53 protein-coding genes (1 of these 53 cut by a window edge) are annotated in these 56122 nt (G+C 62.4%); 16 read left to right on the top strand and 37 right to left on the bottom strand.

The features are described from left to right. The 3 genes in view from BBF93_RS15705 to BBF93_RS15695 are tightly spaced (at most 3 nt apart) and all read left to right on the top strand, a layout consistent with a single transcriptional unit that may run on beyond the window. A protein-coding gene (locus BBF93_RS15705; RefSeq protein WP_114106545.1) for an HAD-IA family hydrolase crosses the window boundary here: on the top strand, positions 1–331 show its 3' portion. The gene continues 320 nt to the left of window position 1, outside the view; 331 of the gene's 651 nt are visible here — the last part of the coding sequence; its start codon lies beyond the left edge, outside the window; its stop codon occupies positions 329–331. Beyond that, positions 318–914, top strand: a complete 597-nt coding sequence (locus BBF93_RS15700) for a hypothetical protein (RefSeq protein WP_035594925.1) — start codon at positions 318–320, stop codon at positions 912–914. Before BBF93_RS15705 ends, BBF93_RS15700 begins: the two co-directional genes overlap by 14 nt. A gap of 3 nt (positions 915–917) precedes the next feature. Further along, positions 918–1208 carry a 4a-hydroxytetrahydrobiopterin dehydratase gene (locus BBF93_RS15695; protein WP_035594923.1) on the top strand — a complete coding sequence of 97 codons (291 nt, stop codon included), beginning with the start codon at positions 918–920 and terminating at the stop codon, positions 1206–1208. A gap of 3 nt (positions 1209–1211) precedes the next feature. Here the strand turns inward: BBF93_RS15695 and BBF93_RS15690 are convergent, their stop codons facing one another. The 4 genes from BBF93_RS15690 to BBF93_RS15675 are packed head-to-tail and all read right to left on the bottom strand — an operon-like array spanning position 1212 to position 5254. Continuing rightward, the gene (locus BBF93_RS15690) at positions 1212–2753 is read right to left on the bottom strand and encodes a carbon-nitrogen hydrolase family protein (protein WP_035594920.1); all 1542 of its coding nucleotides are present in this window, start codon (positions 2751–2753) and stop codon (positions 1212–1214) included. A 32-nt stretch (positions 2754–2785) separates the two neighbouring features. Next, positions 2786–4081: an ATP-binding protein gene (locus tag BBF93_RS15685; RefSeq protein ID WP_114106544.1), complete on the bottom strand. Its 1296-nt coding sequence runs from the start codon at positions 4079–4081 to the stop codon at positions 2786–2788. Positions 4082–4089: 8 nt separating this feature from the next. Continuing rightward, positions 4090–4779: a response regulator gene (locus BBF93_RS15680; RefSeq protein ID WP_035594915.1), complete on the bottom strand. Its 690-nt coding sequence runs from the start codon at positions 4777–4779 to the stop codon at positions 4090–4092. A 10-nt stretch (positions 4780–4789) separates the two neighbouring features. Continuing rightward, positions 4790–5254 carry a MarR family winged helix-turn-helix transcriptional regulator gene (locus BBF93_RS15675; RefSeq protein ID WP_051612259.1) on the bottom strand — a complete coding sequence of 155 codons (465 nt, stop codon included), beginning with the start codon at positions 5252–5254 and terminating at the stop codon, positions 4790–4792. 53 nt (positions 5255–5307) lie between these two features. Here BBF93_RS15675 and BBF93_RS15670 point away from each other — a divergent pair, with 53 nt between their 5' ends. Further along, positions 5308–6192, top strand: a complete 885-nt coding sequence (locus BBF93_RS15670; protein WP_035594912.1) for a branched-chain amino acid aminotransferase — start codon at positions 5308–5310, stop codon at positions 6190–6192. Between the two features lie 26 nt (positions 6193–6218). On the opposite strand, the gene BBF93_RS15665 is transcribed toward BBF93_RS15670, so the two are convergent. The 3 genes from BBF93_RS15665 to BBF93_RS15650 form a co-directional block, all read right to left on the bottom strand. Next, positions 6219–7601, bottom strand: a complete 1383-nt coding sequence (locus BBF93_RS15665; RefSeq protein WP_114106543.1) for a hypothetical protein — start codon at positions 7599–7601, stop codon at positions 6219–6221. A 372-nt stretch (positions 7602–7973) separates the two neighbouring features. Further along, positions 7974–8885 carry a DMT family transporter gene (locus tag BBF93_RS15655; RefSeq protein WP_114106541.1) on the bottom strand — a complete coding sequence of 304 codons (912 nt, stop codon included), beginning with the start codon at positions 8883–8885 and terminating at the stop codon, positions 7974–7976. Further along, positions 8885–9844, bottom strand: coding sequence for a calcium/sodium antiporter (locus BBF93_RS15650; RefSeq protein WP_114106540.1), 960 nt, complete (start codon positions 9842–9844; stop codon positions 8885–8887). The genes BBF93_RS15655 and BBF93_RS15650 overlap by 1 nt, the downstream gene beginning before the upstream one ends. 237 nt (positions 9845–10081) lie before the next feature. Between BBF93_RS15650 and BBF93_RS15645 the strand changes: the two genes are divergently transcribed. Further along, positions 10082–10609, top strand: a complete 528-nt coding sequence (locus BBF93_RS15645; protein ID WP_084324406.1) for a histidine phosphatase family protein — start codon at positions 10082–10084, stop codon at positions 10607–10609. Positions 10610–10715: 106 nt separating this feature from the next. Here the strand turns inward: BBF93_RS15645 and BBF93_RS15640 are convergent, their stop codons facing one another. The 4 genes from BBF93_RS15640 to BBF93_RS15625 form a co-directional block, all read right to left on the bottom strand. Then, the gene (locus tag BBF93_RS15640) at positions 10716–11021 is read right to left on the bottom strand and encodes a UrcA family protein (protein WP_035601429.1); all 306 of its coding nucleotides are present in this window, start codon (positions 11019–11021) and stop codon (positions 10716–10718) included. Positions 11022–11111: 90 nt separating this feature from the next. Further along, positions 11112–11297: a hypothetical protein gene (locus tag BBF93_RS15635; RefSeq protein WP_035601427.1), complete on the bottom strand. Its 186-nt coding sequence runs from the start codon at positions 11295–11297 to the stop codon at positions 11112–11114. Between the two features lie 231 nt (positions 11298–11528). After that, positions 11529–11687, bottom strand: coding sequence for a DUF2256 domain-containing protein (locus BBF93_RS15630; protein ID WP_084324405.1), 159 nt, complete (start codon positions 11685–11687; stop codon positions 11529–11531). Then, positions 11677–13269, bottom strand: coding sequence for an FAD-binding domain-containing protein (locus tag BBF93_RS15625; protein WP_255417539.1), 1593 nt, complete (start codon positions 13267–13269; stop codon positions 11677–11679). The genes BBF93_RS15630 and BBF93_RS15625 overlap by 11 nt, the downstream gene beginning before the upstream one ends. A 227-nt stretch (positions 13270–13496) precedes the next feature. Between BBF93_RS15625 and BBF93_RS15620 the strand changes: the two genes are divergently transcribed. The 4 genes from BBF93_RS15620 (at position 13497) to BBF93_RS15605 (ending at position 18114) form a co-directional block, all read left to right on the top strand. Further along, positions 13497–14924 carry a glycosyltransferase gene (locus BBF93_RS15620; RefSeq protein WP_162786597.1) on the top strand — a complete coding sequence of 476 codons (1428 nt, stop codon included), beginning with the start codon at positions 13497–13499 and terminating at the stop codon, positions 14922–14924. Between the two features lie 151 nt (positions 14925–15075). Further along, positions 15076–16281 carry an acyl-CoA dehydrogenase family protein gene (locus BBF93_RS15615; RefSeq protein ID WP_114106537.1) on the top strand — a complete coding sequence of 402 codons (1206 nt, stop codon included), beginning with the start codon at positions 15076–15078 and terminating at the stop codon, positions 16279–16281. A gap of 62 nt (positions 16282–16343) precedes the next feature. Continuing rightward, positions 16344–17480, top strand: coding sequence for an acyl-CoA dehydrogenase family protein (locus BBF93_RS15610; RefSeq protein ID WP_035601421.1), 1137 nt, complete (start codon positions 16344–16346; stop codon positions 17478–17480). A gap of 91 nt (positions 17481–17571) precedes the next feature. Then, a complete protein-coding gene (locus BBF93_RS15605; RefSeq protein WP_035601419.1) occupies positions 17572–18114 on the top strand; it encodes a hypothetical protein in 543 nt (180 codons plus the stop codon). A 74-nt stretch (positions 18115–18188) separates the two neighbouring features. Here BBF93_RS15605 and BBF93_RS15600 read toward each other — a convergent pair whose 3' ends face one another. From BBF93_RS15600 to BBF93_RS15575, 6 genes are all read right to left on the bottom strand, one after another. Then, positions 18189–18563, bottom strand: coding sequence for a DUF2853 family protein (locus BBF93_RS15600; RefSeq protein ID WP_035601417.1), 375 nt, complete (start codon positions 18561–18563; stop codon positions 18189–18191). A gap of 171 nt (positions 18564–18734) precedes the next feature. Then, positions 18735–19634 carry an SIMPL domain-containing protein gene (locus BBF93_RS15595; protein ID WP_162786596.1) on the bottom strand — a complete coding sequence of 300 codons (900 nt, stop codon included), beginning with the start codon at positions 19632–19634 and terminating at the stop codon, positions 18735–18737. 96 nt (positions 19635–19730) lie between these two features. Next, positions 19731–20216 carry a bacterioferritin gene (gene bfr / locus BBF93_RS15590; protein ID WP_114106535.1) on the bottom strand — a complete coding sequence of 162 codons (486 nt, stop codon included), beginning with the start codon at positions 20214–20216 and terminating at the stop codon, positions 19731–19733. 203 nt (positions 20217–20419) lie between these two features. Next, positions 20420–20629, bottom strand: a complete 210-nt coding sequence (locus tag BBF93_RS15585) for a bacterioferritin-associated ferredoxin (RefSeq protein WP_233349166.1) — start codon at positions 20627–20629, stop codon at positions 20420–20422. Between the two features lie 73 nt (positions 20630–20702). After that, on the bottom strand, positions 20703–20930 hold the full coding sequence (locus BBF93_RS15580; protein ID WP_114106534.1) for a helix-turn-helix transcriptional regulator: 228 nt from the start codon (positions 20928–20930) through the stop codon (positions 20703–20705). Between the two features lie 3 nt (positions 20931–20933). Then, positions 20934–21383 (bottom strand): hypothetical protein, encoded by a 450-nt coding sequence (locus BBF93_RS15575; RefSeq protein WP_051612735.1) that lies wholly within the window; start codon positions 21381–21383, stop codon positions 20934–20936. 158 nt (positions 21384–21541) lie between these two features. Between BBF93_RS15575 and BBF93_RS15570 the strand changes: the two genes are divergently transcribed. Then, positions 21542–23134: a lysine--tRNA ligase gene (locus tag BBF93_RS15570; protein WP_114106533.1), complete on the top strand. Its 1593-nt coding sequence runs from the start codon at positions 21542–21544 to the stop codon at positions 23132–23134. 65 nt (positions 23135–23199) lie between these two features. Next, entirely contained in the window at positions 23200–23532 is a 333-nt protein-coding gene (locus tag BBF93_RS15565) for a hypothetical protein (protein ID WP_114106532.1), read from the top strand. An 84-nt stretch (positions 23533–23616) separates the two neighbouring features. Here the strand turns inward: BBF93_RS15565 and BBF93_RS15560 are convergent, their stop codons facing one another. Next, positions 23617–27078, bottom strand: a complete 3462-nt coding sequence (locus BBF93_RS15560) for an indolepyruvate ferredoxin oxidoreductase family protein (protein ID WP_233349164.1) — start codon at positions 27076–27078, stop codon at positions 23617–23619. Between the two features lie 126 nt (positions 27079–27204). On the opposite strand from BBF93_RS15560, the gene BBF93_RS15555 reads away from it, so the two are divergent. Further along, positions 27205–27702: an Lrp/AsnC family transcriptional regulator gene (locus BBF93_RS15555; protein WP_035601403.1), complete on the top strand. Its 498-nt coding sequence runs from the start codon at positions 27205–27207 to the stop codon at positions 27700–27702. A gap of 52 nt (positions 27703–27754) precedes the next feature. Beyond that, the gene (locus BBF93_RS15550; protein ID WP_162786595.1) at positions 27755–28834 is read left to right on the top strand and encodes a serine hydrolase; all 1080 of its coding nucleotides are present in this window, start codon (positions 27755–27757) and stop codon (positions 28832–28834) included. On the opposite strand, the gene BBF93_RS15545 is transcribed toward BBF93_RS15550, so the two are convergent. The 10 genes from BBF93_RS15545 to BBF93_RS15500 all read right to left on the bottom strand — a co-directional run bounded on the left by BBF93_RS15545 (position 28831) and on the right by BBF93_RS15500 (position 42101). Beyond that, a complete protein-coding gene (locus BBF93_RS15545) occupies positions 28831–29913 on the bottom strand; it encodes a DUF2332 domain-containing protein (protein WP_114106529.1) in 1083 nt (360 codons plus the stop codon). The two genes, BBF93_RS15550 and BBF93_RS15545, sit on opposite strands and share 4 nt — an antisense overlap. Before the next feature lie 18 nt (positions 29914–29931). After that, on the bottom strand, positions 29932–30555 hold the full coding sequence (locus BBF93_RS15540) for a hypothetical protein (RefSeq protein WP_114106528.1): 624 nt from the start codon (positions 30553–30555) through the stop codon (positions 29932–29934). Between the two features lie 3 nt (positions 30556–30558). After that, positions 30559–31407 carry a hypothetical protein gene (locus BBF93_RS15535; RefSeq protein WP_114106527.1) on the bottom strand — a complete coding sequence of 283 codons (849 nt, stop codon included), beginning with the start codon at positions 31405–31407 and terminating at the stop codon, positions 30559–30561. 5 nt (positions 31408–31412) lie between these two features. Further along, complete coding sequence (locus BBF93_RS15530; RefSeq protein WP_114106526.1) at positions 31413–32594, bottom strand: thiolase family protein; 1182 nt, start codon at positions 32592–32594, stop codon at positions 31413–31415. A gap of 102 nt (positions 32595–32696) precedes the next feature. After that, positions 32697–33290 (bottom strand): glutathione peroxidase, encoded by a 594-nt coding sequence (locus BBF93_RS15525; protein WP_035601395.1) that lies wholly within the window; start codon positions 33288–33290, stop codon positions 32697–32699. 102 nt (positions 33291–33392) lie between these two features. Beyond that, a complete protein-coding gene (locus tag BBF93_RS19585) occupies positions 33393–33722 on the bottom strand; it encodes a PilZ domain-containing protein (protein WP_035601393.1) in 330 nt (109 codons plus the stop codon). A gap of 119 nt (positions 33723–33841) precedes the next feature. Beyond that, the gene (locus BBF93_RS15515; protein WP_114106524.1) at positions 33842–36052 is read right to left on the bottom strand and encodes a M13 family metallopeptidase; all 2211 of its coding nucleotides are present in this window, start codon (positions 36050–36052) and stop codon (positions 33842–33844) included. Between the two features lie 90 nt (positions 36053–36142). Further along, the gene (locus BBF93_RS15510) at positions 36143–39364 is read right to left on the bottom strand and encodes an efflux RND transporter permease subunit (protein WP_114106523.1); all 3222 of its coding nucleotides are present in this window, start codon (positions 39362–39364) and stop codon (positions 36143–36145) included. Next, entirely contained in the window at positions 39361–40626 is a 1266-nt protein-coding gene (locus BBF93_RS15505) for an efflux RND transporter periplasmic adaptor subunit (RefSeq protein ID WP_035601387.1), read from the bottom strand. Before BBF93_RS15505 ends, BBF93_RS15510 begins: the two co-directional genes overlap by 4 nt. A gap of 5 nt (positions 40627–40631) precedes the next feature. Next, positions 40632–42101 (bottom strand): efflux transporter outer membrane subunit, encoded by a 1470-nt coding sequence (locus BBF93_RS15500; protein ID WP_035601385.1) that lies wholly within the window; start codon positions 42099–42101, stop codon positions 40632–40634. A gap of 213 nt (positions 42102–42314) precedes the next feature. On the opposite strand from BBF93_RS15500, the gene BBF93_RS15495 reads away from it, so the two are divergent. After that, entirely contained in the window at positions 42315–43700 is a 1386-nt protein-coding gene (locus BBF93_RS15495; RefSeq protein WP_084324402.1) for a cell wall metabolism sensor histidine kinase WalK, read from the top strand. Between the two features lie 90 nt (positions 43701–43790). On the opposite strand, the gene BBF93_RS15490 is transcribed toward BBF93_RS15495, so the two are convergent. Continuing rightward, positions 43791–44339 carry a GcrA family cell cycle regulator gene (locus BBF93_RS15490; RefSeq protein WP_035601383.1) on the bottom strand — a complete coding sequence of 183 codons (549 nt, stop codon included), beginning with the start codon at positions 44337–44339 and terminating at the stop codon, positions 43791–43793. 363 nt (positions 44340–44702) lie between these two features. On the opposite strand from BBF93_RS15490, the gene BBF93_RS15485 reads away from it, so the two are divergent. Beyond that, a complete protein-coding gene (locus BBF93_RS15485; RefSeq protein ID WP_233349163.1) occupies positions 44703–45416 on the top strand; it encodes an ABC transporter permease in 714 nt (237 codons plus the stop codon). A 15-nt stretch (positions 45417–45431) separates the two neighbouring features. Here BBF93_RS15485 and BBF93_RS15480 read toward each other — a convergent pair whose 3' ends face one another. Continuing rightward, positions 45432–46718, bottom strand: coding sequence for an MFS transporter (locus tag BBF93_RS15480; RefSeq protein ID WP_035601379.1), 1287 nt, complete (start codon positions 46716–46718; stop codon positions 45432–45434). Continuing rightward, the gene (locus tag BBF93_RS15475) at positions 46715–47590 is read right to left on the bottom strand and encodes an alpha/beta fold hydrolase (protein WP_114106521.1); all 876 of its coding nucleotides are present in this window, start codon (positions 47588–47590) and stop codon (positions 46715–46717) included. The genes BBF93_RS15480 and BBF93_RS15475 overlap by 4 nt, the downstream gene beginning before the upstream one ends. Positions 47591–47731: 141 nt before the next feature. Between BBF93_RS15475 and BBF93_RS15470 the strand changes: the two genes are divergently transcribed. Beyond that, positions 47732–48460, top strand: coding sequence for a TetR/AcrR family transcriptional regulator (locus BBF93_RS15470; RefSeq protein WP_370454426.1), 729 nt, complete (start codon positions 47732–47734; stop codon positions 48458–48460). 146 nt (positions 48461–48606) lie between these two features. Here BBF93_RS15470 and BBF93_RS15465 read toward each other — a convergent pair whose 3' ends face one another. The 6 genes from BBF93_RS15465 to BBF93_RS15440 form a co-directional block, all read right to left on the bottom strand. After that, on the bottom strand, positions 48607–50943 hold the full coding sequence (locus tag BBF93_RS15465) for a TonB-dependent receptor (RefSeq protein ID WP_114106519.1): 2337 nt from the start codon (positions 50941–50943) through the stop codon (positions 48607–48609). Positions 50944–51355: 412 nt separating this feature from the next. Next, complete coding sequence (locus BBF93_RS15460; protein ID WP_114107118.1) at positions 51356–52276, bottom strand: HEPN domain-containing protein; 921 nt, start codon at positions 52274–52276, stop codon at positions 51356–51358. A gap of 100 nt (positions 52277–52376) precedes the next feature. Next, positions 52377–52679, bottom strand: a complete 303-nt coding sequence (locus BBF93_RS15455; RefSeq protein WP_114106518.1) for a hypothetical protein — start codon at positions 52677–52679, stop codon at positions 52377–52379. 375 nt (positions 52680–53054) lie between these two features. Continuing rightward, positions 53055–55238 (bottom strand): excinuclease ABC subunit UvrB, encoded by a 2184-nt coding sequence (gene uvrB / locus BBF93_RS15450; RefSeq protein ID WP_114107117.1) that lies wholly within the window; start codon positions 55236–55238, stop codon positions 53055–53057. A 134-nt stretch (positions 55239–55372) separates the two neighbouring features. Then, positions 55373–55822, bottom strand: coding sequence for a hypothetical protein (locus BBF93_RS15445; protein WP_035600305.1), 450 nt, complete (start codon positions 55820–55822; stop codon positions 55373–55375). 91 nt (positions 55823–55913) lie between these two features. Next, positions 55914–56122 (bottom strand): integrase core domain-containing protein (locus tag BBF93_RS15440; protein ID WP_162786594.1); only part of this gene is annotated, 209 nt, incomplete at its 5' end.

The raw sequence follows: 56122 nt of genomic DNA, 5'->3' as shown, positions 1-56122 counted from the left end.
CAAGGTTGGCTGCATCACCAACAACGCCCCCATCGGGAAGGGCGCCTCGATGACCCATGATGACGAGAAGGCCGCCCAGCTGGCAGAAGTCTTCGCGCAGTTCGACCATCTGATCGAAAGCTCGAAGCTCGGCATCCGCAAGCCTGATCCGCGCATCTATGCCCTGATGTGCGAAGCCCTGGATGTGGACCCGAAACGCTGCGTCTATCTCGATGATCTCGGGATCAATCTGAAGCCGGCCCGCGAAATGGGCATGGCAACCATCAAGGTGACCAGCGAAGAACAGTTGCTGGCCGATCTGGAAGCCATCACCGGCTATGCGGTGCGCTAGCTTTACGCTTGCCGCCTGTCTGGCGCTGCTGCTGGCAGCCTGCGCGCCTGGCGAACAGGCGGCGGCGCCCGTGGCTGGCCCGCCTGTGCCTTCGGACTCCCTGACCCGGCCGCCGCTGGCGCCTGAACCCGTCTCGCTGACGCCGGAAGCTGAAGCGATGAAAGCCGCCATCCTGCGCGAAGCCGAACGCGGCGCCCTGCGCAGCCTGGCGCGGCTGGCCGGCGAGCAGGAAGGTTTCATGTCGAATGTGGGCGGGCGCGACCATTTCGAATTCTGGGACCTGCTGCGCCGCACCGGTGTGGACCCCAACCGCAAGCTGCGCGACCTGTTTGAGGGGCCACCGGGAAAGCGCGAGATTGATGGCGAGATCTGGTTTGTCTGGCCCGACATCGCCGCCAAGGATGTGCGGGACCTGATCCCGGAAAAACTGACTTTTGTAGAACGCCGCCGCCTGCGCGAACTGATCGGCGAAGATGGTATCGACCGCATCCGTGCGGGCGAAGGCTATCCCGGTATGCGCACGGCGATTTCGGCGGAAGGCCGCTGGGTATATTTCGTACTCGGCCAGGACGGAGAGGAATAGGACATGTCGAAGATCGGTGCAGACGCCGCCATCAAGGCCCTCAAGGGCTGGAAGATTGCCGAGGGCGAGCGCGACGCCATCACGAAGGCGTATCGCTTTGCCGACTTCAAGGCAGCTTTTGCCTTCATGTCTGCCACGGCGCTGAAGGCCGAGCAGATGGACCACCATCCCGAATGGTTCAACGTCTATAACAAGGTGGACGTGATCCTGACCACGCATGACGCTGACGGCGTGACGCAGAAGGATCTCGAACTCGCCGGCTTCATGGACCAGCTGGCTGCAAGGCTCGGCTAAGCCTTACTTCCACACCACCCGGTAGAGATCGAACCGCCGGTCTTTCAGGTTCTGCACGGCGCCGGACTGGCGGGCGGTCAGCAGGTCTGATAGGGAGAGGTCAGCGATGGCCACCGTCTCGGTATTGGGCGCGACGTCCGCGGCAATCCCGTCGCGGGAGAAGGGGAAGTCCGACGGCGTGAGAATGCAGCTCTCCGCATAGTGAATGTCCATATTCTCGACATTCGGCAGATTGCCGACCACGCCGGACATGACGACATAGCACTGGTTTTCCACCGCGCGGGCCTGGCTGCAATACCGCACACGGAGGTATCCGCGGCGTTCATCGGTGCAGAAGGGAACGAACAGGATCAGCGCGCCCTGATCGACCAGGTGGCGGGCGATTTCCGGGAATTCGGAATCATAGCAGATCATCACACCGATCGGGCCGCAATCGGTGTGGATGACCGAATTGCCTTCGCCGCCCTTGATATTCCACCAGGTGCGCTCGGACGGGGTGGGGTGAAGCTTCTGCTGCGTGTGGACCGAGCCATCGCGCAGGAAGATGTAGGCGACATTGTGAATATCGCCATCGGGCATCCGGGAGGGATGGGAGCCGCCGATGATGTTGATGTTGTAGGAGACCGCCAGGCGCTCCATGAAGGCGATGAAGCGCGGGGTGTATTCGGAGATGCGGGCAATGGCATCTGCCGGCCCCAGCGGCTTGCTCTCCAGGGAGAGGAGTTGCAGCGTGAAAAGCTCCGGGAACGTCACAAAGTCTGCGCGGTAATCCGAAGCGATATCGACGAAATACTCAACCTGCTGCTCGAACTCGTCAATGGAGTTGATACGGCGCATCTGGAACTGGACGGTTGCCAGGCGCACGCGCTCGGGCAGGGAAGTGTCGCCCAGGCTCGGCTTGGCCTTGATGGCTTCCTGTTCCAGCGGATTGCGCCAGAACATCTGGGTGGCATGGCCGCAGGAGTCTGTGTCCTCGGGCATGTAATTCTTCAGCACGCCGACGACCTCAAAGCCCTGGCGCAGCTGGAAGCTGAGCACCGGATCGCGCAGCTTTGAGGCCTTGACCGCTTCGATATAGTCGGCGGGGTTTGGGAATTCCTTCTGGTGGCGATGATAGCCGGGCATGCGGCCGCCAAAGACGATGCCTTTCAGTTCCAGCCATTGGCAGAGATCCTGGCGGACCTTGTAGAAACGCTGGCCGATCCGCAGACGGCGGAATTCGGAATCGACGATGACATCCATGCCGTAGAGCATGTCGCCTTCCGGATCATGCCGGGCGGCAAAGCCCCCGCCCGTGATCTCGTTCCAGGTATGCTGGGATAGGGCGGTGGCAGAATCGATCACGAAGGTGACGCAGTGGCCGACGATCTGGCCTTCAAACTCGGCCACAAACTGCCCGTCCGGGAATTTGTTGATCTGCCCGGCGATCTGGTCAACCGTATAGCCATCATCCACCCCATAGACCTTGTCATAAAGGGGACGGATGCCTGCAATATCCTTCGGCTTGGCATTGCGGATGACGAGTTTGGTGCGTGTGGCTGTCATGGTTTCTCCAATGAACGTCCTTGCGCCTTTATCTAGTGCGGCAATCTTAAGATTGCGCGTAGCCCGCCTAGGGGGCTGGGCGCAAGACGCACATCCCCGCCATGCATGCGGGCTGTGTCGCGCGCCAGCGTCAGGCCGAGGCCCGAGCCGGACACATTCTGGCTGCGGGCTTCATCAAGCCGCGAGAAAGGGCGGAAGGCCTCCTCATAGCGGTCAGGCGGAATGCCGGGGCCATCATCATCCACGATCACCTCGGCCCAGTGCGGCCCGTTGACGAGGGTGACCCGGGCATGGCTGGCATATTTGAGAGCGTTGGAGACAAGGTTGTTGATCGCGCGTTTCAGCGCCAGCGGCCGGCCCCGCACGCTCAGCGATTGCGGGCCGCTGACCGGGACATGCGGCCCGAAACCCGACACGATATCGTGAACCATCGCGCCAAGATCAAAGCTGCCCGGCTCGTCGCCCTCCTCGCCGCGCGCAAAGGCGAGATATTCGTCGAGCATCATGGCCATGTCATCAAGGTCTGACTGGGCGGCCTTCATATCCTCCGTCTCCGGCATCAGCGCGAGGGTGAGCTTCAGGCGGGTGAGGGGGGTGCGCAGATCATGGCTGACACCGGCCAGCATCGCGGTGCGCTGCTCGGCAAAGGCGGTGAGGCGGTTTTTCATGTCTATGATGGCGCGGGCCGCGTCGCGCACCTCGGTGGCGCCGGAGGGGCGGAAGCCGTCCAGATCCCGCCCCCGGCCGAAAGCGCGGGCCGCCTCCGAAAGGCGCAGGATGGAGCGGACCTGCTGGTTGAGAAAGCCGATCGCCAGGGCAACCATCAGCAGGGAGAAGAAAATCACCCAGACAATGAAGAAGTGCGAGTTGATGACCAGCGCCCGTTTCCGGTCCATCACGATTTCTGCCGTTTTGCCGGCAACGGGGAAACGAATGTGCAGCTTGGTATCGTTCGGGATCAGGCCGACCACAATGTCATCGCCGAGCCGCCCGGCAAGTTCGCTCTTGAGCGTGTCGTTATAGGAAAAGCCCTGTCTCAGCGCGCTGTCGGGAACGGCGCCTGGCGGGAGGCTGCAGGTAAACTCCGTCTCCAGAAGATACTGGATGCGGGCCATATCCCCGGGCCCGTAGGCGGGATTGCGGCAGGCATCCCGGATCAGGGCGGCGTCACGCGCGATGCCCTGTCCCAGCTTGCGGTTCACTTCGGCAATATGGTTGGCATAGTAATACCAGGTCATCAGGCAAAGGATGATCAGGACCGGCGCCAGAATGATCAGCAGGCTGCGGGCATAGAGGCCGCGAGGGGTGATGTCTCTCAGGCGCAGCATGGACCCGCTCAATCCGGCATCAGGCGGTAGCCGATGCCCCGCACGGTCTGGATATGGATCGGTTCTTTCGGATTGGGTTCGATCTTGCGGCGCAGGCGGGTTACCTGCACATCCACCGACCGTTCCATGCCCGCCGAGGTCATCTCGGCGAGGTCTTCGCGGCTGATGGCTTCGCCGGGCGTGCGCGCGAGGATGGTCAGGAGCTGCACTTCGGCGTCTGTCAGGCGGATGCGCTGGTCGCCCGCCTTGAGCTCGCCCCGCTCTATATTGAAGACGAGGCCCGACATTTCGATCTCCTCCGGGGGAGGGGCGGGCTTTTGGGAGCGGCGCAGGATCGCCTCGCAGCGCAGGGCGAGTTCTTCGGGCTCAAACGGCTTGGCGAGATAATCATCGGCGCCCAGACGCAGGCCCTCGATCCGGTCGCGGGCCTCTCCGCGCGCTGTCAGCAGCATGACCGGCGTGGCCCTGGCCGGGCCTGACCGGATGCGTTCGAGCAGTTCCAGCCCGGTCTCGCCTGGCATCATGATGTCCAGCACGGCGAGATCGAAGGTCATGTTGTCCATCAGGCGGCGCGCCCCGGCAGCATCCGGCGCGCCCGTCACCCGGTAGCCCTTCAGCGTCAGGAAACGCTTGGTGAGGTCGCGGATGCGGTCGTCATCATCGACGATCAGGATATGGGCGGGATCTCTGAGGCTCATGGCGGTCTCTTTATTTCACCAGCGCTTCCAGAAGGAAGCGCGCGCCGGCGACCGCCTCTGGCCCGCAGGCGCGGAAGGCGACCCGCAGACGCTCGCGCAGCTCGATCGTGATCGGGGTCGTCAGCGTGGTGCCGGCGTCCGACAGGGTGAGCTTGCGGCGGCGGCCATCGGAGCCTTCGCGGGCCCGCTCGATCAGCCCGCGCGTGTCCAGCTGGCCGATGATCCGGGCGAAAGTTGGCACCGTCATGCCCAGTTGGCCCCGCAACTGGCTGACCGTAAGGCCCGGCTGGTAGCGGATTGCCATGAGAATCTGCATCTCAGACTTGCTCAGACCGGCCTTTTTGCGGGCCGATTCTGCCGCGCGCATAAGCTCATCTGCCCCTGAAATCAGGAGTCCTGCGCCCCTGTCGAGTTCCTGATCGGTCAGGAAGAGGCGGGGGTCAAATGGGCGGGTCAGGTTGACGGATTGAGCCATAAGTCGGAAATGAACGCGAACCGCAACAAAAGTGCAAGCGAGGAGCGTACTCAATGGCTGCCATCCCTTATGATGACCGTGACGGATACATCTGGATGGATGGGTCTTTCGTACCCTGGCGGGACACCAAGGTTCACGTGCTGACCCATGCGCTGCACTATGCGTCCTCCGTGTTTGAGGGGGAGCGGGCCTATGGCGGCAAGATTTTCCGCTCGCTGGACCATTCCAAGCGCCTGCACAATTCGGCGAAGATCATGGGCTTTGACATCCCGTTCAGCGTCGAAGAGCTGGAGAAGGCCAAGAAGGAAGCGCTGGAGAAATCCGGCCTCGACAGCGCCTATGTGCGCGCAGTCGCCTGGCGCGGGTCTGAGATGATGGGCGTTTCGGCCCAGAACAACACGATCCACCTGGCCGTGGCTGTCTGGCATTGGGGCGACTATTTTGCTGACAAGATGAAGGGCATCCGCCTAACCCATGCCGAATGGCGCCGCCCGGCGCCCGATACCGCGCCCTGCCATGCCAAGGCGGCCGGCCTCTACATGATCTGCACCCTCTCCAAGCATGCCGCCGAGAAGGCCGGCTATCAGGACGCGCTGATGCTGGACTATCGCGGCCAGATTGCCGAGGCGACGGGCGCCAACATCTTCTTCGTGCGGGATGGCGTGTTGCATACGCCGACGCCGGACTGTTTCCTCAACGGGCTGACCCGGCAGACGACGATTGCGCTGGCCAAGGCCCGGCAGATCGAAGTGGTCGAGCGGGCGATCTTCCCGGACGAGCTGGCGACCTTCAGCGAGTGTTTCATCACCGGCTCTGCCGCCGAGATCACGCCCGTGGCCGAAATCGGCGCCCACCGCTTCACGCCGGGCCATATCAGCCTGACGCTGGCCGAGGACTATTCCAACCTCTGCAACGGCAAGCTGGAACTGGCGCTTTAGGGCGCCTTGGAGAATGAGGTTCGCTTTTACTCAGATTGTGGCTGATAAAGGCGAACTTCCTTCTTATCCGGGTAAGCAATAACCAGGCTGGACGCTGAAAACCAATTAGATAGCGATTGACGAGCAGCGCGCGCTCCGAGCCCTATCTCCAAGAATGAAGGTGCTTCCGGGGGTAGTTGGAAGGAACCTGGTAGAAAGCCCGCAGGCCCGAACACAATTGCCTGAGGCGAAGTCTCGGAAATGACGACAATTTCAGGTACCCAGTTCTGATCGAGGTCGTCCATAATTATATCGCTAGGGATGCCTATCGGCCACGAATACGTTCTCTGAACGATATTCCGGTTCTCATCGAACCCTGCCAAGACCAAGCGGTGCGTGCCTTCGTGTTGATCATCCGTCAGCAGCAGCGCGAGTACCTGTGGTCCCCGTCCGGTACTGAAGGTCTTGGCTTTGACGAGCCTAAGGGGGGTAGTAGAGTTGAGGGCGACAGGTGACATTTGAGACAGCGAATATGCGTTGGGGTCAGAGAGGCTGTCGAAACCCTGGTTTCCAGAGTAAACTTCAAGATTGTTTGTGTTCGAATTAAATGCCAAAATTGTTCGAAGCACATATCCCTCTGGACTTGAAAAATGAAAGCTTCCGCCAATCGGAACTTCTGGAACAATCAGACCACAGAGTGATTGACCGTTTGCTACCACTTGGAAAAGCTCCATTGGTTGCATTGCGAATGATAGGTAAACTGTAAAGCCTGTATTGCGCTGCCCAATCACGATGTGGGGAAACGAAAACTCTGAGGAATTGATCTCCACGGCACAAGGCGCGTCCACAGTGAAGTTTTGAGCGGAGGTAAGGGGTCGTGAATTATTCGTTCCCTCTACATAAACCTGCACTTCGCCGCGTTCTTCCTGCGCGATAGCCAGACCGCTGAACTGTGTGCCCCACCGGCCGTTAACGAAGCTGATTGCAGATGGAGCGGGAAATGTATCCGATAGGAGAGGAGCAAGCGTTACGTCTAAAGTGTCGTTCGACACACGGAAATCTACTGCTACAATTCTCTGTTCTCCGCCTGGTTCTGCTTCTGTGATCAACACGGGAGAACTGAAAAACTGCATCAGACCGATTGGCCTATCCTCGAACGAGGCGAGAGCAACAAGGCTCAAAGGCGTAGCAAAGGCAGGTGTCTGCGCGATGTTTTCGAAGGTTACGGAGACATCTTCTATGGACGAAAGATCTCCATCCGAAACGCTGACGCGGAAGACTGCCTCGGTATCCTCTGTGACTTCGGCGGCGGTGACCTGGAGCACGGCCTGGTTCGGCGTGGCGAGTGTTACGGGCGGGCCGGAAAGCTGGCTCCAGGTGTAGGTCAGCGCGACGCCTTCCGGGTCTGTCGAGGCAGAGGCGTCCAGCACGAAGGGCTGGCCTTCCTGCGGTGCGGCGGGTGTGGCGGTGGCCTGCGCGGTGGGGCGGCGTTAACCGGCGGGGGAGGCGGAGCTGGTGGGGGTGGAGGCGGCGGAGAAGACACCGGGGGCACGGCGCCGCCACTGCTGCTGCCCCCACCGCCGCCACAGGCAACCAGGGCGAGACCGGCGAAAACGGCAGCGGCGGCGCCTTTGACGCGCTGGGTGGATCGTATTTTCATTGGGGGGCCCGGCAATCTGAAGTTACCCGATCCTTACTGCCAGATTGAGGCGCGGCAAGCGAAAAAAGGATGACATTTTAAGGCGTAAGGTTAATTGGCGACGCATTCGCCCCATAGGCGCAAAGCGCGCGGCGGCGTCCCTTCAGGTTAGAATATCGCTGGCAGGGAGCTTTGCTTCGCGGCGGGCGGCGAAATGGGTTTCGAAGGCGACGACGAGGCAGGCCGCGATGATGATGCCGGCGCCCGCCCAGACGCGCCAGCCGGGGATTTCCTGGAAGAAGAAATAGCCGAGCAGCGCCGACCAGATGAGGCCGGTATATTCGAACGGGGCGAGGGTCTGCGCCTTGGCGCGCGCATAGGCCATGGTCATCAGCCACCAGATGCCGATGCCGAAAACGGCCGCGCCGGTAAGCAGCGTCCAGGCGCCATCTGCCGGCAGCGGATCGGTGAACACCAGCATGAAGGGCAGCAGGAACAGCGCCGGGAAGATGTTCATGAAGGTGACCAGGGTGAGGCTGTCTTCCTCTCTCGTCCGCAGGCGGAGGAGAACGATGTTGAGGGCGTAGAGAACGGCAGAGGCGAGGACCGAAGCCGTGCCATGGAGGCGGTTGCCATCGGCGGGCGCGCCGGACGTTTCCGCCGTGGCGGCCAGCGCGGCGCCGCAGAAGCCGACGAGAGAGGCGCCGATGGTCACCGGGCTCATCTTCTCCCCAAGGATGATGCGGGCGATGGGGGCAATCATCAGGGCCGCCGTGAAACCCAGCACCACGGCCTCGGCCAGCGCAATCTGCGTCAGCGAATAGAAGAAGCAGAAAGCGGAGATGACCTGTGCCAGCGATCTGAGGGCATGAAAGCGGATGGCCGGCAGCGAGGGGAAGGGACGGCGGGCCTGCAGGAACAGCGCGAGCATGATTGCCGAGCCGAGCGCATACCGCCAGGTGGTGGCCGTCAGTACGCTGGTGGCGCCCTGCATTACATATTTCATCAGGGCATCAATGCCGCAGCCAAAGACCACGCCAAGGCAGACCAGAAGGATGGGGTGGGGCGTGCGCATCAGGCCGCCGCGTGCAGTCCCAGCCAGACAACATAGGCGGCATAGCCGGTCAGCATGATGGCGCCTTCTGTCCGGCCGATGCGCCAGCGCGACATGGCGGCGAGGAAGAGAAGCACGGTTGCCGCCAGCATCACCCAGATATCCAGCCGGATGATTTCGGCCGGCACGGGGATCGGCTTCACGATGGCTGTGACGCCCAGAATGCCGAAGATATTGTAGATGTTCGAGCCGACGATATTGCCGAAGGCAATGTCGCCCTGCTTGCGCAGCGAGGCCATCACGGAGGTGATCAGTTCGGGAAGCGAGGTTCCTACGGCCACAATCGTCAGGCCAATGATCGTTTCGGAGATCGAGAACATCCGGGCAAGGTCAATCGCGCCGCTGACGAGGAAGCGGGCGCCGAGCATCGTCATCACCAGGCCGCCGACGACGAAGACGAGATCGATGCCGATGGCGCCGGCGGAAAGCTTTGGCGTGTCCACCGGTCCGCCCGCGGCGGCGGTGGCCGCTTGCGTGGCCTTCCGGTCCTGCTGGAAGGCAAACCAGATATAGGCGGCCAAGCCGACCACGAAGACGATGCCCATCCAGCGCGACAGCTGGCCCGAGACGACCGCCCCGATGCAGAGCAGGGTGGCGATGGCCAGGACCACCCCATCCCGCTTGAAGGCATTCCGGGCAACCGCGATCGGGAAGATCAGCGCCGCCGCGCCGAGAATGAAGAGGATGTTGGCGATGTTGGAGCCAACGACATTGCCGATGGCGATGCCGGGCGAGCCGGCGAAGGCGGCCTGCAGGCTGGTGACGAGTTCGGGCGTTGACGTGCCAAAGCCCACCAAAGTGAGCCCGATCAGCAGAGGCGAAATGCGGAATTTTCCGGCAAGATTGACCGCGCCCTTGACGAGGAATTCACCGCCCGCGACGAGCAGGATCAGGCCGAGCACGAGATACACAAAAATCATCGATTATCCCCAGAGGCGCGTTGCTGGGAGCGGGTGTGGCCCATCCCGGTGCCGGGCGGAAGATGGGCGAGGAAAAATATTATGAGGGCGGCCCGGCGCAGGGAGGCTCTGGCATCTTTTGGCCTCCAGACTATTGATTTCCCCTGTATTAGTGGTGCCTAAGACCAGCCTGACCAATTTAGACCGCCTGATTCCGCCTATGACACCTTGTCCCAAACTCCGGGTATCTGCGTCCGCATGAAACGCCTTATCCTGATGCGCCACGCCAAGACCGAACCCTGGAATGAGGGGATCGACGATTTCAGCCGCGCGCTGACGCAGCAGGGCCATGAGGACGCCACGCGGATTGCCCAGGAAATCGTGGCCATGGGCTGGAGCCCCGAGCGGATCCTGGTTTCCAGCGCAAGGCGGGCCAGGGAGACCTGTTCTGAAGTCGCCAAGGTGGTGACAGGAGAAAAGGTGCGCCCGATGGAAGCCCTTTACCTGACCGGCGTGAGGGGTCTGACCGAGGCGGTGTCACAGAATGACGGCGCGGGGGTTCTGATGCTGATCGGGCACAATCCGGGCCTGCATGACTTTGCGCTGAGCATCCTGCGGGAAGGCGGGTCGCTGGACCATGCCGCCTCGCTGCGGCTGCACGAGAAGTTTCCGACCAGCTGCGCGGCGCTGTTTGAGACCGAAGAGGAGGGCGCTTTCGTGCCCGCCAATTTCCGCCTGGTGCAGGTTCTCCGCGCCAAGGATTTCCGCGCGGCGAGCGCCGGATAAAAAACCGCCCCTTACCCTTTGGGGGCAAGAGGCGGGAGGAGCCACGGTTCCGTGGAGAGTTGGGCTTGAGAGGCTTTAAGGGGCTGGAACCGTGATCTGGGGCCGCTCAGCGGCGTTCGGCGTGGACCTGGGTCAGCAGCTCGCTGTCGATTGAGCGGACGGCGCTGTCCATCGTCTTGCGGACGCAGAAGGTTTCCACGATGGAGCGGGGCACACGGATGTCAGCATTTTCAGACACGCAGCGGTCTTCGATCTGCTTGCGGATGTGCTCGTACTCGGCTTCCGCGCCGGCGACGGTGGACAGCTTTTTCGAGGAATAATTCACATCCATTTCGAACTTTTCGCTGGCAGCGAAGGCAGGGGCGGCGACGGTGGTGGCGGCGAGGGCGGCGGCGATGATGAAGCGTTTCATGGGCGTTTCCTTGATGCGGGTTTTCGAGGGAGGGGAGAGAGGGGGCCGCGCAGCCAGCCAGGGGAAACTGGCTGCGCGGGGGGGAGCCGCTTAGTTGCGGGCTTCGCGGCGGTTCTGGCGGCGGCGGCGAGCGACCAGGAGGTTCAGGCGGCCCTCCGAGCCATCGTCATTCGCCGGCAGGGACCGGAGGGAGGCATCGTTGGCGATGAGGCCGTAGGCCAGGACACCTTCGAAAACCAGGCTACCGTTGTCGCTGAGACGGGCGCGGGGGGACATGACTTGATACTCCTTCTTGATGATCGGTTTGTCCGTTTTGTCTTTGGTGGGCTCTTCCCGCCGCCGACACAGACTAGATAGATCATGAATTATTGTTTTTCAATATGAAATTATCGAAAAAAAATAAGTATCAATAAAATCAAGGCGATAATATCATCGAATAACGATAATTCCCCGCTTCGGCTGGTGCGCGAGGGAATTATTGTAATTCGATAATGCTGGATTTGTGGGTCAGCGCTGCTGGCGGCAGCGGTCCGAACAGTATTTCACCTCGTCCCAGACCCGTTCCCATTTCTTCCGCCAGGAGAACGGGCGCCCGCAGCTGGCGCAGATTTTGGTGGGCAGATCGGATTTGCGGACGGCCTTGCCGGAACCGGCTTTACGAGGCATGGGCGCGGCGTTCCTGTATGATCCCGAGATCAAAGCTGAGCTGTATCGCGTCTGCCGGGGCCGGCGCCCTCTTTTTCGGGGCAGCCTGCCGGCCGCGGAAGGGAATGCCCGACCGCCGGCTGCCATGGCGCGCCTGAATCTCCTCGGCCTCGGCGGCATGTTCGGCGTTCCGGCGAAGGGCGAAGATCCGGCTGCGGGCCTCTTCGGCAGCGGCCATGTGATCGACCATGCGCATCGGGTAGGTCTGGCCCAGAACAATGCCGGCCCGCGCCCGCACCGAAGCGGGGGCCTCCCAGGGCGCATGCAGCCACTCGTCCGGCAGGGCGGAAAGCTCCGGCACCCAGCGGCGGATGAAGGCGCCCTCGGGGTCCTGGTCGCGGGATTGCTTGACCGGGTTGTAGATGCGCGGCGTGTTGATGCCGGTGGTGGCCGACTGCATCTGCGCGTGGGGATAATGAATGCCCGGCTCAAAATCCGTGAAGAGGCCCGCGAGGCGTTCTGCGGGCAGTTTCCAATCCAGCCACAGATGATGGGCTGCAAAGGCCATGGTCATGGCGCGCATGCGGAAGTTCAGCCAGCCGGTGGCCTTGAGGGAGCGCATGCAGGCGTCGAGAAACGGAAAGCCCGTGCGCCCTTCGATCCAGGCAGCAAGCCGGGGATCATCTTCTTCCGGCGCGGGGCGCAGCCCGTCATAGGCGGGATGAAGGTTTCGGGATTCTATCGAGGTCTGGTCTTCAAGCTTCTGAATGAAGTGACAGTGCCAGTGCAGGCGGGAAATGAAGCTGCCGATCGAGGCGGCAAATTCCGCATTCCCCTCCCGGGCATGCATTTCCTTCGCCCTCTGCGCGGCCTGCCAGGCCTCCCGCATGGAAACCGTTCCAAAGGCAAGATGAGGCGACAGGCGCGAGCAGGCATCGGCCGCGGTCAGCGGGCTCGACATCTGCCGCTGATAGGCCTGGCCGCGAACCTCCAGGAAACTGCGCAGACATTCCACGCCGGCGGCGCGCCCGCCTTTCTGGCGCTGCGGGCAGTCATCAGGCCCCAGCCCGAAATCCTGAGGCAGGGGAAAGTCTTCCGCCTGCACCTGAGCGGAGAGCAGGGTTTCCGGAGCAACCATCCGTGGGCGGCGCATGAAGGCTTCCCAGTGGCTGGCCCATCCGTCTCGGGATTTCAGGGCCCGCTGGACCCCATTCTGGGGCTGTTCCCGCAGGGAAATGCCCGCATTGCGTGCCCAGCGGCCAACGGCGCGGTCACGGTCAAAGGTCCATTGCAGGCCTGTTTCCTCATGCGCATGGATGGCGGCAATCCCCTGCCTGCGGTGGATCTCCGACAAGACATCGATGGCGTTTCCCGTGCGGATGACGAGGCCTGAGCCGCGCGCCTTGAGGGCTGCGTCAAGCTCTTCAAGTGCTTCCTTCACAAAGTCGAACTGGCGGCGGGAGTGTTCCGGCAGCGCCCAATAGCCCGGCTCGAAGATGTATAGCGGCAGGATGGGCGCGCCGCTGGCCGCGGCCGCCATGAGCGCTGCGTGATCATGGACACGCAGATCGCGTTTAAACCAGATGACATGCACACCAGACATGGAACAAATATAGAACAAACCGCCTTGGCCTGCAAGGGGTGGCGCGAGGAACGCCCGCCGCGCCGTTCTCGCAGCGTTTCGTTGCGGTAGTGAAACGAGTGTGATTGAAGGTTTAAAGGTTTGGGGCGCGGTTCCTTGGGGGGAGGGACATGGGGGCAGATGGGGAGACAGCTCGGCAACTGGTTTTGCCGCTGTATGGCGGGGGCCTGCGGGAGCCGTCTCCCGACATGGCCAGCGCCCATGCGGCGGCCCATTCGCTGGCCATCCACCGGCCTGAAGATTCCGCCATCCGGACACTGACGGCCGCCCAGATGCGGGGGGCGGGCCTTGGCCTGTTGCTGCTGGCCGGTCTGGCAGTGAGCGCCCCTGAGGCCGCCTTTGCCGCGCTGAGCCTGGGCGCATTCTTTTTCTTTGTGGCGGCGCTGGCCTTTCGCGGCGCCGTATATGTTCACGGTATCAGGGCGGCGGCGCACGTGCCGCAGGCTCGCCGGGACATGGCCGGCGATGACGGGGTTCTCTGGCCGGTCTACACGCTGCTCATCGCGCTCAAGGATGAGGCGGAGAGCGCGGCCCAGCTTTCGCAGGCGATCTGCGATCTGGATTATCCGAGAAACAGGCTGGACATAAAACTGCTTGTCGAAACGGGGGATGAGGCCACCTGGGACGCCTTGCGCGCGCAGTCCTGGCCGCCGGGCACGGAACTTCTGATCGTGCCGCCCGGTCAGCCGAGAACCAAGCCGCGTGCGCTGAATTACGGACTGCTTCGTGCAAAGGGCGAATTTGTCGTTGTGTATGATGCCGAGGATCGTCCGCATAGGGATCAACTGAAGGCGGCGGTGCGGGCGTTCCGGATGGGTTCCCGTGATCTGGCCTGCGTGCAGGCGCCGCTTGTGGGGGACGGCGACAGGGGATGGATCGCCGGGCAGTGGGCGTTGGAATATGCCGTTCAGTTTGGGCGCATTCTGCCCGGGCTTGCTACGCTCGGGTTTCCGATTGCGCTGGGCGGAACAAGCAATCATTTCCGCAGGGCGCTGCTGGAAGGCGTGGAGGGGTGGGACGCCTGGAATGTGACGGAGGACGCCGATCTGGGGTTACGGCTTGCCCGCAGCGGGCTGCAGGTGGGCGTCATTGAGCCGCCGACCCTGGAAGCGCCGCCTGAAGCACTCGGGGTCTGGCTGGCGCAGCGGTCGCGCTGGCTGAAAGGGTTTCTGCAGACATGGCTGGTGGTGATGCGGCGCCCCCGCAAGGCGATGAGGGAAATGGGCGCGGGAAATTTCCTGGCGCTTCAGCTGACGTTGGGGGCGGCCATCCTCTCGGCAATGGTTCACGGGCCCTGGGCCGTGTGGCTGGCCACGACACTGGTTTTACCCGGCATCGGGCCGGGCCCTCTATTCCTCTGGTTTATCGGCGCCTCCTATGCCGCCAGCATCGCCATGGCGCTGGCCGCGCCCGGAGCGCGAGACCTGCGCCGTTATGGGCTGGCGCTGACGCTGCCCCTATACTGGCCGTTGCAATCCATCGCGATGGTGCGGGCACTCTACAGCCTGGCGCGCAGACCTCATTTCTGGGCGAAGACGCCTCATGGCAGCCCGGCGCCGGTGAGGCCACGACAACAGGCTGCCCCTGTCGGGCGAATTCACTCGTCTGAGGCTTGAGTTGTTCTGGGGCCGAAACGTTCTCCGTGCGTTCGCGGGTGAAACGGAGAACGGGCGGGTCTTCACACTTTGACGCCGGGTGACCGCTTGGCGCCGCGAGGGTGGCAGAATAGGGTGACGTAGAGACAGACACCGCCCAGGGAGCACCGCAATGGCTTATGACAATGCCGAGCAACTCGAAGAGTTCCGGCTCGAAACGCGCAAATGGCTGGAAGCCAACTGCCCCCCTTCGATGCGCACGCCGATGGTGGATGACGAGGTTGTGTGGGGCGGCCGCAACGCCACCTTCAAGAACCCCGATTCCAAGCTGTGGCTCGACCGGATGGCCGAGAAGGGCTGGACCGCGCCGGAATGGCCCAAGGAATATGGCGGCGGCGGCCTGTCGCGCGCGGAAGCCCGCGTGCTGGAGCAGGAGATGCGCCGCATCAAGGCACGCGCGCCGCTGTTCTCGTTCGGCCTCTGGATGTTTGGCCCGGCGCTGCTCGAATTCGGCAATCACGAACAGAAGCTGCGCTTCATTCCCGACATCGTGAAGGGCAAGATCCGCTGGTGCCAGGGGTATTCGGAGCCGGGCGCAGGGTCTGACCTCGCGGGCCTGCAGACGCGCTGCGAAGACAAGGGCGATCATTACCTGATCAACGGCCAGAAGGTGTGGACCTCCTATGCCGACAAGGCCGACTGGATCTTCTGCCTGGTGCGCACCGATACCAGCACGAAGCATGAGGGCATCAGCTTTATCCTGTTCGACATGAAGTCGCCGGGCGTCGAAGCGCGCCCGATCCAGCTGATCTCCGGCGAGAGCCCGTTCTGCGAAACCTTCTTCACCGATGTGAAAGTGCCCAAGGACCAACTCGTTGGCCGTCTCAATGGCGGCTGGGAAATTGCCAAACGCCTGCTGCAGTTCGAGCGCTCGTCGATTTCTTCCAGCGGGTTTGGCGGCACCGGGTCGCTCTCGCCTGAGGAATACGCCAAGCAGCTGATCGGCACCGACGAGTCCGGCCGTCTGCTGGACGGCGATCTGCGGGGGCGCCTCGCCGATCACCGGATGTATGCCAAGGCATTTGCGCTGACCGTGCAGCGCCAGACCGAACAGGCAAAGGCCGGTCAGGCCGTGGGCCATACCGCCTCGATCCTGAAATATGGCGCCGCCAAGATGAACCAAGACCGGCACGAGCTGCTGATCGAAGCGCTCGGCACCGAGGGCCTGGGCTGGGCAGGGGAGGGCTTTGACAAGGGCGCCCTGCGCGTCACGCGCCAATGGCTGCGCTCGAAAGGCAACTCCATCGAAGGTGGCACGTCCGAGATCAACCTCAATGTCATCGCCAAGCGCGTGCTGGGTCTGAAGGATCATCAGTAGGCGGGACTTGATCGCTGCTTTTCGGAACAACCCTACGACATAGAATTTAAGGTGTCAGAGTAATGAGCTTTGTACTGACTGAAGACCAGGAAATGCTGCGCGAAACCGCCATGGCGTTCGCGCGTGACGAACTTTCCGTCAATCATCTGCGGGCGCTGCGCGATGCCGGCGCCAATGGCAAGGACGCAAAAACCCGGCAGAAACTCGCCGAGCTTGGCTTTTTTGGCGTGATCATTCCCGACGAGCCGGGCGCGGAAACCTTTGGCCTGACGGGCCTTGGCCAGATCCTCGAAGCGCAGGGCCGCACCCTTGCGGCCACGCCCCTGCTGCAGACGGCGCTGATCGCTGCCTCGGCCTTCCAGCTTGGCGGCAGCCCCGCCCAGCAGGCCGAATGGCTGCCGAAGATCGCGGCTGGCGAGGTGACGTTTGCGCTTGCCCTCGACGAGTCCGCACATTTCTCGCCCTACAGCGTTTCGACCGAGGCCGAGCGCAACGGGCAGGGCTATACGATCAACGGTATGAAGAAATATGTGCCCGATGCGCATCATGCCGACATGCTGATCGTTGTGGCGCGCACCTTTGGCAGCAATGGCGATCGCCATGGTCTCAGCCTGTTCCTTGTGCCGGCTGATGCCAAGGGCGTAACCATCAGTGAACTGAAAACTGTTGACAGCCACGGCGCCGCGCATGTGACGTTTGATGATGTCATGGTGCTGGAGAGCACGCTGATCGGGCCGGCTGACCAGGGCGCTGATATTCTTGATCCCGTGCTCGACCGCGCAGCCATCGGGCTGGCCGCCGAAATGCTCGGCTCGGCCCAGGCCGCGTTCGACATGACGCTGGAATACCTCAACAACCGCAAGCAGTTTGGCCAGCTCATCGGCTCGTTCCAGTCTCTCCAGCACCGCGCCGCGAAGATGTTTGTCGAGCTGGAAATGACGCGCTCCTGCGTCGCTGCGGCGCTGTCGGCGGCGGATGATGGCAAGACCGATCTTGCGGAACTGGCGAGCCTCGCAAAGGCAAAGGCCGGCGAGCTTGTGCATCTGGTCTCCAATGAATGCGTTCAGATGCATGGCGGCATCGGCATGACCGATGCTGCAGAGCCAGGCTTCTACATGAAGCGCGCGCGGGTGCAGGAAGCGCTCTACGGATCTGCCAGCTGGCACCGGGATCGCTACGCCCGTCTCGCCGGCTTCTGATAAAAGCACTGGTTTTTCCCGGTTTGGTTTTCCTTTTCGGGCGTTGTGTGGAACTATAAGTTCTGCATAACGTCTGAGAAGGAGATTACCCATGACCATTTCACGCCGCGAGGCCAAACCTCTCTGCACGGCCGCCGAATTTGCGCTTGCCAATGAGAGCTATCCGCCCGCTGTTGGAAATCTCAATGAGAAAGAGCTCCGTCAGCGGATAAATCGCGTGCGAAAGCTGCGGGATAAATACGCTGATCTGGCAAGCAAGCAGGCCCGGGAAATCCGCGGCAAGGCGGCGCCGACCCGGCAGAAGGCGCCCACCGGCAATGCGGCGACTGTCACCAAACGCGACTTCTTCGCCGAAACGCTGGACCGTTTTGAAACCAAGCTCGGCATCGTTGAGCGCAGAGCGGCGCGGGAAAGCGCAGCAGCAGAGAAAGAGAAGGCCCAGGCGGCCCTGCAAACGGCCCTGGACCGGAAGCAGACGGCTTCAAAGGGCAAGCCCGCATCCCGAAAGGCAGGCAAGGGCATGAGTTCCGCGCCGTCGAGCAAGCGGGAAGCCTTTCCGAACCTGAAGACAATGAAAGGCGCAGCCCGCGCCAACAATGCGCGCAGCCAGGCAAAACGCGACGCCAAGCGCTGAGCGTATCTGGAAAAACAAGAAAGCCGCCGCTCCGGTGATCGGAGCGGCGGCTTTGCTTTGTGAGTTCGGTGGCCTCAGGCTTTCTTGAGCGCAGCGGCTTTTTTCAGTTCCTTGGCGATCAGATAGTAAAGCACCGGGCGATGTTTGGCGCGCACGCTGCGGCCATACTTCTCTACCGCTGCCTTGATGGCGGCATCTGCCTTTGCCTCATCGGTGACGCCGAGCCGTTTGCCGATGAAATTCGTCTTTACGCGGGCGAGTTCATCCTTGTCGGAGGCGGCAACCGTGGCTGAGTCAGCCTTATAGATTGCCGGGCCGCAGGCTTTGACAACTGCATCGAGAAGGGCAAGGTCCGGGCGCGCTTCGCCGACTTTTTCCTTCAGGTCTGCGATATACTTCTCAATAAGCACTTCTTTGGCGCTGGGCGCCTTGGTGGTGGCTTTTGCCATTTTGATTTCCTTCCTTGGTCCACTCCAGCGCAAAAAGGCGAAGCGGATAATGCCACAGGGTTTGCGAAGGAGGCCTGATGCCTCAAGGGCATGTAGACCTCGCTTCGCCGGAAGGATCAAGCAGAAATGCACAGGCTGTGCATTTCTGACTCAATTATCAGTATACAGATTTTACTTGTTGAGTGCGTAAATCATGCAGACACTGGAGGATATCTGCTGGGGCTTATCATCCGATGGCAGATTGAGCGTGTCGATATCAGCCTGGCTGATGGTTACCTGGCGCCCGCCGACCATGCCGCTGGCCACAGGGGGCGGCGGAGGCGGCGGGGGTGGGGGCGGCGCCATCGCAGCCGGCGCAGACCGATAGTAGTCGTAGTCACTGCCCGCCATGGAGGACCACTGACCAAGGCAGGGGCCGCCGCCTTCCTGCACAACCATCAGCTTGCCAAGCGTTGCGCCGCTGGCCGCAGCCGTGGCCCTTGCGCGGGCGGAGCCATCCTTCACCGCGGCTTCATAGGCGGCGAGGTTCATCTCGGTGGTTCTCTCAAGATAGGTTGAGAGGCCGGAAGAGTTTTCCGGCGCCAGCGCCAGGGCGCCTGCGCGCGCGGCGCCCGCCTTGGAGACATCTTCCACGATCACGCTCAGCGAAACGCGCGCCTCATAGGCGCGGATCTTGTCGGAGCGCTCATTGTCGATGCGATTGCCATCCTTGTCCTTGTATTGCTCATAGAGCGCGGTGACATTCACCGAGGACTGAATGACGGTGCTCTTGCCGGCCGTCTTCTTGATCGTGTCATAGGCAAGACGCCCCCGCTCGACCGCCAGCTGCATCGCTTTTTTCGAATCCTTGTCCGTCTCCAGATAGGTGACCGAGAAGGAAGCGCGGTTTGGAGCAACCTCCATGTTGGCCCGGCCAAGCACTTCGATGACGGGGCTTCTCGTCCAGTAGGGCGTTGTGAAGGCCTCGTTCTGGAAGTCGGGCATCGTCTGCGCGCTGGCCACAGACGTGGCGGCCGTACTCATCGCAAGGAACAGGCACGCAAGGGCGCGCATGGTGGAAGGGCGTTTCATGTGGGTCCCCATAAGGTCAGTTGTGAATGCGGCCTGCAGAGTGAACTGCAGGCCGCAAAACTATCGAACCTTTAATGTGGCCGTACAATGGCTGGATTAGTCCCCTTTTTCGTTCGCTTCGGACTGGAGCAGCGTGTAGCGCTCAATGCCGATACGCTCGATCAGGGCGAACTGGGTTTCCAGATAATCGACGTGTTCTTCCTCATTGTGGAGGATTTTGAAGAACAGATCGCGGCTGCCATAATCGCGCACTTCCTCGCAATATTCGATTGCGTCGCGCAGCAGCGGGATGGCGATATTCTCGAGCTTGAGATCGCATTCGAGGATTTCCTGAACGCTCTCGCCGATATGCAGCTTGCCCAGATCCTGAAGGTTGGGCAGGCCGCCGAGGAAGAGGACGCGCTCGACCAGCCAGTCGGCGTGATGCATCTCCTCGATCGATTCCTCATACTCTTTCTTGGCGAGCTTGGAGACGCCCCAGTCGCGCAGCATGCGGGAATGCAGGAAATACTGGTTGATGGCGGTCAGCTCGTTTTTCAGGGCCTGGTTCAGGAAGTCGATGACCTTCTTGTCGCCTTTCATGGGGAGCTCCGCTGGTTGGCTATGTAAGTGAATCTACTTAGCCATATAGAGGAGGGGTCTGCGGCGATCAACCAAAAAATCCAATAAAATCAATTGCATATGAAAGTGCGACACAGTTGCAGCAGGCATGGCTTGAGTGCCTGCGCAAGGCAGGCACAGTCAATGCTTTGAGTTTTCAGGAAGAAACCGTTTGCAGCGGACGCTTATTCAGCAGCCATCATCGGCAGGGAGCCGCCTTGAGCGTCCATCTTCTCGGCAATCATTTCGCCGATCGTGGTGGAGCACTTGCCGCAATTGAACTTGCAGCCATGGTGCGCCTGCACAGCCTTGGGGCTGCGGGCGCCAGCATCCACGGCCTCACGGACCGACCGGCAGTTGATACGATTGCAGACGCAAATGATCATGCGAACCATTTGCAGCACTTGCGAATGAGTGTCAATCAGGCTTTTGCGGAATGCGGGCCTGAATTTGCATCCCCGGAAACGGTCAGGTGGCGGGCGGACTTTCCCATCCAAAAACATCTTCAATTCCAAGGCCGAAGACCCTGGCTATCCGGAAGGCGCTTTCCAGCGAGGGGGAGTATTTGCCCCGCTCTATCGCGATGACCGTCTGGCGGGTGACGCCGATCGCCTCGGCAAGCGCTGCCTGGCTCATCCCGCCTCGGGCTTCGCGCAGCTCCCGGATGCGATTGGTGATCGGAGGGGCGTTGGCCATGGCTCAGCCACCCCGGCGGTACAGGAAGATCTGGAAGGCGTATTCTGATATCTGCGACAGCATCAGGCTGAGAAAGACCAGGTGGAACAGCATGTTTCCATCAAGGTTCACCGAATAGTGCCAGAGACCCCCGAGCGCCGGAACGGCCAGCACATAGCCCGACCAGTTGCCGGCCTTGTCGGCGATGATCTTCTCCCGTTCGTCGGCGGGCGCATCGGCCTCCTTGCCGGCCATTCCCGCAAGAACCGACATCACGATCACCGAGGCAATCACGATGAACACCACATAGGCGATGACGAAGCCGATGATCGGCGGGGCGGTTCTGCCAAGCGCCTCGGAAAGGCTCATCACCTTGCCGAAATAGGAGACCGCGCCCGCACTCAGGATCAAGCCCATGCCCCAGGCCGATTTTTCCCGGAACGACATGTTCGCGACGGTTTCGATAACAGACATTGCGGTCTCCGATCGTGTCAAAAATTCTATACATTCTCATATGGTTCAAAATTTTTGACATGTCAAACATATTTTACAAAACTTGCCCCGTCGCTTGACGCCCCCCGGCGCGGCCTCTAGGTCCGGCGGACCATTAATCAGTAGTGGCTGACGACACGATGACCGACCTTTCGACCCTCGCCCAAACTGCCAAGGCCTGGCCTTTCGAGCTTGCGCGCGCGCTGGAAAAGCGCGTGGCCGAGCAGGTGAAGGCCGGGGAGCGCAAGGCGGACGCGCCGGTCATCTTCGAGACGGGCTACGGCCCCTCGGGCCTGCCGCATATCGGCACCTTCGGCGAGGTTGTGCGCACCACGATGGTGCGCCATGCCTTTGAGGTGCTGACGGCGGGCAGATATGCCACGCGCCTGATCTGCGTATCCGATGACATGGACGGTATGCGGAAGGTTCCCGATACCGTGCCCGATCCCAAATCGCTGGAAACCTTCCTCCAGAAGCCGCTGACCTCGGTGCCCGATCCTTTTGGCACCCATGCGTCCTATGGCGCGCACATGAATGCGCGTCTCTGCGCCTTCCTCGACAAGTTCGGCTTCCAGTACGAGTTCCTTTCGGCCACCGACTGTTACAAGTCCGGCCGGTTTGACGCGATGCTGCTGCGCGCGGCGGAGAAGTATCAGGCGATCATGGATGTGATGCTGCCGACCCTGGGGGAGGAGCGGCGGGCCACCTATTCGCCCTTCCTGCCGATCAGCCCGAGCACAGGCCGCGTGCTGTATGTGCCGATGAAGAAGGTGGACGCGGCGCGCGGTGAAATCACGTTCACGGATGAAGACGGCACGGATGTGACGCTGCCCGTTACCGGCGGCGCGGTGAAGATGCAGTGGAAGCCCGATTTCGGCATGCGCTGGGCCGCGCTGGGCATCGACTTTGAAATGTTCGGCAAGGACCATCAGGCCAACGCGCCCATCTATTCCAAGATCTGCCGCATCCTGGGCGCGCGCCCGCCGGAACAGTATGTCTACGAACTGTTCCTGGACGAGAAGGGCGAAAAGATCTCCAAGACCAAGGGCAATGGCATCTCGGTCGAGCAATGGCTGACTTATGCTCCGGACGAGAGCCTGGCGCTGTTCCAGTTCCAGAAGCCGCGCGTGGCGAAGAAGCTCTATTTCGACGTCATCCCCAAGACCGTGGACGAATACCTCACCTTCCTCGAGAAGTTCCCGCAGGAAGAGGCCGCTGCGCAGCTGGAAAATCCTGTCTGGCACATCCATTCCGGCCGCCCGCCGCAATGGTCGAGCCCGGTCAGCTTCGCGCTGCTGATGAACCTGGTGGCGGTCGCAACCCCGACCGACACTTCCCAGCTCTGGGCCTATATCACCCGTTATGCGCCCGAAGCGTCTCCGCAGACCCATCCGCTGCTGGATGAGCTGGCAGGCTATGCCATGCGGTATTACCGGGACTTCGTGTTGCCGGCGAAAACCTTCCGGGCACCGACGGAGCAGGAGCGCGCCGCGATGGCCGACCTTTCCGGGCGCCTCAAGGCATTCAGCGACGAGCCCACTGGCGAGAACCTGCAGACGCTGACCTTCAGCGTGGGCAAAGATCATGGCTTTGAAAATCTGCGCGAATGGTTCAAGGCGCTTTACGAGGTGCTGCTGGGCCAGGAGCAGGGGCCGCGTTTCGGTAGTTTTGCAGCGCTCTATGGCGTGGCCGAGACCGCCAGGCTGATCGACGACGCGCTGGCGCGTGGCTGAGCTGTAAGCTGAAAGTAACGCAAATGCGGGTTATGGATGGGTCTTCCCAAGGAGGCCCTCTGCCCATGCGTCTTTTCATTCTTGCTGCGCTCGCCCTGACTTTGCCGATGACGGGCTGTGTGGCGGCCAAGATCGTAACCGTTCCGGTCAGCCTGGCGGGGGACGCGCTGGAGGCAACGGCCAAGGGCGTGGTGTATGTGGGCGGCACGGCCGTCCGCGTGACGGGCGACGCGCTGGACGGGCCGGACGACATGGTCCGCCTCGAGGTGACCTACAAGAAGGGCAAGGGCACGCGCACCGAGACGCGCGAAGTCAAAGCCAAACATGTCGAGCGCGAAATCAAGAAGATGAGCAAGAAGGGCAAGGTGGTGGACGTGGAAGTGTCGCCGCTCCGCTGACCCCTGAAAAAGAAACCCCTGACCCGCTTTCGCGGGCCAGGGGTGCAGTTTCGCTGCGCGCCATACAGCCGGGAAGCGGCCCGGCTATCGCGCTGCAGCGATCAGGGAGACTTTGGCCTTGGGCAGCTTGCCCTCCGGCCAGCCGGCCCAAAGCTCTGTCTCATGGGCCTTTGCTTTTTCGGCGGCGGCTTCTTTCACATGGCCGAAGCCGCGGATTTCGTCAGGCACTTTGGCAATCTCGACGGCCAGGCTGTGATTGGTGGGGGTCAGCTCCCGCGCAATCCGGCCCATATTGGCAAGATAGTCATCGCGCAGGCCGCGTTCCATCTTGCGCTCCTCGGTATAGCCGAAGAGGTCGAACCGGGTGCCCCGCAGGCCTTTCAGCCGGGCGAGAACCCGGAAGCCGGTCAGCATCCATGCGCCGAAATGCTTTTTCTCCAGATGCCCGTTGGCATCCTTCTTCGAGAGGATCGGCGGGGCGAGCCAGAAGCGAAGCTTGCCGCCCTTGAACTGGCTTGCCAGCTGCTCAGCAAACTTTCCATCCGTATAGAGACGGGCAACTTCATACTCGTCCTTGTAGGCCATCAGCTTGTAGGCATAGGTGGCCACCGCGCGCGTCAGGTTTTCGCCGAGGCCGGCCTGCGTCTCTGCCGCGCGGACCTCTGCCACGATGTCCCGGTAGCGGGCGGCATAGGCGGCATTCTGATAGGCGATGAGGCGGCCGGCGCGGTCCTCGATCAGCTCGTCCAGCGTCTTGGGCTCGATATGGCCGCGGGGATCGTGCTGCGGGGCGAGGCGTTCAGGCGCCGCGGCGGCGAGGCGGCCGATATTGAACGCGGCCATGTTATCCTCAACCTTGGTGCCGTTGAGGCGGATGGCGCGGTAAAGGCCGCGCAGGCTGACGGGCACTTTGCCCTTCTGCCAGGAATAACCCACCATGATCATGTTGGTGTAGATGGCGTCATGCAGATAGCCCACGGCGAGCGCTTCGGCATCAAAGGCGCCGAACTCTGCGGTCTGGCGTTTTACCCGCGCCGAGAGCAGATCGCTCTCGAAGCGTTTTGACCGGTTACGGATGAATTCCGAAGTGGGGGTAACGTCCGAATTGGTGTAGGCGGCCGTGCGCTCCGGGTCCATCAGGTTCAGCGCGTCGCCGCCGGCGGCCACCACAAGGTCGCAGCCGATGATCAGGTCAGCGCTGGCCGGGGGCACGCGGCCGGTGGAGATCATCTCCGGCTCGCGCGCAAAGCGCACATGGCTGAGCACCGGCCCGCCTTTCTGCGCAAGGCCCGTCATATCCAGCGTGCAGGCCGCATTGCCGTCCACATGCGCGGCCATGGCCAGCACGGCGGCAACCGTGGTCACGCCCGTTCCGCCCACGCCCGTGAACAGCACGTTCCAGGGCCGGGCGAGGCTGGGCGTTTCGGGCAGGGGCAGGCCGTCGGCATCAAAGACAAGGCGCGGCTGGTCTTCCCAGGCCGGTTCGCCGTCCTTGATCGTCACGAAGCTCGGGCAGAAGCCCTTGACGCAGGAAAGATCGGTATTGCAGGTCGACTGGTTGATCCGGCGCTTGCGGCCAAGTTCGGTCTCCACCGGCTCCACCGAGAGGCAGTTGGATTTGATCGAGCAGTCGCCGCAGCCCTCACAGACTTCGGTGTTGATGATGGTGCGTATACGGTCTGGGGCGATCATGCCGCGCTTGGAGCGGCGGCGCTTCTCGGTTGCGCACATCTGGTCGTAGATGATGACGGTTACGCCCGGCGTCTGGCGCAGTTCCTTCTGCACGTCTTCCAGATCGTCACGGTGATATATCTTCACGCCGCGCGGCAGGCCGGTGACGGCGGCATAGCGCGTCGGATCTTCCGTCACGATACGGATGGTCTTGACGCCTTCGGCCTCCACCTGCTGGGCAATCTGGGCGGGCGTCTGGCCAGATTCCACATGCTGCCCGCCTGTCATGGCAACCGCGTCATTGTAGAGGATCTTGTAGGTCATGTTTGCGCCGGAGGTGACAGCGGCGCGGATGGCCAGGGAGCCGGAATGGGAATAGGTGCCATCGCCCAGATTGACGAAGACGTGGGGTTCCTCGGTGGCCCAGTGCTGGCCCACCCAGGCAATGCCTTCCCCGCCCATCTGGCTGGTCATGTCGGTTTTCCGGTCCGGCATGAAGTTCGCCATATAGTGACAGCCGATGCCGGCGAGAGCCCGGGAACCCTCGGGAACATTGGTGGAGGTGTTGTGAGGGCAGCCCGAACAGAAATGCGGCGAGCGCACGGTGGGCGAGGCGTTCGTGCGCGCAGCTTCGCCGGCGCTGCCCACGCGGTTGAAATAGGCCTCGGCGCGGCTGGTGTCCCAGCCCGAAGGGATTGAGCGCATCAGCGCGTTGGCGATTTCCGGAATGCTCAGCGAGGCGATGTCGGAGAGGAGCGGGCGGCCTTCCCCGTCGAACTTGCCTTCGATCACTGGGCGCCGGCTTTCGGGAAGGTCATAGAGGGCTGCCTTCAGCTGCGCTTCGATCAGCGCGCGCTTGTGTTCGATGACCACAACGCGCTCCAGGCCGGAGCAGAATTCGCGGATGCCTTGCGGCTCCAGCGGCCAGGGCATGGCGACCTTGAAGATGCTGAGGCCGAGGCGGCCGGCTTCTTCCGGCGTCAGGCCGATCGCGGCGAGGGCTTCGAACACGTCGCGGGCTGCCTGTCCGGTCACGATGATGCCGATGCGCGGCTTGGGCGAAGGCAGGATGACATGGTCCAGCCGGTTGGCGCGGACATAGGCCTGCGCGGCGGGCAGCTTGATCTGGCGCAACCGGGCTTCCTTGTTGAGGGGAATGTCGCCCCGGCGCATATGCACGCCGCCTTCCGGGAAGGGGAAAGACGGCCGCTGGATCGACAGCCGGCTGAGCGTGACATCGACCACGGAGCCCGAATCCATCGTATCGGCGAGCGCCGTGAGCCCGACCCAGGCGCCGGAGAAGCGGCTCATCTCCCAGCCATGGATGCCGTAATCCAGCACGTCCTGGATCGAGGCCGGGTTCAGTACCGGGATCTCGGCATCCATCATCGCGTAATCGGACTGGGACGGCAGGGTGGAGGATTTGCAATTGTGATCGTCGCCCACGATGGCGAGGACGCCGCCCAGCGCCGAGGTGCCGGCCGCATTGGCGTGTTTGAAGACATCGCCCGTCCGGTCGACGCCGGGGGCCTTGCCGTACCAGATGCCGAACAGGCCATCGAATTTTGCGCCGGGGAATAGGCCGAGCTGCTGCGAGCCCCAGACCGCGGTGGCGCCGAGGTCTTCGTTGAGGCCTTCCCAGAATTTTATGTCGTGAGAATCAAGAAGCTTCTGAACGGCGCGGAGTTGCTGGTCGTAGCCGCCGAGGGGAGAGCCCCGATAGCCGGAGATGAAACCGCCAGTATTGTGGCCTGCGGCAAGGTCCAGGCGCTTGCGATCAATAGGTAGGCGGACGAGGGCCTGGATGCCCGTCATATAAGCCTTGCCCTCGACAAGCTCGTATTTGTCGTCCAGCGTAACTTCACGATGTTTCATGGCAGACTGGCGCTCCAATGTCTGCGGCATATTATTGGGAAAAACGAACGAAATTGCTTGCCTATCTTGCAAGAATTTTGTTATTTCCGGGAATATTCTTCCAATTGTTGAGGGGTTCCCGGTAAATTGTCCCAAGAGCTTGATAGCATTGATGCCCGCATCCTCGATCTGATTCAGCATGATGCGAGCCTGTCGGTCGCCGAAATTGCAGAGCGTGTGGGACTTTCTTCTTCACCCTGCTGGCGGCGCATCAAGCGCATGGAAGAGGCCGGCTTCATCAAGGGGCGGGTGACGCTGATTGACAATCATGCGCTGGGGCTGAACTTCGAGGTGATTGCCAGTGTGAAGCTGGCCTTGCCGAGCAAGGAAAACCTTGAGGCGTTTGAAGCGCTTGTGCAGCTCTGGCCGGAGGTGGTCGAATGTATGACCGTGACCGGTGCGGTAGACTATTCCATGCATATCGTAACAACGGACATGCATGCCTATGACAACTTCCTGCGCGACAAACTCCTTGGTTCCAAACTGGTTTCTGATGTTCAGTCACGGATTGTCATCCGCGTTGCGAAGAAAACCACGGCCTTGCCCCTCGGCCTCGTGCGCCAGTCCGCCAAGTCGAGCGATTAGGGCCCGGCGGGCGGCAAACCGCGCCATTTTGAGTATTCTGGCGGCCAGTTTGATGACGGGTCCGGTCATGGCGGAGACAATTCCGGACAAATCCGGACAGATCCGGGCACTTCTGGAGACCGCGCGGGAGAGGCACGGCCTGATCGGGCTGGGCGCCGTGGTTGCCGCGCCGGAGGACGGGATCATTGCGCTCGCGGTTACCGGGGAGCGTGTGCGCGGCGGCGCGGCCATTCAGGCTGCTGACGCCTGGCATATTGGGTCCAATACCAAGATGCTGACCGGGCTGGGCTGGGCTCGTTTGGTGGAGGCAGGCTCGGCGCGCTGGGGCATGACGCTGGGCGAGATTTTCGAAGGCGAGACGCTGCATCCTGGCTGGCAGGATGTGACGATTGAGGAGCTGCTGGCGCATCGCTCCGGCGCGGGCGCCAATCCCGGCGTGCTGTGGATGACCAGGGCCGGGCGCAATGGCGACCCCGTGGCACAGCAGCGCGCCAGCCTGGTGGCCAGCACCCTGCAGAAAGCCCCGGCGGGAAAGCGCGGCGCGTTTGTGTATTCCAACCTTGGCTACATCATTGCCGGAAGGGCGATTGAGCAGGTGGCGGGAACAGGGGAGACCTATGAGCAGCTGATGCGCCGCCTTGTCATCGATCAGGCACCGCAGGGCGCGGGGATGGGATTTGGCTTTGGGCCGCCGAGCGCCATTCAGGGGCACAAGGGCGGATTGTTTGGCGGGCTGAGGCCCGTGGGCACCGGGCCTTCTGCCGACAATGCGCCCGCCTTTGCGTCTGCCGGAACAGCCCATATCAGCCTGGCCGGGCACGCCCTTCTGTTGCTGCCTTTTCTGGAGGGCCCACAGGCGCTGCCTGACGAAATGCGCCGCAGGCTGATGATGCCCTATCCGGACGCGGCGGCGGAGTATGCCATGGGCTGGGGCGTGCAGACGGGCAGGGATGGCAAACCCGTTTATCTGCATGCGGGGTCCAACACGATGTGGCTGTCACAGGTGGTGGTGTTGCCGGAGCCGGGCGCGGTGATCATTGTCAATACGAATACGGCGGGCAAGCAGGCAGACGAAGCCATCCGTGAGCTGACGGGACAGCTGATCGGCTGGGCGCAGGAAAATGCCCGTTAGAGACGTTCGGCCCGCACGACATGCCCATCGGAACGCACAAGGCGGTAATCTTCCCCCTCCGGCCAGACGCGCAGATAGGTGATGAAATCGTTCGGGTTGATGCCCACCTGATCGGGCCCCTGGAAGAAGGCGCCCGGTTCGAAACAGACCCAGGCAAGCGGGCGATCCCAGCTGGCCTCTGCGCCGGCCTCTTCGATCATGGCCTGCAGGGCGCGGCGCGTTTCGGCCGGGGGATATTGCAGGAAGACCGAATGATAGATCACGGTCGGCCCTTCTTCGGGGCGCGAGGCGAGCTTTGCCTTCAGCCAGTCTGCCGCGTCTGCCGTGTCGACGCGAACGCGGGTGCGGCGGGCCAGCGCGATGGCGGCGTCGAGCCGCGCGAGGCGCTCGGGCTGGTCGGGCCAGACATAGGATTTGAGGCGGCGGGCGGCCGAGGCCTTTGAAAGATTGATCGGCGCCTGATCGCAGGCTGCACGCGAGGCGACGTTGAACGACATGTCGATATGGTCCGGGGGCGGACCGATCCAGTCGGTATCGATGGTCACATCGCTGTTGCCGGTAAGCTCCCAGCGGCTGGTGCGGTAATTGAACCGGTCCCAGTTCTGGTTGAGGCCTGCGCTGGCACCCAGTTCCAGCATGTGCATCGGCCCCGGAAAGAGGCTGGCAACCTTCAGGAAACCCGGCACGAGCGCAATGGCGCGCCGGGTTTCGTTGGTCTGCGGGGGGGATTTCATGAATACCTTTGCGGCCCGTTCACGCCTTGCCAGCCAGTCGCGTGCGACGGGCCAGACGGTATCCATCCTCCAGTCAGGATTGGCCGCCGGATAGACGGCCGCCAGTTCCGGCGCTTTGCCGCCGAGAACAGCATAGTGAAGATACCCTGCGATCCGCAGCGAGAGCGCATCGCGGCGAGGGTTGCCCGGCCAGCCCCTGACCAGCCGCTCAACCGGCCCGCCGGCCTCGATATCACTGGCCATGGCGAGGCACAGGGCCTCCATGAATGGAGAACCCAGCGCAGCGCAGAACCCTGCCTGCTCGCGAAAATGCGCCAGAATGTCGTCCTTGGTCGTTCCCGCCACGCGGTTGTGCCCCTTCGCTCACATACTACCGATAGAGGTATGTAAAGAGACTTCATAGCCGGAATTTATTGCCGTGCAGATGATTTCTGGTGTTAACCTTATTCCTGCCTCATGCAGCGGCAGGGCGGGGCCGTAACCGCTGAAGGACCAGGCGCGGGCGCGGCCTTCATGGACGAGAAATGCTTTCCCTTCAACGGCGTACATGGCACCGTCCGGAAGCCGGGCGGGGGTGATGATCTCGCGCGCGTGGCGGCCCGTGAGCACCTGCTGCATCGCGCCGGCGGAGAGGGCATCGGCGTCAGAGATGGAGGCGCCCGGCGTCAGGCGGCCCGCGCGGAGGAGGGCCTGCCGGAAAGCTTCCGCCTTCTGGCGGCGGCATTCGAAGCAGGGCCGGTGCCCGCCGGCCAGCGCGGTTGCCTCATCAAGGAAGAAGAGTTCGGTATAGAGGCCCGGCTGCATGAGTTTGCGGCGCCGGCCCTTGAACTGAAGCTGGCAGATGATCCAGCGCTGGCTGGCCCATTGCCTATCCTTCAGTGTGCGGTCTTCCCGGTGGAAGCAGCCGCCCCGGTTTCCCATGAACAGGCCGTGTTCAGGAACGGCGTGCAGGTGCCCGAACGGATCAGCCCGGTTCTGGAGCGGCACGTATCAATCCTTTTTGTCTGCGTTCCCCAGAAGCCTTATCGCCTTTCCGTTCACTTCCCACATCCGATCATTCGATACCGTGAGCACGGCGACGGGCGTGCTGTGTTCCAGCGACTTGAATACGTGAATCTCGCTCGGAACCGGTCCAGCCAGATCGGTGACCCAAACCATGATGGGCGTGCTGCCTTCCAGATCAGCTGATTTGCTGACGACAAGGCAGGATTTCGTGAAGCTGAATGGTTCACCGGTAACGCCGTCGGCTGATACTGGAACGCGATAGTGTGTGCCGAACTGGACCTCATTCATACTCGCCTGCGGTGTGAGGAAGTAAGCGTCATGTCCTGTTGGTGTGGAGATCACTACGGTATTCACCGTTGCAGAACATTTCCGCAGTCCGGCAAGTGTCTCAGAAGCTGAAAGCTGTGCTTCGAAAGCTGCAGCCTGTTCTTCATTGAGAGAAAAGCGTGCGGGGGCGTCCTCGAAGATCTCGAAGTCGGTCACTTCGCCTCGGTCGATGGTGAAACTTGCGGCGATGCGCCAGTCAGGGCTCTTGCCGGAAACGAACGTGACTTGATAGAGGCCGGGCGGCCCGACAATTGGTGTAACCACCCAGCCTCTAATTCCAAGTGTGCCGGGAGCAGGGTGTTCGAGCAAAACATCTGTAGCAACCCATGCCGCAACATCGCGCGCATAGATTTCTGCGCCGCGGGCGATGCTGAAATCTATAGCGCTGAGCTCTTCCAGGCTTAGCTGCTCTTCAGCTTCTGGCGGCGTATCCGCCTGCGCAAAGCGCCCGCAGAACGAAGCTGCAAGGAATGCAAAAACTGCAAGCGCAATGTGCAGGCGGCGCACGAACGTCAGACCCGTTCGACCGCCATGGCGATGCCTTCGCCGCCGCCGATGCAGAGGGAGGCCATGCCTTTTTTCAGGCCGCGGTCTTCCATGGCGGCGAGGAGCGTGATGAGCACACGGGCGCCGGAGGCGCCGATCGGGTGGCCCATGGCGCAGGCGCCGCCATTCACGTTGAGCTTGTCATGGCTGATGCCGAGTTCCTTCATGGCGATCATCGGAACGACCGCGAAGGCTTCGTTGACTTCCCACAGGTCCACATCCTCGGCCTTCCAGCCGGCCTTCTGGAGGGCCTTCTGCATGGCGGGGACGGGAGCGGTGGTGAAGTATGCAGGTTCCTGCGCATGGCTGGAGGCCGAGACGATTTTCGCGATCGGGGTGAGGCCGCGTTTCTTGGCTTCGGATTCGCGCATCAGCACGAGGGCGGCGGCGCCATCGGAGATGGCTGAGGCGTTGGCGGCGGTGACCGTGCCATCCTTGCTGAAGGCGGGCTTCAGGCTGGGGATCTTGTCGGGCATCGCTTCGCGAGGAAGCTGGTCGGTGTCGATCACGGTTTCGCCCTTGCGGGTTTTCACGGTGACGGGGGCAATCTCGCGCTTGAACTTGCCGTTCTTGGTGGCGTCCTGCGCGCGCTTCAGCGTTTCAAGCGCGTAGGCGTCCTGCTGCTCGCGCGTGAACTGGTATTCGCGGGCGATCATGTCGGCGAAGTTGCCCATCGGGCCGCCTTCATAAGCGTCTTCCAGGCCATCGGTGGCCATATGGTCGCGCGCGGAGGCGGCGCCGTATTTGTGACCCTGGCGCAGGGTGATGAGATGGGGCGCATTGGTCATGGATTCCATGCCGCCGGCGACGATGACGGTGGCTTCGCCCGCCAGCAGGGCGTTGCGGCCCATGACGACGGCTTCCATGCCCGAGCCGCACATCTTGTTGATGGTGGTGGCTTCGGTTTTTTTGTCGAGGCCGGCCTTGATGGCGGCTTGGCGGGCCGGGGCCTGGCCCTGGCCGGCGGGCAGGCAGTTGCCCATGATGATCTCGTCAATTTCGCTGGCGCCGAGCTTGGCTTCAGCGGTTGCGGCTTTCACGGCATGAGCGCCAAGCTCATTGGCCGAGAAGCTGGCAAGTTCGCCGAGCAGGCCGCCCATGGGCGTGCGGGCCATACCTACGATGACGACCGGATCTTTCTCTGACATGGGGCGCGTTCCTTCCTGACAATGGTTTCTTGTGCGGCGCGGTAGAATAGGCGCCGGACATGCCGTTTCGTCAAGGCCGGGGTGGCCGGTTCCCGGCGCGCGTCAGCTGCCGAGGGCGGCTTCGATATCCGCCGCCAGAGCCTTGTCGCCGGGTTTTACCGAGGAGGGGTAGGCCTTGATCGGCGTGCCATCGGCGCGAACGAGGATCTTGTGGAAGTTCCATTTCGGCTGCGCCGGCTCGCCCAGCGTGGTGACGGCGGCCTTGTAGAAGGGGTGCTGATCCGGGCCGGTGACGGCGTATTTCTTGGTCAGCGGGAAGGTGACGCCGTAATTGATCTCGCAGAAGGATTTGACGTCCTCCTCGCTGCCGGGCTCCTGACCGCCAAAATCATTGGACGGGACGCCGACGATCACGAGGCCGTCCGCCTTGTTCGCCTCATAGAGTTCCTGAAGGCCGGCATATTGCGGCGTATATCCGCAGCGCGAGGCAGTGTTGACCACCAGGATGGCCTTCGCGTTGAGGCCGGTGAGATTGAGCGGTTTGCCGTCGATGCTGGTGAATTCGGTGGCGGACATGGCGATACCGGTCTCCTGGGCAGCGGGCGGGGTGGGGGCGTCCTCCTTGGGGCCGGCGGTCGCTTCGGAGCAGGCTGCGAGCAGCACAGGGGTGGCAAGGGCGAGCATTGCTAGGCGCATCGGCGCATCTCCTGAAGGTAATCCAGAGGAAGTATAGGCCGCTGAAAGGCCGCGTCATCCCCATGCGAGATGAAATGCTCGTGATTTTGAAGAGGCCGGGGCTCAGATCAGCTTGAGGCCGACCTCGGAGCCTTTCTGCCAGACCACCTGAGCGCGGCCGGAAATGCCGACAGAGCGGGCGTTTACCGAAAGCTGGCGCGGCATGGTCTCATTATTGGGGAAGCGGATGCGCAGGCCGGATTCGGAATAGTCCAGCACGATCCCCTTGCGGGTGTAGCCCGATTCCAGGGTGACGGTGGCTTCCCGGTAGACCTGCGCGCGCAGGGGGCGGGCATAGCCTTCGCTGCGCCGCGAAGACGTCACATCTTCAATACGCGACGGGGTAACCGTCTCGGTTTTCCGGTGTCCCAAGAGGCGCGTGAGGATAGACATGCCTGATCCAAAGCAAGAACCATGCCGGAATCGGGGATCTGCCAGTCGCACGATTTTGACGGTTAATGGCGAACGGACCGGGAGGCATTCACCCTCCCGGTCAGTCCTCGTTTCAGCGGTTACCAGATCCGGACGCGCTGTTCCGGCGGCAGGTAAAGCGGCGCGTCTTCGGTGACGCCGAAAGCCGCGTACCATTCATCGAGGTTACGCACGACGCCGTTGATCCGGTACTCCGGCGGGGAGTGAGGATCGGTCAGCAATTGCTGGCGCTTGGCTTCGTCACGGTATTTCGAGCGCCAGACCTGCGCCCAGCCGAGGAAGAAGCGTTGGTCACCGGTGAGGCCATCGATGACGGGGGCCTGCTCGTCTGCGCTGACCACGCCGTCGCCATCGGCATCCAGGCTGAGTTGGTAAGCCTTGTAGGCCATCGAGAGGCCGCCAAGGTCGCCAATATTCTCGCCAAGGGTCAGGCGGCCATTGACGCAGGTGGCCCCGTCATCGAGCGGGCAATAGCCGTTATACTGCGCCACCAGCGCGTCGCCGAGCTGGCGGAAGGCAGCCTGGTCTTCCGGGGTCCACCAGTTGCTGAGCGCGCCGGACGGGGCGTATTTGGCGCCCTGGTCGTCAAAGCCGTGGCCCATCTCATGGCCGATCACCCCGCCGATCGCGCCATAGTTCACGGCCGGATCAGCAGACAGGTTGAAGAAGGGCGGTTGCAGGATGGCGGCCGGGAACACGATCTCGTTGAAGGCCGGATTGTAATAGGCGTTGACCGTTTGCGGGGTCATGAACCATTTGGTCTTGTCGACCGTTGTTCCGAGGTCGGACAGATTGTCTTCCATTGCCCATTTGGCCGCCGCCATGGCATTGTCGAGGGCGTTGGAGGTGACCACCAGGGTTTCGTAGGTCTCGAACTTGTCGGGGTAGCCGATCTTGGGGTTGAAGCTGTCGAGCTTTTCTTCAGCCTTCACCTTGGTCTGGTCGCTCATCCAGGTGAGCTCTTCGAGATTGACCGCCATGGCCTTGCGGAGGTTGGCCACGAGTTCATCCATCGCCGCTTTATTCTCCGGCGGGAAGTAGCGTTCGACGAACACCTTGCCGATGGCCTCGCCCATCACGCCCTCGGTTGAGGAAACCGCGCGCTTCCAGCGCTCACGCTGCTGGGGCTGGCCGCGCAGGGTGGTGCCGTAGAAGGCAAAGACTTCACGGTCGATCTCATCGGGCAGGACATCTGCATGATCGATCAGGAAATGGGCTTTCAGGTAGGCTTTCCAGGTGTCGAGCGGCGTTGCGTTTGCCAGCCGGAACATCGCCGGGAAGCCGCCGCCCAGCTTGGTGGCGTCTTCAGCCGAAATGCCAGCCTCCGCCAGTTCTTCCTGGGTTGGCGGAACCTGCGCGACGAGGAAATGCCCCTGATCGCCGACGCCGATCGTGTCGAGCGCGATGGCGGCGGGGAAGGGGCCGGCCATGGCGTAGAATTCATCGCGCGAGAGTTTGTTATAGGTGATCTCCGGATTGCGCGACAGGGCGCGGTCCCAGTGTGTCTTGGCCATCTCCGTTTCAAAGGCCATGACGTCTGCAGCCGCCGCTGCCGGATCAGCATACCCTGCCTTGCCGAGCAGGTCTGTCAGCAGCTCCACATATTTGGCGCGCTGCTCGACAGATTTTTCGTCCGTCTTCAGATAATAGTCCCGGTCCGGAAGGCCGAGGCCGCTGAGGCCCATCTGGAAGATGTAGGTTTCCGGGTCCTTGTCATCGACAAACACATAGCCGCTGATCGGCGAGGCAAAGCCTACCATGGCCGTCAGACGGCTGACATCCTCGATGCTGGCAATCGCGTCGATCTGATCGAAATAGGGTTTCACCGGCTCCAGCCCGGCGGCGTTGATCGCATCCATATCGAGATAGGCGGCGTAATAGGCGCCGATCTTGCCTTCGGGCGTATCGAGGGCCGGGCCGGCCTTGGCGAGATCTTCGATGATCAGGCGCACGCGCTGTTCGGATTTTTCGCGGAGCAGGTCAAAATTTCCATAGCGCGAACGATCCGGGGGGATTTCGATCGTGTCGATCCAGGTGCCGTTTGCATGGGTGTTGAAGTCATCGCCGGGGCGCACTGCGGTATTGAAGGCGGTGAGGTCTACGCCCCAGTCGCCCCAGGTGTCGGGCGCGGAGAGGACGAGGCCTTCGGGTGTCGGGTATTTTCCGTCGCTTGCCTGGCTGGCGGGCGGGGTTTCAGCCGGGACAAGCCCGGTTTCCGGCGGCGATGCAGGCGCTGTGGCGCAAGCGGTGGTGAGCGCGATGACTGCCGCGCCAAGGAGCAAACGTTTCATTTCCGGTCCTCCGACTGTTTGCAAAAACGACCGATGGCCGGGATACCCGGCCATCGGCTTACTGATTAATTTGGGTGGTCGCGCATTAGGCTACTCTGCCGGGTGGGCCGGCGCGCCATGGCCGCCCTGGCTGGTGCCCATCAGGGCCTCTTCATCCAGTGTAACATGGCCGGTATAACCCTCGCCGATCTGGCGATATGGCTTGCCGCCCCATGTCCAGCGGAAGATCCGCCCGATTTCCACGCCGACCGCATAGAGTGCGGGCACCATCAGCAGAGACACGAACAGCGCGAAGGCAACGGCATAGCCCAGCGACACAATCATCGGCTGGAGGAACTGTGCCTGTACGGAGCGCTCCGCCATCAGGGGCAAAATGCCGACGAAGGTTGTGACCGAGGTGAGAAGGATCGGCCGGAAGCGGGAGACGCCCGCATCGACCAGCGCCTGCACGGCCCCGGCGCCTTCATCTCGCCTGCGGTTTACATAATCGATCAGCACAAGGTTGTCGTTGATGACGACACCGGCGGCGGCCGCGATGCCGAAGAAGGCGAACATGGCCATAGGCACGCCGCTGATGGCGAGACCAAAGATGGCGCCGCAATAGGCGAAGGGCAGGGCCATCATCAGCAGCAGCGGCTGGGAATAGGACCGGAACGCCACCGCGAGCAGCATGTACATCGCTCCGATACCGATCAGCAGAAGGCGGCCGATTTCGGCAAAGAAGCGCTGTTCCTGCTCATACCCGCCTGCTTCGCCGCGGATCACATCCGGGAATTGCTGGCGGAAGCCCGGCCAGAAATCCTGCTCCATCGCGCCCATGATCCGTCCCCGGCCGCCATCTCCGAAGATCTCGGCAGAGATGGTGACCGAACGCATCCGGTTGCGGCGGATGATGCGGTTGATGCCCGGCGCGAATTCGAATTCGGCGACCTGTGTGATCGGGATCTCACGGCCATCGGCGGTGCGGATACGGAGCGTTTCGAGGCTGTCGAGATCCTCGCGTGCCGATTCCGGGAAGCGGACCATCACGCGGACATCTTCGCCGTCGCGCGGATTGCGCTGGGCTTCGATGCCGTAATAGGCCTGCGCCACCTGGCTGGAAACATCGCTGAGAGAAATGCCCAGTGTTTCAGCGCCGGGTTTCAGCGTGACGCGGATTTCCTCGGCCGATGAGGAGAGGTTGTCCGAAATGTCATAGGCTTCCGAATAGGTGGCAAGGTGGTTTTTCAGATAGTCGGCCGCTTCGCGGAGCCGGTCGAGTTCAGGATGGCTGAGCGCGAACTGCACGCCCGTGTCTGCCTCATTGAAGGTGAAGGCAAACTCGATTGTCTCGGCATCCTGGATTTCACCGGTGGCTGCGCGCAGCTGTTCGGCGATGTCCTTGGAGCGGATGGTTTCGGGACGTTCCTCGGGCGGAACGAGGCCGATGAAGGCCTGAACCTGGCGGCCGGCCGCGATCAGCGAGGCATCGCGGATCAGCCCCTCCTTGACGTCCGGATACTGTTTGGACAGCTCCGCCTTGGCGACATCGACGCCATTCTGAAGCTGGTCGCGCACCTGGAGCAGGCGTTCATACGGCGTGCCATCGGGCATCTCGATGCTGACCTGGATGAGATCGGCCTCGATTTCCGGCATGAACTTGAAGGGCACGATGCCGGTGGACTGCATCGTCACGGCAATCGCAAACAGCGAGAAGAAGAAGGCGACGGTGGCGTAACGGAAGCGGATCGCCTGTTCGAGCACCGGCTTGTAGAGGTTGTTGGCAAACCACAGCATGCTGTCGGCGATGCGCCGCTGCATGGCCATGAAACGGCCCGTGCGCCCGCCAAATTCCTGCTTCTTCATGTGCGACAGGTGGTTGGGCAGGATCAGCATCGACTCGATGATCGAGAAGGTGAGCGCGGCGACCACGACAAAGCTGATCTGCTGGGTGAACATGCGCGTCGGGCCAGTGATGAAGGCCCAGGGCAGGAAGGCGATGATGGTCGTCAGCACGCCGAAGATCACCGGCTTCATCACCATCTGGGTGCCGGCAATGGCAGCGTCGAGACCTTCACGCCGGCCGGTTTCCACCTCCCTGTGGATATTCTCGCCCACGACAATGGCATCGTCGACGATAACGCCGATCACCAGCAGCACGGCGAAGGTGGAGAGGATGTTCCACGAGACGCCGAAGAACGGCATCAGCATGACGGCGCCGGCAAAGGCTGTGACGATGCCCACGGTGACCCAGAACGCCACGACCGGGCGCAGGAACAGGATCAGCACGAGCATGACCAGCAGGGCGCCCTGCAGCGCCGAGTTGGTGATCAGATCCATCCGCGCATCGAAGGTTTTGGAATCGTCCCAGAGGATGTCGATCTTCATGCCTTCGGGCAGGATGCCATTGGCCGGATCATTGGCCCGCTCGATATAATCGCGGAAGCCCTTGGCATATCTCGGGATGTCCATCTGATCGGGCTCTGGTGTCATCACGAAGATGGTGTTGCGGCCGTTGAAGGTGGTGCTGAGCTTGTCACTGACGAGACCATCGATGACGGTGGCGACATCGCTGACGCGGACGGTGCCTTCATTGCTGGTCTGGCGGATGACGATGTCGCCGAACTGCTCGGCCGAGTCGGCGACGTTGCGGGACATCAGCGAAACATCGCCCACGGGGGATTCGATGCGCCCGCCCGAGGAGTTGAGCGAGGTGCTGCGCACGGCGGCGGCCACATCGTTCAGCGACAGGCCGAACCGGCGCAGCGCTTCTTCGGACACTTCGATGCTGACCTGCTCATCCATCGTGCCCTGCATGACGGCGAGTTCACCGCCGGGAAGGCGGGCGATGTCGTCGCGGACCTTCTTGCCGATGCGGCGGAGCGTTTTCTGGTCAACGTCGCCATGGACGACCATGCCCATGAACCAGTTGCGCTGTTCCCAGCGCGTCACCTGCGGGCGATAGGCCGCCTGCGGAAGGTTGTTGATCTGGTCGACGCGGATTTTGATCTCGTCGAGGAAGACATCCATGTCGATGTCGTCCCGGCCGCGGATGTTGACCACGCCGGAGCCTTCGGTGGCGACTGAGGTAATCCGGTCGAGGCCGTTAATGCTGGCGACGGCCTCCTCGATACGGGCAACGATCTGTTCTTCGATGTCGCGCGGGGAGGCGCCGTTCCAGGCGACCGAGACCGAGGCCCCGGAAACCTTCACGACCGGGAACATTTCCCGTTCCATCGCGCTGTAGCCGAACACGCCGCCGGCAAAGGCGATGATCATCAGCAGGTTGGCGGCAACCGCGTTACGGGTAAACCAGGCGACCAGGCCGTTCATTGCGCGCTCCCTTCGCCGCCTTCCTGGGTGCCGGCATCAGCGAGCGCTTCGGCATCGGCCTTTTTCTTTTCGCCATGCACCTTCACCGTCCCGTCAGGCAGGCGCTCGAGCACGGTGATGCTCATGCCGTCGAACGCTGCCTGAATGGGGCTGGTGATGGCGAGTTCACCGGGCTCCACGCCGGAGCGCAGATACGCGCCGGTGCGATCGGAAAACGCCACATCCACGGGGCGGATGGAGAGCTTTCCGGTTTTCGGGTCGCCGATGAACAGGCGATTGTCACCACGCAGCGCGGCGCGCGGCGCGATCAGGATATTGTCCAGCTTTGCGCCTTCGATACGGGCATTGACGAACAGGCCGGGCGCCATCGGCGCGCCGTCATCGGCGCCTTCACCGAAGGGGTCTTTCAGCTCGGCAAAGACATTGATCTGGCGCGTCTGCGAGTTGATGGCCGCGCCGGTGCGCACGACTTCGCCGATCCAGGTACGCGGCTGGCCGCCGACGACAGCGGAGAATTCGACGCGGGGGCCGGGGGTCTGAGCCGTCGAGGAAAACGCAATCGGCAGGCCAAGCTGGCCAAGGTCGGCATCCTTCAGCGGCAGGGCAACTTCCACCACATCGGTGGCAAAGATGTTACCCAGCGACTGGCCCGGCGAGACGAACTGGCCAATGTCAGCCGAGCGTTCCCGCACGCGGCCATCGAAGGGCGCGATCACGGCGGTCCGCCCGAGGCTGAGTTCAGCCTCGGCGAGTTGTGCCTTGGCCGATTCCAGGGCGGCGCGGGCTTCGGCCAGCTGCGGTTCCCGGCGGGCGAGCGGGGAGGCATCCGACAGGCCAAGGTCGGTCAGATCCTTCTGCGCGAGTTCTGCTTCTGCAATCTCGCGGGCAAGGCCCTGTTCGGCACTGGCGACAACCGACCGGGCACGGACGACAGCAAGCTCATAGTCAGCCGGCTCGACACGGACGAGCACCTGGCCACGCTTGATGAAGCCGCCATCGACAAAATCGGGCGAGACATAGGTGATGCGCCCGGAAATCTGCGGGGCAACGATGATCTCACGCTTGGGGCGCACTTCGCCCTGCGCTTCGACGGTGATCGTCAGGGAGCCGGATTTGACCTGTTCGGCAAAGACGTTGAGGCCGGGTCTGGGCTCGTCATTCTTCTCCGGTTCCGGCTTCATCGCCGTGACGGCAACGACGCCTCCCACCCCCAGCACAAGCAGGATGGCAATTGGTGCGATGATGGCGATCAGGCGTCCCATGGCGTCTATCTCCTGCCGCTTTCGGCGGCGTCAGTGTCAAACAGGTCTTCCTCGGAAGCGAGTTCCATCCCCGGAACCCCGCCACCCAGAGCGAGATGATAGTTGATGCGGTTGCGGGCGCGGTCTGCCCTTGCCGATACCAGCTGGCTTTCTGCTGTCAGCCGGCGCGTTTGTGCGTCGATCAGGTTGAAGATATTCACTGTACCGCTGGAATACTGGCGCTCGGCGATTTCCTCGGCGAAGCGGGCTTCCTCCAGCGCGCGGCCCTGGGCCTCTTCCTGACGGGCAATCAGGATGTCCGCCGTCAGAGCGTTCTCCACCTCGCGCCAGGCATCCAGCGCGGCGCTGGCATAATTGGCGACAGCCGCTTCGGCCTGCGCGATGGCCGCCAGGCGCTGGGCGTTCAGGCGCCCGCCGCTGAAGATCGGCTGGGTGATGCTGCCGATCAGGCGGGCGGCGATCAGCGAGGGATCGAGCGCGTCGGAAATGTCGGTCTCGCTGGTACCCGCCGAGCCTGTGAGGCTGAGGCTGGGCAGCAGCGCGAGGCGGGCTTCTTCGGCGCGCAGGCCAGCGCCGACAATCCGGGCTTCCAGCGCGGCAATGTCCGGGCGGCGCGACAGGAGGAGGGCGGGATTGCCCACCACATCCATCGGCGGCAATTCGGGAATGACGGCCGGGGCGGTCAACTCGGCCGAAGGATAGCGGCCCAGCAGCACTTCCAGGCTGCGGGTGGCCTGGGTGGAGAATTGACGCTGCGCCGCGATGGCGGCTTCGGCCTGGGCAAGCGCGCTGCGCGCCGTGCGCAGTTCCAGCGGCCCGTAAATACCGGCGCGCACGCGCGGCTCCGTCAGGTCCACCGCGCGCTGACGCGCTTCATAGGTGAGGACGGCAATGCGTTCCTGCGCGAGTGCTTCGTTCAGGTTGATCCAGGCAATGGCGGTCTGGCCGGCAATCGAGAGCTCTGATGCGGCAAGGTCGGCTGCTGTGGCGGCATATTCGGCATCGGCCTGCGCGATGCCGTTGGAAATCCGTCCCCAGAGGTCGAACTCCCAGCTGGCATTGAGGCCAAGGCCATAGCTTTCGCCATTGATGCGGTCGGTTCCGCCGCCGGGCAGGACCACGCCGGTCGAGGTGCCGCCAAAGCTGCCCGTTGCGGAGAGGGAAGGCCACCGCGCGCCCCGCGCGCTGCGGACAAGCGCGGCAGACGCCCGCAGGCTGGCGGCGCGGGATTCAAGAGTGGGATTTGCGACAACGGCTTCTGCCACCAGTTCATTCATTGCGGGGTCGTTGAACTGGTCGAGCCAGTTGCCCGTCTCGGCTACACCGGCAACGCCGCGCGCCGCCCATTGGGCGGGCGCGTCCGGCGTGCTGGCGAACAGGGCTTCCCGGTCGGTGGCCAGACGCTCCACGGCGCTCGGGGAAGTGGCACATGCCGCAAGCATGGCCGTGCCCATAAGAAGGAAAGAATTTTTCATGCGGTTTCCGGCGCTCCGGGCTGCCTTGGGGTTGCGATACGCTTCTACTTGCCGAGCGTCAATGAGAAATTATCGATTTTCAATAACTTTTTGTCCTTGCTCATCAACATTCCATCTCGACCTACAGATTTGCCGATCTTGGCTTCACGCTATGGGCGCGGTAGCCGCTAAACAAAGGACCGGATAGAATCCGATGTCACAGGTGGCGTACTTATGAGCGATGGATCTGAAACAGACGGTTTACAGCCGCCCCGGCAGTCGATGACGCGCCGCACGCGGGATTTTGCAGTCCTCGTTCTGACGACCGGCACGGTGATGCTGATCTTGGCGCTGACAGGCTCCCTCGGCCTGATCGAGGCGCTGACCGCGATGTTCGTCATCGGGGCCATTGCGGCGGCTTATTATGTCGGCTCTGCTGCCATGCAGCTGCCCGCGCCCGCCAAGCCGCTCGAAGCATCCCGCCGCGAGGGGATGGCCCTCGCGGACTTTCTTTCCGCCCTGCCGCTTCCGGCTTTTGAGGTCAGCCGGGATGAGCAGAGGATCACGTCTTTCAACCAGCCCGCCGCGGTTTTCCTGCGGCTCGGCCAGCGGCGGTCCGCGCCGCCGCGCGCCAGTGCCATCATCCGCGCGCCCGCTTTGCTGGCCGCCATCGAGACCTGTTTCAATGCGGCGGGGCTGGGCTCTGCCGAAATCGAGATGGAAATCGGCCCGGAGGAGCAGTGGCGCGCGCATATTCATCCCATTCCGGGGAGTGGGAACCTGATGGTCGTGCTGGAAGACCTCACCCCGGTCAAACGGGCCGCGCGCGCGCGCGCCGATTTCCTGGCCAATGCCAGCCATGAGCTGCGCACGCCGCTGACCGCCATTTCCGGTTTCATCGAGACCATGCGCGGCCCGGCCCGGGAGGACAAGGAGTCCTGGGACCGCTTTCTCAGCATCATGGCGGGGGAAACAGAGCGGATGAGCCGCCTGATCGCGGATCTCCTGTCCCTTTCGCGGATCGAGAGCGCTGAACATGTGCAGCCGACGGCGCGGGAGCATTTCGGCGATATCGTCATGAGTTCGGTGGACGCATTGCAGCCGCTGGCGAGCGAGAAGGGGGTTGAGCTGGTATTTGATGAGCCCGAAGCTCTGCCGGCGGTGACCGCCAATCGGGATGAACTCATCCAGGTCGTCGAAAACCTCGTCTCCAACGCGATCAAATATTCCAAGGGCGGGCACAAGGTGACGATCCGGTGCGGCGTGGCGGCCGATGCGTTCGCGGCGCGGACCGAGGCGGCGCAGGCCTGGCCGGACAGCGAGCGCATGACCCTGCTGCAGACCTCAAACCGCGTGGCCATCAATGAGCCGACGGTCTGGATGCGGGTGGAGGATCAGGGGCCGGGCATTGAGCGGGAACACCTGCCGCGCCTTGGCGAGCGGTTCTACCGCGCCGATCAGAGCCGGGGCGGCAAGATCACCGGGACGGGGCTTGGCCTTGCCATCGTCAAGCACATCATGGCCCACCATCGCGGCGGGCTGGCGGTGGAGACGGTGATGGGGCAGGGCACGGCGTTTGGCGTCTGGTTGCCGGCTGCGCGGGAAAACCAGGGTGTCTAGCTGATCGAGAGTGTCCCTGAACGGTAAAGCCCCCGGGGCGGGGGGCACCGGGGGCTTCCTTCCGTCTGGCGAGATGGAATGCTGGGCTTGTCAGCCCGCAATGCGCCGGACGTAGTCGTATTCTTTGCGGCCTTCGCGCTTTCTTGCAGGTTGGAATGCAACGGCTGCGTGCTCAGCGCAATAGGGTCCGCAGTCTGCCTTGCGTCCGCAGAAAGCAAATTTCGGGTCGGCGGGGTCGCCGATCGGCCATTTGCACATGGAGTCGCGCAGGGTGAGGATGGTGGCCGGGGTGCCGTCTGCCATCGGCAGCGGCGGCAGCGGGGCAAGGGCGGTGGCGCGCTCCGGGGCGGCCGGAACATCGGTCAGGCCAGGAAGCACTTTTGCGGCCGGTGCTGCTGCAGGTGCTGCAGCGGCGGGGCTTGCCGCCTCGACCACGAAACGGGGCTTCGGACGCGCCAGGCGCGGCGGACGCTTCACAGGGCGCGACGGGGTCGCGCGGCCCGACAGGCCAAGGCGGTGAACCTTGCCGATCACGGCATTGCGGGTCACCCCGCCCAATTGTTTGGCAATCTGAGAAGCCGAATGGCCTTCGGCCCACAGCTTCTTGAGCACTGTTACCCGTTCATCAGTCCATGACATGGCTTGCAGGTCTCCCGCTTTGGGCTGAACCCCATACTGAGCCCAAACCCACTAGATGTTGTGACGGCTGGTAAACGCCGCCCCTCTCGACACCTAGATATCGTATCAGGACCGAAATGAAACACAACATGGGCCCCGCGCTTTCCACAGAGTTTCTATATGTTGTGTTAAGGATTCCACAGGCAGGCGGGCCGGAAAAGTCGAGGCGCACCCCTCGCGCAACCCGCGCGCATCGCTTATTTGCCTTGCATGGATACGATTCCCGGCACTTCGCAATCTCGCCTTCGCCAATATGGCGCTTTCAACGGCCTTGGCCTGTGGACACTCTACAAAAGGGAGGTTGGCCGTTTTCTGAAAGTCTGGATGCAGACCGTTTTCGCCCCGGTGGTGACCACGCTGCTGTTCATGACGGTGTTCAAGCTGGCGTTCGGGGATCGCGGGCGGCTGACGGGCGATTTCGAGGGGCTGAATTATAACGACTTCCTGGCGCCCGGCCTGATCATGATGGCGATCCTGCAGAACGCCTTCGCCAATACGAGTTCAAGCCTGCTGCAGGCCAAGTTCAATTCCACGCATGTGGACTTCCTGATGCCGCCGCTGTCGCCGCTGGAGCTGACGATTGCGTTCCTGGGCGGGGCGGTGACGCGCGGCCTCGTCGTGGCGGCGATCTCCGCGATTGCGATCCAGCTGTCGGGGCTGGCCAATCTGTCGGTGGCGCATGTCTGGCCGATCCTGTGGTTCACCCTCACCTCGGCCATCATTCTGGGGGCGCTCGGCGCCTATGGCGGCATCTGGGCGGACAAGTTCGACCATCTGGCCGCAGTGACCAACTTCGTGATCGTGCCGCTGACATTCCTGTCGGGCACCTTCTACGACATCAAGGTGATGGTCGAGCCGTTCCAGACCATCGCGCATTTCAACCCGATCTTCTACATGATCGACGGCTATCGTTATGGGCACCTTGGCGTGGCCAACGGGTCGATCCTGGTGGGCGTGGCCTATACCGGCATCCTGTCGCTGGTATCCATGGTCTGGGTCTGGCTGCTGTTCCGCAAGGGCTACAAGCTCAAGGCCTGACGAAGCGGAGCGTCCTTACTGCGCTGCCCTTTCGATGTCCTTCCGATAGCTGCGTGTTGACATCAGCAGACAGACGATGCTCGCCGCGTTGAAGAGCAGGATCAGCTCCAGCGCGCGGGCAAGCGGCTGGGCGGCGCCCTGGGCGGCGAAATGATCCGACAGGAGGCCGGCAATCAGCGGACCGCAGCCGATACCGACAAGCGTCAGGCAGAACAGCATGAAAGCGGAGGCGAACGACCGCATCCGCAGCTTCACGAGCTCCTGCGAGGCCGTATAGGCGACGCTGGCATAGATGAGGCCGATGAAGCTCGGCACGATGTTCCAGGCATAGGCCATCTCTACTGTCGGCGCGCGCAGGAACATCCACGCAAAGGGCAGGGCAATGGCCGCGCAGAGCGCGATGATCAGCGGGCGCCAGCGCAAATCCTTCTTCGACAGCGTATCGCAGACCCGCCCGAGCACAATAGCTCCGACGCTGCCCACCCCGCCGATCAGGATGCCGAGCGGCAGCGAGACCTGGCCAGGGGAAAGACCATAGGTGCGCTGCAGATGGCTGGAGGTGAAGACAAGAAAGGCGTTTGCCGAAATGCAGATCAGCAGGCATCCGGCAAGGAGCCAGAGATAGGATGACTGCCCGCTGATGAATTTCAGCGTTTCACCGATTGAAGGCGCGGGGCCATCATCCCTGCGCTGGTCGGCAAGGCCGCGGACGGGCTCGCGAATGCCGAAGCGGACGATCAGGGCCAGGATCAATCCCGGAACACCGGCGACGAAAAAGGCGACCCGCCAGCCATAGAGTTCATAGATATACCCCCCGAGCGCGAAGCCCGCCATGATGCCGAGGCCGATCCCGCTGGTGTAGATGCCAAGAGCCATGGCGCGTTCCTGCGGTGGGTAGAGGTCGGCGATCATCGATGTGGCAGGCGGGGTGCCGCCAGCTTCTCCGATCCCCACGCCCATGCGCGCAAGGAGAAGATGCCAGAAATTCTGTGCCAGACCCGAGAGTGCCGTCATTGCCGACCAGAGGCCGAGCGCCAGGGCGATGATATTGCGGCGGTTGCCGCGGTCGGCCCACATCGCGACGGGGATACCGATGGTGGCGTAGAAAGCAGCGAAGACGAGACCAGTAAGCCAGCCGACATGCGCGTCGGTGAGGTTGAAGTCCGCCTTGATCGGCTCCAGCAGGATCACGAGGATCTGCCGGTCCACATGGTTGAATGTGTAGGTCAGGGTCAGGACCGCAAGGATCCAGGCGCGGCCGGAAATCTTCGGAGCGGCTTGCGGCAGGGCAGGGCTGGTCATGCCGCAGTCTCCAGACGGCTGAGGAAGGCAGTGATGGCGGAAACGGCCTGGGGTTCATCCAGGATGGGCGCATGGCCGACGCGCGGCACGGTGGCGAGGGTGGCATCGGGATACCGCTTCGCCATCCTTTCTGCTGTCTCCGCCGACAGAATGTCGGAAATCTCTCCACGGATGATCAGCAGGGGCGCCTTTTTTGCAGCGCCGAACAGGCGCCACATCAGGAAGCTGGTGATGGCGCCGGGCTTTACCTTGCCCAGCGATCTGGCAATTCCGGGATCATAGGCGGGGACGACCTGGCGGGTCGGCAGCTCTTTGTAAGTGCGCCGGGCAAAATCCATCCAGCGCTCATCGGTCATGTCCGGAAAGGCGGCGCCCTGAAGTGTCTTCACGGCGGCTGCCGCACTCTCCCAATCGGTGACGGGGGCGACCTTGCCGGCATAGGAGGCGATCCGCGCGATGCCGGTTTTCTCCACTGCCGGGCCGATATCATTCAGCACGATACCGGCCACGCGCCCCGGCGCGGCCCGCGCCATGAGCAGCGAGATCAGCCCGCCCATGGAGGTGCCGATCAGGGCGGCGCGTTTTATTCCGAGCGTATCGAGCAGGGCCAGCATGTCCCTTGCGTAGACGGGCGGCTGGTAATTGTCGGTATTCGGATCATAGGCAGATTTCCCGCGCCCGCGCACATCCACCGCGATATAGCGATAATGGCCGGGCAGGGCGGCGATCATCGGCTCGAAATCCTGATGATTGCGCCTCAGCCCATGGATGCAGAGCACGGTGAGGCGGGCGTCTTCAGGGCCATAGGATCTCGCGTAAAGTGCCAGGCCATCCTGCGATGTCCAGGTGATATCGGTGCCCTCTGGCAGCATGCGCCTTGTCTCCCCCTACGGAAGCTGATGTTCCGTTTTCAACAGATGTTGAAAAATAGACGCAAAGCGCGCACAAAGGCAAGCGCAATGGGCCACTTTGACAAGCAGGCTGTCTGGTTCATACCCTAAGGGGAACAAGGCCTGAGGAGGAACACCCTGACCGCGCGTAGTAAAACGCCGCCGCCGAAAGCAGATCGCCGGACCGCCATCCTGGATGCGGCCGAAGCCGAGTTCAGTGCCCATGGTTTCGACGGCGTCACCCTGCGGACAATCGCCAAGCGGGCAGGGGTCGACCTTGCCCTGCCAAACTATTATTTCGGCCCGAAGAAGCAGTTGTTCGACGCGGTTTTCATTCGCCGGGCGCAGATCGTGAACCTTTGGCGCGAAGAGGCGCTGAAAGCCGCCATCGAAGCAGCGCGCCCGCAGCCGCCCACCGTCGAGGCGATCATCCGGGCGTATCTGGAGCCGATGCTGACCGGGCCGCATCTGGAAGATCAGGGCTGGAAGAATTACTACGCCCTCGTTGCCTATGTGAACAACTCGCCTGGTTGGGGCGGCCGGCTGATGGCGGAGCATTTCGATCCGCTGATCCGCCAGTTTCTGGACGCGCTGCGCCTCTCGCTTCCGGGAATGGACGAGAAAGACCTCTATTGGGGCTATCAGTGTTTCTCTGGCGCGCTGACCCTCGCGCTCGCCCAGACGGGCCGGATCGACCATCTCTCCGGCGGTGTATGCCGGTCTGATGACCTCGCCGACGCCTGCGAGCATATGGTGCATTTCATCGCCGGGGGCTTTGAAGCGCCCCGCCGCGCGGCGCCCGCTGCCCTCACCCCTCCGGCGCCCAAGCGCCGCGCCGCAAAGCGGGGTTAAAACCCCGGCTGCCGCAGGGGCGGCGGCAATCTCATCCGCATAAGGAAAAAAAGGGCGGCGCCGTGAGGCACCGCCCTGAAGGTAGGTCTGGAATGGTTGTGTCTCAGTGTCCCCGCGAGACACAGCCGGGAGGAAACGCTCCAGACCTAGAACTCGTAATCCACACCGATGCTGAAGGTGCGCGGATCGCCATAATAGGCATTCAGCACGCCTTCCAGGCCCAGCGTCGGCGCGCCGGTGACCGGGTTGATGAAGTTGTATCCGGCCACTTTGTAGCGCTCGTCCGTCAGGTTCTTGCCGGTGAAGGTGAAGCCCCAGCGGCTGTCATCCGGTTTCCAGCGAAGGCCAAGATCAACCAGCGTGTAGGCTTCCTGGTCCAGCGGGCTGCGAACTTCAAACTGGCTCGACTTGCTGCGATAGGAGGCGAGGGTGTTGAGGGTCAGGCGGCCCGGCTTCTGCAGGATGTGGAAGGGCGTGTCATAGGTCAGGCGGAGGCTGCCCGTCCATTCCGGCGTGTTCTGGAACACGCGCTGGTCTGCCACGTCATTGCCGAAGGCGTCGATGAACTCGTTGAATTCCGCATTGATATAGCCAACCGACAGGGCCGAGGTGAGCATATCGGACTCGTTGAACATCTCTTCGCTGAGCACCGCTGTGCCTTCAAACTCGATACCCCAGAGGTCTGCCGAGGCGGCGTTAGTGGTCACGCCGGTGAAGGTGTCGTTGACGCCGTCACCATTGGTGTCGATGCCGACCGAGCCTGGGATCTGGACGTTCTGGTAATCCATAAAGAAGCCGGCGAGGCTCGTCTGCAGGCGGCCCTCAAAGGTGCTTGCTTTCCAGCCGATCTCGTAGCTGTCGACCTCTTCGGGTTCGAACTGCATGAAGGCGAACACTTCCTCCGGAGAGACCGTGCCGTTCTGATCGAGATCGGGCGCGGCGGTGGTCTGGCCACGCGGGTCGAACGAGCCGCCCTTGAAGCCCTGGGAATAGGTCGTGTACAGAGTGTGGTTCTCAACCGGCTTGTAGGTCAGCGAGACGCGGGGGCTGAAATCATCAAACTTGGCGGAGCCGTCAAAGTTTGACGTTGTCGCGATCGGCACGCCGGGCCCACCGAAGAAGGGCGAGAAGCCGCCAATATAGGTGCGGCGCAGGACGATCGAAGACCGCTTGTCTTCTGTGTACCGCCCGCCGAGCGAGATGGCGAACTGATCGGTCAGGTCATAGGTGAAGTCGGCGAAGATCGACCAGGTTTCGGTGCTGACTTCGCCAAAGGTCTGGGCGTTCAGGCCCGGCAGGCCGAGGAGCGCGCCCGTGGTGCCGAGCAGCACGTCAAACACGGTCGAGGAGTTGGCATCCAGATAATAGGCGCCGACTATGCCGTTCAGCCGGTCACCGGAATACAGAACCTGGAACTCGTTCGACAGCTGATCATTGGTGTAGATGCCGGGAACATCGACGTCTGCAACCGGCAGGGCGTCGAAGTCGATCGGGCTCGTGCCTTCATCTTCACGGTAGGCGAGGATATTCTTCAGCGTGATCGTGTCGCTGACCTCATATTCAGCCACCAGCGATCCGCCATATACTTCCACTTTCTGCTCTACCACATCCAGGCCGGCGCGGTTGTCATAGACATTGCCAAGCACGGGATATGTCGAGGGCGGGAAAAGATCCGGGATCAGACGATGCCCCTGACGGGCATTCGACTCGTCATTCATATAGTCGCCCGCGAGGCGCAGCTGGAAGGAGTCCGTGACATCCCATTCGGCGGAGAGGCGGGCGGAGAGGACGTCTTTGTTGTAGTTGTCTTCGCCGGTGATCAGGTTCTCGCCGAAGCCGTCGCGGGTGAAGACGCCGATGCCGCCGCCGATGCGGAAAGTCTCTGCCAGCGGCACCGAACCGGACGCCACCACATCCTTCTGCCCATAGCTGCCCAGCACGCCGCGCGCCTTGAAGGTGGGATCATCCGAGAGGCCCTTGGTGACATATTTCACCGCGCCGCCAATCGTGTTGCGGCCATAGAGCGTGCCCTGCGGCCCACGCAGAACCTCAATCCTTTCAACGTCATAGACCTCCAGAACCGCGCCCTGCGGACGGTTGAGATAGACGTCATCGACATAGATGCCGACGCCCGCCTCAAAGCCCGAAACGGGGTCCTGCTGGCCGACGCCGCGGATGAAGGCGGAGATGGTATTGTTCGTCCCGCGCGAGACTTCCAGGGTCACGTTGGGGGAGATCTTGGCGACCTCGTCCATGGTCTGGATGCCCAGGTCTGCCAGCAGGTCGCCGCTGAAGGCGGAGACCGAGAGCGGCACGTCGAGGAGGTTTTCCTCGCGGCGCTGGGCGGTGACGACGATGGCGCCGAAGCGGCGCTCGTCAGAGGCGGCGGTCTCTTCCGGCGCGCCTTGCGCATAGGCGGCGACCGGCGTGAGCGCCGTGGCGCACATCGCCAATGCCATGAATCGATTGAATTTTACGGCCATATTGTCCTCCCGTATGCCCGTTAGCGAGCTTTTTTCAACAAGCGTTGATTTTCAACAGGTGTTGAAATGACAGGGCCGGCGCGGCCTGTCAATGTGTTCCGGGTGCAACACTGGTGGCCCGCGCGCGGCAGCGGGCGCGGGAAAACTCCAACGGAAGCTTCGATTGGTGGGCAAGCTCCCGGCCAGCTTCCAGGGGGCGGCCTGTGTCAGGTATTTCCTCCTGATCCTATCCCAGACGCCACGTACGTCTGCTCAAGTTTAGGACCCTGAAGCTAGGGCAGAAAACCCATGACTCTGCAGCTCAGCTGACTGTCACACGGTCGCAAAGCGATTGATTGCCGCTATGCCTCTCATCGGCGGAGCCCATCTCGTTGCGCCCGACAATTTTTGAGAAAAACTGACTGCATGAAACTCAATCCCCATTCCATGCATCGGCCTTCAATTGTTCGATCTTGTCTCGCGACCGCTTTTCAACAAGCCCCCGCAGGACCTCTGCCCGCTCACCAAGCCAGGCTAATTCTTCGACCGTGATCGCATAATGCTCTGAGTACCGCGCATCAACATATCCGCGTTTCAGCAGTTCAAACAGACGCCGGTCGTGCTTGGTTTCACGTGGCCAGGCGGCGATCAGGTCTGGCTCGATCTGCTCTGCGAGGGAGCGGAGGAACTTAATGCTGTGCGTCGATGGTGAGTAGTTTGTCTCTACAAGGAGGAGGCAGGTATAGGCGCGCTCCACGGCTTGATGATATGTGAATGCCGCGTCTCTCAAATTGCGTTGAGTCACGTAGAAGCTGGCGCCCGTGAGGGCCTGCTCAATGCGGGGAAACCTTTCCTCAAAATGCTTCTCAGCCGTCGCCAGCGCCTCCTCAGCCGTCAGCGGCTGTGGCGTCACGAAAGGCGTGCTGCCCTTGAGGTCGTAAAGCGCGATGCCCTCTTTGATGATGTCCGTGAAGAAGTATTGGCCCTGCCGGAGAGCATCGTTCACCTCCTCCATCGTATGCACGATGAAATTGACCGGTGTCCTGATGCCTGTCTCCCGCATGATGCGGTCTTCGGCCCGGTACCAGTAGGTGGCGAATTCGACCAGAGTCTGGTGATTGACGACGATCAGCAGGTCATAGTCGCTGAGGTATCCCTTGGCGGTATGGGGCTCGTCCACCCAGGTCCCGCGCGCATAGGACCCGAACAGGATAATCTTGAGGATGCGGCCTTGCTTCTTCTTCGGGGAAGAAGCCCCCGCCATGGCGTCGGCAAATTCCTCGAACAGGATCTCCGTCACGCGGGCGAGTTCGCGCTGCTTGCCATGAGGGAGGTGGTCGAGGTCGGTTCGCATCATGGTCATCTTAAGGAGCGCCGCATGGCGTGCAAAGCGCCAATCCTCCCTTCAGCCGAGCCTCTTATGAGCAGGAAACTGAGTCAGAGTGCGCTGTGCCCTAGTTGGTTGGCTGCCATTCGAAAAGGTCCAGCGTTTCGTCGCTCGGGCGTTTGCCTTTCAGACGGTCAAAGCAGGGGTGGGGGATGTGGCGGCCCGAGGGGAGGACTTCGGAGACGAAGGTGCCGCCATGGGAGGGCTTTGACACGCGGATAGACGCGCCGCAGATCGGGCAACTCTCGGCCCAGCCCTGGCGGGGCGGGGCGTCGCGGCCATCGGGGCGATAATAGATGGTGGCCGCCACGCGGGAGCGCTCCGGGCTGGCATTGGCATTCCGGAAGTGTTCCTTGCGGTGAATCCACATCTTGGGGGCTCCTCTACGCTGCTGGCGCTAGGGGTAGCAGTGTAGTGGTTAAAGGAGGGTGAGAACGGAGCCTACTCACGGCCCGTTATTTCGCCACCGGAAAAACCGGCGAAACCTGTCTCATCGCTATCGCCCGGCGCCGCCTCGTCAGCCTCAACGCGATGAGCGCAAAAACAGCGAAACGACGCATGACACCAAGACAGTTGCTCTGACGGGCTGGCGCCCGCCGAGGGTGACGAGAGAGTTGAGGGATAAGCGCGCTTATTCAGTGGGGTTTACAAAACAGCGGACCCGTCGGCAGTTGGCCAAGTCGCGAAAACCAGACAGAAAAAGCCCGCCCAACCGAACATCCATTCAACACTCTGCTCGTTGAAGTCAGATCCCCAAATCCTCTTCCCGCAGTCGCTTGACCTCGTCCCGTAGCCGCGCGGCCGTTTCGAACTCGAGGTTCGCGGCGGCTTCGCGCATCTGTTTTTCGAGGCTGGCGATGGCAGCCTTGAGGTTGTGCCCGGTTTCACCCCGAAGTGGCAGGGGCTTTTCTTCGGCGACGCCGCGTTCGCGGTTGCGGCGGGAGCGGGAGGCCGAGGGCTTCTCGCCGAGTTCGGAGAGGATGTCTGACACGGCGCGTTTGATGGTTTGGGGCGTGATGCCGTGCTCGGCGTTATAGGCCATCTGTTTTTCGCGGCGGCGGCTGGTTTCGTCCATGGCGCGCTGCATTGAGCCGGTGACCCGGTCCGCATACAGAATGACCTTGGCCTCGGCATTGCGCGCGGCGCGGCCGATGGTCTGGACGAGGGAGGTTTCCGAGCGCAGGAACCCTTCCTTGTCGGCGTCAAGAATGCCGACGAGGCCGCATTCGGGAATGTCGAGCCCCTCGCGCAGGAGGTTGATGCCGACGAGGACATCGAATACGCCGAGGCGCAGGTCGCGGATGATCTCGATGCGCTCGATGGTGTCGACATCCGAGTGCATGTAGCGGACCTTCACCCCGTTCTCGTGGAGGAAGTCTGTCAGGTTTTCCGCCATCTTTTTCGTCAGGGTGGTGATCAGTGTGCGGTGGCCGCGGGCGGCGGCGGCCTTGGCCTCGGCCATGATGTCGTCGACCTGGTTGGCGCCGTCATTGGAGACGGGGCGAACCTCGACCGGCGGGTCGATCAGGCCGGTGGGGCGGATGACCTGCTCGGTGAACACGCCGCCCGTGCGCTCCAGCTCCCAGCTGCCGGGGGTGGCGGAGACGTGGACCGTCTGGGGACGCATGGCATCCCATTCCTCGAATTTGAGGGGGCGGTTGTCGATGCAGGAGGGCAGGCGGAAGCCGTATTCGGCGAGGGTGGACTTGCGGGAGAAGTCGCCTTTGAACATGGCGCCGATCTGGGGGATCGTCTGGTGGGACTCGTCGGTGAAGACGAGGGCGTTCTCGGGCAGGTATTCGAAGAGGGTGGGGGGCGGCTCGCCGGGCTTGCGGCCGGTGAGGTAGCGGGAATAGTTCTCGATGCCATTGCAGGAGCCGGTGGCGGCGAGCATTTCGAGGTCGTACTGGGTGCGCTGCTCGATGCGCTGGGCTTCGAGGAGTTTTCCGTTCTTTTCAAAATGGGCGATGGTGGTCTTCAGCTCCGCCTTGATCTTCTCGATGGCCTGGTTGAGCGTCGGGCGCGGCGTGACGTGGTGGCTGTTGGCGTAGATCTTGACCTGGGGCAGCTTCTGCATCGTCCGTCCCGTGAGGGGATCGAACTCGGTGATGGATTCCAGCTCATCGCCGAAGAAGGAGAGCTTCCAGGCGCGGTCCTCATAGTGGGCGGGGAAGATGTCGATGACATCGCCCTTCACGCGGAAGGCGCCGCGGCCGAAGGCGACATCGTTGCGGGTATACTGGTTGGCGACGAGGCGCTGGGTGACGTCCTTGGGGTCGATCCGGTCGCCGGCCTTCAGGGTGAAGGTCATGGAGGTGTAGCTCTCCACCGAGCCGATGCCATAGAGGCAGGAGACCGAGGCGACGATGATGACGTCGTCGCGTTCCAGGATGGCACGGGTGGCCGAGTGGCGCATCCGGTCGATGGCCTCGTTGATGGAGCTTTCCTTCTCGATGTAAAGGTCCGAGCGCGGAACATAGGCCTCGGGCTGGTAGTAATCGTAATAGGAGACGAAGTATTCGACCGCATTGTCCGGGAAGAAGGATTTGAACTCGCCATAGAGCTGGGCAGCGAGGGTCTTGTTCGGCGCGAGGATGAGGGCGGGGCGCTGGGTGGCCTCAATGACCTTGGCCATGGTGAAGGTCTTGCCTGTGCCGGTGGCGCCGAGGAGGACCTGGTCGCGCTCGCCGCCCTTGATGCCGTCCACAAGCTCGGGGATGGCGGTGCGCTGGTCGCCCGCGGGTTCGTATTCGGAGGCGACGCGAAAGCGCTTGCCGCCTTCCAGCTTCACCCAGTCCCGGTCCGGCCGGTGGGGCGTCCACTGGTCTGACGGGAGGCGGCCGGCGGCATCAAGCGCGGCGCCATCGAAGGCGAAGGCAGCAGAAGCGTCAGCGACGCCGCGAGCGGGGGGACGGGAGGAGCGGGCCATGCCGGCCATATTGGGCCGGGCGGGGAGAGAGTAAAGGGTGTTCTTGTATTGTTCGGTGCGCTGGACCGGGGCCGGAAAGACGCAAAGCGAGGCTTCGCGCCGTCCCGGCCCGGCCGCTGCCGGGAGAAACCCGCTTAGCTGGTGGGCGCTTCGGCCATCGCCGCCGCTTCAGATGCCGCCGGAGCGGCAGCGACAGCCGGGGCTGCCGGCTGGAGCGTCACGCGCAGCGGGTTCGGCACGAGCTCCTGCGTGGCGCCGTTATTGGCGTCCACCAGGGCGCCAATGCCGCCGCCCAGGATCACGTTGCCGGCCATGCCCGCACCGCCGCCGCCAGACATCTGGTGCGTGACGTTGTGGGTGGTGGTTTCAAAGCCTTCCTTCGCAATCGTGACGGTGAACTCGGATTCGCGCTTCACTTTCGGGATGGCGCATGGGGTTGGGCTGCAGCTCAGCCCCAAGCTGGTGGTGACCGATGCGCCGGAAGGCGTGGTTTCGACAACGAAGGCTTCCGTTGTGCCACGTGTGACTGTCGCGCAGGCGGTCAGGGCCACTACCACCGGTAGTAGCGCGAAAATTTTCTTCATTAGGGGTTCCCCAGAATATTTGTTTTAGATCAATACCGGAAGCCGGTCGGATGGTAATCCTCCCATTTTTAAGCGACCGGATTGCTGGACTTCACGCGGCAAGTTTGAGTTTCATGGCGGGGGTGATGCCGCCGATACCCATGTTCGGGCGCTGGTTGTTGTAAGACCATAGCCACCGGGTGGCGTGTTCCTTGACCTCCTCGATCGTGTTGAAGATGAACTGGCCGAGCCATTCCTGGCGGACCGTCCGATTGTAGCGCTCGACATAGGCATTCTGCTGCGGCTTGCCGGGCTGGATGT

Source organism: Hyphomonas sp. CACIAM 19H1 (assembly GCF_003325995.1).
Classification (GTDB): domain Bacteria; phylum Pseudomonadota; class Alphaproteobacteria; order Caulobacterales; family Hyphomonadaceae; genus Hyphomonas; species Hyphomonas polymorpha.
The sequence above is the reverse complement of the archived record's forward strand: the minus strand, read 5'-3'. Positions and strand labels throughout refer to the sequence as shown.

Excerpts from the sequence above, each read along its gene's own strand:
- BBF93_RS15675 (WP_051612259.1), bottom strand. The coding sequence starts at position 5,254 with ATGGCTCAATCCGTCAACCTGACCCGCCCATTTGACCCCCGCCTCTTC.
- BBF93_RS15495 (WP_084324402.1), top strand. The coding sequence starts at position 42,315 with ATGAGCGATGGATCTGAAACAGACGGTTTACAGCCGCCCCGGCAGTCG.
- BBF93_RS15610 (WP_035601421.1), top strand. The coding sequence starts at position 16,344 with ATGAGCTTTGTACTGACTGAAGACCAGGAAATGCTGCGCGAAACCGCC.
- BBF93_RS15445 (WP_035600305.1), bottom strand. The coding sequence starts at position 55,822 with ATGAAGAAAATTTTCGCGCTACTACCGGTGGTAGTGGCCCTGACCGCC.
- BBF93_RS19585 (WP_035601393.1), bottom strand. The coding sequence starts at position 33,722 with ATGTCTATCCTCACGCGCCTCTTGGGACACCGGAAAACCGAGACGGTT.
- BBF93_RS15575 (WP_051612735.1), bottom strand. The coding sequence starts at position 21,383 with ATGTCTGTTATCGAAACCGTCGCGAACATGTCGTTCCGGGAAAAATCG.
- BBF93_RS15515 (WP_114106524.1), bottom strand. The coding sequence starts at position 36,052 with ATGAAACGTTTGCTCCTTGGCGCGGCAGTCATCGCGCTCACCACCGCT.
- bfr (WP_114106535.1), bottom strand. The coding sequence starts at position 20,216 with ATGAAAGGCGACAAGAAGGTCATCGACTTCCTGAACCAGGCCCTGAAA.
- BBF93_RS15565 (WP_114106532.1), top strand. The coding sequence starts at position 23,200 with ATGCGTCTTTTCATTCTTGCTGCGCTCGCCCTGACTTTGCCGATGACG.
- BBF93_RS15510 (WP_114106523.1), bottom strand. The coding sequence starts at position 39,364 with ATGAACGGCCTGGTCGCCTGGTTTACCCGTAACGCGGTTGCCGCCAAC.
- BBF93_RS15670 (WP_035594912.1), top strand. The coding sequence starts at position 5,308 with ATGGCTGCCATCCCTTATGATGACCGTGACGGATACATCTGGATGGAT.
- BBF93_RS15700 (WP_035594925.1), top strand. The coding sequence starts at position 318 with ATGCGGTGCGCTAGCTTTACGCTTGCCGCCTGTCTGGCGCTGCTGCTG.
- BBF93_RS15475 (WP_114106521.1), bottom strand. The coding sequence starts at position 47,590 with ATGCTGCCAGAGGGCACCGATATCACCTGGACATCGCAGGATGGCCTG.
- BBF93_RS15455 (WP_114106518.1), bottom strand. The coding sequence starts at position 52,679 with ATGTGGATTCACCGCAAGGAACACTTCCGGAATGCCAATGCCAGCCCG.
- BBF93_RS15585 (WP_233349166.1), bottom strand. The coding sequence starts at position 20,629 with ATGGTTCGCATGATCATTTGCGTCTGCAATCGTATCAACTGCCGGTCG.
- BBF93_RS15580 (WP_114106534.1), bottom strand. The coding sequence starts at position 20,930 with ATGGCCAACGCCCCTCCGATCACCAATCGCATCCGGGAGCTGCGCGAA.
- BBF93_RS15620 (WP_162786597.1), top strand. The coding sequence starts at position 13,497 with ATGGCCAGCGCCCATGCGGCGGCCCATTCGCTGGCCATCCACCGGCCT.
- BBF93_RS15490 (WP_035601383.1), bottom strand. The coding sequence starts at position 44,339 with ATGTCATGGACTGATGAACGGGTAACAGTGCTCAAGAAGCTGTGGGCC.
- BBF93_RS15680 (WP_035594915.1), bottom strand. The coding sequence starts at position 4,779 with ATGAGCCTCAGAGATCCCGCCCATATCCTGATCGTCGATGATGACGAC.
- BBF93_RS15695 (WP_035594923.1), top strand. The coding sequence starts at position 918 with ATGTCGAAGATCGGTGCAGACGCCGCCATCAAGGCCCTCAAGGGCTGG.
- BBF93_RS15685 (WP_114106544.1), bottom strand. The coding sequence starts at position 4,081 with ATGCTGCGCCTGAGAGACATCACCCCTCGCGGCCTCTATGCCCGCAGC.
- BBF93_RS15645 (WP_084324406.1), top strand. The coding sequence starts at position 10,082 with ATGAAACGCCTTATCCTGATGCGCCACGCCAAGACCGAACCCTGGAAT.
- BBF93_RS15525 (WP_035601395.1), bottom strand. The coding sequence starts at position 33,290 with ATGCGCCTAGCAATGCTCGCCCTTGCCACCCCTGTGCTGCTCGCAGCC.
- BBF93_RS15650 (WP_114106540.1), bottom strand. The coding sequence starts at position 9,844 with ATGATTTTTGTGTATCTCGTGCTCGGCCTGATCCTGCTCGTCGCGGGC.
- BBF93_RS15480 (WP_035601379.1), bottom strand. The coding sequence starts at position 46,718 with ATGACCAGCCCTGCCCTGCCGCAAGCCGCTCCGAAGATTTCCGGCCGC.
- BBF93_RS15560 (WP_233349164.1), bottom strand. The coding sequence starts at position 27,078 with ATGAAACATCGTGAAGTTACGCTGGACGACAAATACGAGCTTGTCGAG.
- BBF93_RS15655 (WP_114106541.1), bottom strand. The coding sequence starts at position 8,885 with ATGCGCACGCCCCACCCCATCCTTCTGGTCTGCCTTGGCGTGGTCTTT.
- BBF93_RS15640 (WP_035601429.1), bottom strand. The coding sequence starts at position 11,021 with ATGAAACGCTTCATCATCGCCGCCGCCCTCGCCGCCACCACCGTCGCC.
- BBF93_RS15630 (WP_084324405.1), bottom strand. The coding sequence starts at position 11,687 with ATGCCTCGTAAAGCCGGTTCCGGCAAGGCCGTCCGCAAATCCGATCTG.
- BBF93_RS15530 (WP_114106526.1), bottom strand. The coding sequence starts at position 32,594 with ATGTCAGAGAAAGATCCGGTCGTCATCGTAGGTATGGCCCGCACGCCC.
- BBF93_RS15595 (WP_162786596.1), bottom strand. The coding sequence starts at position 19,634 with ATGAAACGCCCTTCCACCATGCGCGCCCTTGCGTGCCTGTTCCTTGCG.
- BBF93_RS15635 (WP_035601427.1), bottom strand. The coding sequence starts at position 11,297 with ATGTCCCCCCGCGCCCGTCTCAGCGACAACGGTAGCCTGGTTTTCGAA.
- BBF93_RS15690 (WP_035594920.1), bottom strand. The coding sequence starts at position 2,753 with ATGACAGCCACACGCACCAAACTCGTCATCCGCAATGCCAAGCCGAAG.
- BBF93_RS15550 (WP_162786595.1), top strand. The coding sequence starts at position 27,755 with ATGACGGGTCCGGTCATGGCGGAGACAATTCCGGACAAATCCGGACAG.
- BBF93_RS15465 (WP_114106519.1), bottom strand. The coding sequence starts at position 50,943 with ATGGCCGTAAAATTCAATCGATTCATGGCATTGGCGATGTGCGCCACG.
- BBF93_RS15600 (WP_035601417.1), bottom strand. The coding sequence starts at position 18,563 with ATGGCAAAAGCCACCACCAAGGCGCCCAGCGCCAAAGAAGTGCTTATT.
- uvrB (WP_114107117.1), bottom strand. The coding sequence starts at position 55,238 with ATGGCCCGCTCCTCCCGTCCCCCCGCTCGCGGCGTCGCTGACGCTTCT.
- BBF93_RS15625 (WP_255417539.1), bottom strand. The coding sequence starts at position 13,269 with ATGTCTGGTGTGCATGTCATCTGGTTTAAACGCGATCTGCGTGTCCAT.
- BBF93_RS15500 (WP_035601385.1), bottom strand. The coding sequence starts at position 42,101 with ATGAAAAATTCTTTCCTTCTTATGGGCACGGCCATGCTTGCGGCATGT.
- BBF93_RS15605 (WP_035601419.1), top strand. The coding sequence starts at position 17,572 with ATGACCATTTCACGCCGCGAGGCCAAACCTCTCTGCACGGCCGCCGAA.
- BBF93_RS15485 (WP_233349163.1), top strand. The coding sequence starts at position 44,703 with ATGCAGACCGTTTTCGCCCCGGTGGTGACCACGCTGCTGTTCATGACG.
- BBF93_RS15570 (WP_114106533.1), top strand. The coding sequence starts at position 21,542 with ATGACCGACCTTTCGACCCTCGCCCAAACTGCCAAGGCCTGGCCTTTC.
- BBF93_RS15460 (WP_114107118.1), bottom strand. The coding sequence starts at position 52,276 with ATGCGAACCGACCTCGACCACCTCCCTCATGGCAAGCAGCGCGAACTC.
- BBF93_RS15505 (WP_035601387.1), bottom strand. The coding sequence starts at position 40,626 with ATGGGACGCCTGATCGCCATCATCGCACCAATTGCCATCCTGCTTGTG.
- BBF93_RS15615 (WP_114106537.1), top strand. The coding sequence starts at position 15,076 with ATGGCTTATGACAATGCCGAGCAACTCGAAGAGTTCCGGCTCGAAACG.